At 63.4% G+C, this 52,629-nt stretch carries 42 protein-coding genes and 1 pseudogene; 19 read left to right on the forward strand and 24 right to left on the reverse strand.

Going from position 1 to position 52,629, the window contains the following annotated elements; genetic code table 11:
• Positions 1-76 precede the first annotated feature (76 nt).
• From ABY454_RS05385 to ABY454_RS05415, 7 genes are all read right to left on the reverse strand, one after another.
• Positions 77-637, reverse strand: a complete 561-nt coding sequence (locus ABY454_RS05385) for a DUF447 domain-containing protein (protein WP_372929157.1) — start codon at positions 635-637, stop codon at positions 77-79.
• A gap of 25 nt (positions 638-662) precedes the next feature.
• Positions 663-2,063: a DUF6513 domain-containing protein gene (locus ABY454_RS05390; RefSeq protein WP_372929158.1), complete on the reverse strand. Its 1,401-nt coding sequence runs from the start codon at positions 2,061-2,063 to the stop codon at positions 663-665.
• A gap of 8 nt (positions 2,064-2,071) precedes the next feature.
• Complete coding sequence (locus ABY454_RS05395; RefSeq protein WP_372929159.1) at positions 2,072-2,746, reverse strand: hypothetical protein; 675 nt, start codon at positions 2,744-2,746, stop codon at positions 2,072-2,074.
• A 1-nt stretch (position 2,747) separates the two neighbouring features.
• On the reverse strand, positions 2,748-3,152 hold the full coding sequence (locus tag ABY454_RS05400) for a dihydroneopterin aldolase (RefSeq protein ID WP_372929160.1): 405 nt from the start codon (positions 3,150-3,152) through the stop codon (positions 2,748-2,750).
• A gap of 37 nt (positions 3,153-3,189) precedes the next feature.
• Positions 3,190-3,918 carry a (5-formylfuran-3-yl)methyl phosphate synthase gene (locus tag ABY454_RS05405; protein ID WP_372929161.1) on the reverse strand — a complete coding sequence of 243 codons (729 nt, stop codon included), beginning with the start codon at positions 3,916-3,918 and terminating at the stop codon, positions 3,190-3,192.
• Between the two features lie 28 nt (positions 3,919-3,946).
• Positions 3,947-5,638 carry a tetratricopeptide repeat protein gene (locus ABY454_RS05410; protein WP_372929162.1) on the reverse strand — a complete coding sequence of 564 codons (1,692 nt, stop codon included), beginning with the start codon at positions 5,636-5,638 and terminating at the stop codon, positions 3,947-3,949.
• 119 nt (positions 5,639-5,757) lie between these two features.
• Positions 5,758-7,245 carry an NAD(P)H-hydrate dehydratase gene (locus ABY454_RS05415; protein WP_372929163.1) on the reverse strand — a complete coding sequence of 496 codons (1,488 nt, stop codon included), beginning with the start codon at positions 7,243-7,245 and terminating at the stop codon, positions 5,758-5,760.
• Positions 7,246-7,544: 299 nt separating this feature from the next.
• Here ABY454_RS05415 and ABY454_RS05420 point away from each other — a divergent pair, with 299 nt between their 5' ends.
• Positions 7,545-7,883, forward strand: coding sequence for a P-II family nitrogen regulator (locus ABY454_RS05420; RefSeq protein ID WP_372929164.1), 339 nt, complete (start codon positions 7,545-7,547; stop codon positions 7,881-7,883).
• A gap of 89 nt (positions 7,884-7,972) precedes the next feature.
• Positions 7,973-9,382, forward strand: coding sequence for a type I glutamate--ammonia ligase (gene glnA, locus ABY454_RS05425; protein ID WP_372929165.1), 1,410 nt, complete (start codon positions 7,973-7,975; stop codon positions 9,380-9,382).
• Between the two features lie 192 nt (positions 9,383-9,574).
• Here the strand turns inward: glnA and ABY454_RS05430 are convergent, their stop codons facing one another.
• Positions 9,575-9,871, reverse strand: a complete 297-nt coding sequence (locus tag ABY454_RS05430) for a hypothetical protein (protein ID WP_372929166.1) — start codon at positions 9,869-9,871, stop codon at positions 9,575-9,577.
• Between the two features lie 254 nt (positions 9,872-10,125).
• Here ABY454_RS05430 and phnD point away from each other — a divergent pair, with 254 nt between their 5' ends.
• From phnD to ABY454_RS05460, 6 genes are all read left to right on the forward strand, one after another.
• Complete coding sequence (gene phnD / locus ABY454_RS05435; RefSeq protein ID WP_372929167.1) at positions 10,126-11,073, forward strand: phosphate/phosphite/phosphonate ABC transporter substrate-binding protein; 948 nt, start codon at positions 10,126-10,128, stop codon at positions 11,071-11,073.
• Between the two features lie 81 nt (positions 11,074-11,154).
• Positions 11,155-11,991, forward strand: coding sequence for a phosphonate ABC transporter ATP-binding protein (gene phnC / locus ABY454_RS05440; protein WP_372929168.1), 837 nt, complete (start codon positions 11,155-11,157; stop codon positions 11,989-11,991).
• Positions 11,988-12,788, forward strand: a complete 801-nt coding sequence (phnE, locus tag ABY454_RS05445) for a phosphonate ABC transporter, permease protein PhnE (protein ID WP_372929169.1) — start codon at positions 11,988-11,990, stop codon at positions 12,786-12,788. Before phnC ends, phnE (ABY454_RS05445) begins: the two co-directional genes overlap by 4 nt.
• A complete protein-coding gene (phnE, locus tag ABY454_RS05450; protein WP_372929170.1) occupies positions 12,776-13,603 on the forward strand; it encodes a phosphonate ABC transporter, permease protein PhnE in 828 nt (275 codons plus the stop codon). The genes phnE (ABY454_RS05445) and phnE (ABY454_RS05450) overlap by 13 nt, the downstream gene beginning before the upstream one ends.
• A 127-nt stretch (positions 13,604-13,730) precedes the next feature.
• The gene (gene parE / locus ABY454_RS05455) at positions 13,731-15,794 is read left to right on the forward strand and encodes a DNA topoisomerase IV subunit B (protein WP_372929196.1); all 2,064 of its coding nucleotides are present in this window, start codon (positions 13,731-13,733) and stop codon (positions 15,792-15,794) included.
• A 341-nt stretch (positions 15,795-16,135) separates the two neighbouring features.
• Positions 16,136-17,656: a DEAD/DEAH box helicase gene (locus ABY454_RS05460; RefSeq protein ID WP_372929171.1), complete on the forward strand. Its 1,521-nt coding sequence runs from the start codon at positions 16,136-16,138 to the stop codon at positions 17,654-17,656.
• A gap of 13 nt (positions 17,657-17,669) precedes the next feature.
• Here ABY454_RS05460 and ABY454_RS05465 read toward each other — a convergent pair whose 3' ends face one another.
• From ABY454_RS05465 to ABY454_RS05495, 7 genes are all read right to left on the reverse strand, one after another.
• On the reverse strand, positions 17,670-18,062 hold the full coding sequence (locus tag ABY454_RS05465; protein WP_372929172.1) for a HesB/IscA family protein: 393 nt from the start codon (positions 18,060-18,062) through the stop codon (positions 17,670-17,672).
• Positions 18,063-18,115: 53 nt separating this feature from the next.
• Positions 18,116-18,535: an SUF system Fe-S cluster assembly protein gene (locus tag ABY454_RS05470; RefSeq protein WP_372929197.1), complete on the reverse strand. Its 420-nt coding sequence runs from the start codon at positions 18,533-18,535 to the stop codon at positions 18,116-18,118.
• A gap of 86 nt (positions 18,536-18,621) precedes the next feature.
• Positions 18,622-19,884 carry a cysteine desulfurase gene (locus ABY454_RS05475; RefSeq protein WP_372929173.1) on the reverse strand — a complete coding sequence of 421 codons (1,263 nt, stop codon included), beginning with the start codon at positions 19,882-19,884 and terminating at the stop codon, positions 18,622-18,624.
• Positions 19,885-19,896: 12 nt separating this feature from the next.
• A complete protein-coding gene (gene sufD / locus ABY454_RS05480; RefSeq protein ID WP_372929174.1) occupies positions 19,897-21,249 on the reverse strand; it encodes a Fe-S cluster assembly protein SufD in 1,353 nt (450 codons plus the stop codon).
• A 9-nt stretch (positions 21,250-21,258) separates the two neighbouring features.
• The gene (gene sufC, locus ABY454_RS05485; protein ID WP_372929175.1) at positions 21,259-22,014 is read right to left on the reverse strand and encodes a Fe-S cluster assembly ATPase SufC; all 756 of its coding nucleotides are present in this window, start codon (positions 22,012-22,014) and stop codon (positions 21,259-21,261) included.
• Positions 22,015-22,056: 42 nt separating this feature from the next.
• Positions 22,057-23,529 (reverse strand): Fe-S cluster assembly protein SufB, encoded by a 1,473-nt coding sequence (gene sufB, locus ABY454_RS05490; RefSeq protein WP_372929176.1) that lies wholly within the window; start codon positions 23,527-23,529, stop codon positions 22,057-22,059.
• 30 nt (positions 23,530-23,559) lie between these two features.
• The gene (locus ABY454_RS05495) at positions 23,560-24,711 is read right to left on the reverse strand and encodes a cysteine desulfurase family protein (RefSeq protein WP_372929177.1); all 1,152 of its coding nucleotides are present in this window, start codon (positions 24,709-24,711) and stop codon (positions 23,560-23,562) included.
• 277 nt (positions 24,712-24,988) lie between these two features.
• Between ABY454_RS05495 and ABY454_RS05500 the strand changes: the two genes are divergently transcribed.
• Together ABY454_RS05500 and tyrS are read left to right on the forward strand one after the other, a co-directional pair.
• Entirely contained in the window at positions 24,989-25,660 is a 672-nt protein-coding gene (locus ABY454_RS05500) for an alpha/beta hydrolase (protein WP_372929178.1), read from the forward strand.
• 102 nt (positions 25,661-25,762) lie between these two features.
• Positions 25,763-27,016, forward strand: a complete 1,254-nt coding sequence (tyrS, locus tag ABY454_RS05505) for a tyrosine--tRNA ligase (protein ID WP_372929179.1) — start codon at positions 25,763-25,765, stop codon at positions 27,014-27,016.
• Positions 27,017-27,028: 12 nt separating this feature from the next.
• Here tyrS and ABY454_RS05510 read toward each other — a convergent pair whose 3' ends face one another.
• A complete protein-coding gene (locus ABY454_RS05510; protein ID WP_372929180.1) occupies positions 27,029-30,679 on the reverse strand; it encodes an AsmA-like C-terminal domain-containing protein in 3,651 nt (1,216 codons plus the stop codon).
• A 456-nt stretch (positions 30,680-31,135) separates the two neighbouring features.
• Here ABY454_RS05510 and ABY454_RS05515 point away from each other — a divergent pair, with 456 nt between their 5' ends.
• Positions 31,136-31,693: a polymer-forming cytoskeletal protein gene (locus ABY454_RS05515; RefSeq protein ID WP_372929181.1), complete on the forward strand. Its 558-nt coding sequence runs from the start codon at positions 31,136-31,138 to the stop codon at positions 31,691-31,693.
• A gap of 71 nt (positions 31,694-31,764) precedes the next feature.
• Here ABY454_RS05515 and prfB read toward each other — a convergent pair.
• The 3 genes from prfB to ABY454_RS05530 all read right to left on the reverse strand — a co-directional run bounded on the left by prfB (position 31,765) and on the right by ABY454_RS05530 (position 37,022).
• Positions 31,765-32,893 (reverse strand): peptide chain release factor 2 gene (gene prfB / locus ABY454_RS05520; protein WP_372929182.1). Its coding sequence is split into 2 segments (ribosomal slippage): positions 31,765-32,823 and positions 32,825-32,893, totalling 1,128 coding nucleotides; the frame shifts between segments, so codons are not numbered across the junction.
• An 85-nt stretch (positions 32,894-32,978) separates the two neighbouring features.
• Entirely contained in the window at positions 32,979-35,648 is a 2,670-nt protein-coding gene (locus tag ABY454_RS05525) for a penicillin-binding protein 1A (RefSeq protein ID WP_372929183.1), read from the reverse strand.
• 147 nt (positions 35,649-35,795) lie between these two features.
• Positions 35,796-37,022 (reverse strand): N-acetylmuramoyl-L-alanine amidase, encoded by a 1,227-nt coding sequence (locus tag ABY454_RS05530; RefSeq protein WP_372929184.1) that lies wholly within the window; start codon positions 37,020-37,022, stop codon positions 35,796-35,798.
• 624 nt (positions 37,023-37,646) lie between these two features.
• On the opposite strand from ABY454_RS05530, the gene ABY454_RS05535 reads away from it, so the two are divergent.
• On the forward strand, positions 37,647-40,424 hold the full coding sequence (locus ABY454_RS05535) for an Rne/Rng family ribonuclease (protein ID WP_372929185.1): 2,778 nt from the start codon (positions 37,647-37,649) through the stop codon (positions 40,422-40,424).
• A gap of 68 nt (positions 40,425-40,492) precedes the next feature.
• Here the strand turns inward: ABY454_RS05535 and ABY454_RS05540 are convergent, their stop codons facing one another.
• The gene (locus ABY454_RS05540) at positions 40,493-41,659 is read right to left on the reverse strand and encodes a pyridoxal phosphate-dependent aminotransferase (protein ID WP_372929198.1); all 1,167 of its coding nucleotides are present in this window, start codon (positions 41,657-41,659) and stop codon (positions 40,493-40,495) included.
• A 266-nt stretch (positions 41,660-41,925) separates the two neighbouring features.
• On the opposite strand from ABY454_RS05540, the gene ABY454_RS05545 reads away from it, so the two are divergent.
• The 6 genes and pseudogenes from ABY454_RS05545 to aat form a co-directional block, all read left to right on the forward strand.
• The gene (locus tag ABY454_RS05545; RefSeq protein WP_372929186.1) at positions 41,926-43,287 is read left to right on the forward strand and encodes a M48 family metalloprotease; all 1,362 of its coding nucleotides are present in this window, start codon (positions 41,926-41,928) and stop codon (positions 43,285-43,287) included.
• Positions 43,288-43,314: 27 nt separating this feature from the next.
• The gene (locus ABY454_RS05550; protein WP_372929187.1) at positions 43,315-44,118 is read left to right on the forward strand and encodes a DsbA family protein; all 804 of its coding nucleotides are present in this window, start codon (positions 43,315-43,317) and stop codon (positions 44,116-44,118) included.
• 147 nt (positions 44,119-44,265) lie between these two features.
• On the forward strand, positions 44,266-44,718 hold the full coding sequence (gene aroQ, locus ABY454_RS05555) for a type II 3-dehydroquinate dehydratase (protein ID WP_372929188.1): 453 nt from the start codon (positions 44,266-44,268) through the stop codon (positions 44,716-44,718).
• A 19-nt stretch (positions 44,719-44,737) separates the two neighbouring features.
• A complete protein-coding gene (accB, locus tag ABY454_RS05560) occupies positions 44,738-45,217 on the forward strand; it encodes an acetyl-CoA carboxylase biotin carboxyl carrier protein (RefSeq protein WP_372929189.1) in 480 nt (159 codons plus the stop codon).
• Positions 45,218-45,226: 9 nt separating this feature from the next.
• Positions 45,227-46,582 carry an acetyl-CoA carboxylase biotin carboxylase subunit gene (accC, locus tag ABY454_RS05565; protein WP_372929190.1) on the forward strand — a complete coding sequence of 452 codons (1,356 nt, stop codon included), beginning with the start codon at positions 45,227-45,229 and terminating at the stop codon, positions 46,580-46,582.
• Positions 46,583-46,588: 6 nt separating this feature from the next.
• Positions 46,589-47,257, forward strand: a pseudogene (aat, locus tag ABY454_RS05570) (leucyl/phenylalanyl-tRNA--protein transferase); the annotation flags it as partial.
• On the opposite strand, the gene ABY454_RS05575 reads toward aat, so the two are convergent.
• The 4 genes from ABY454_RS05575 to ABY454_RS05590 form a co-directional block, all read right to left on the reverse strand.
• Positions 47,155-47,913, reverse strand: coding sequence for a DUF2155 domain-containing protein (locus ABY454_RS05575; protein ID WP_372929191.1), 759 nt, complete (start codon positions 47,911-47,913; stop codon positions 47,155-47,157). The pseudogene aat and the gene ABY454_RS05575 sit on opposite strands and share 103 nt — an antisense overlap.
• Entirely contained in the window at positions 47,910-48,677 is a 768-nt protein-coding gene (locus tag ABY454_RS05580) for a class I SAM-dependent methyltransferase (protein WP_372929192.1), read from the reverse strand. The genes ABY454_RS05575 and ABY454_RS05580 overlap by 4 nt, the downstream gene beginning before the upstream one ends.
• An 11-nt stretch (positions 48,678-48,688) precedes the next feature.
• Entirely contained in the window at positions 48,689-49,066 is a 378-nt protein-coding gene (locus ABY454_RS05585; RefSeq protein WP_372929193.1) for an NADH:ubiquinone oxidoreductase subunit NDUFA12, read from the reverse strand.
• 81 nt (positions 49,067-49,147) lie between these two features.
• The gene (locus tag ABY454_RS05590) at positions 49,148-49,729 is read right to left on the reverse strand and encodes a PleD family two-component system response regulator (protein ID WP_372929194.1); all 582 of its coding nucleotides are present in this window, start codon (positions 49,727-49,729) and stop codon (positions 49,148-49,150) included.
• Positions 49,730-50,114: 385 nt separating this feature from the next.
• On the opposite strand from ABY454_RS05590, the gene ABY454_RS05595 reads away from it, so the two are divergent.
• The coding region (locus ABY454_RS05595) for an adenosylcobalamin-dependent ribonucleoside-diphosphate reductase (RefSeq protein ID WP_372929195.1) at positions 50,115-52,629 on the forward strand (2,515 nt) is incomplete at its 3' end.

Below are 52,629 nucleotides of genomic sequence, written 5' to 3' on the forward strand. Positions count from 1 at the left end.
CCGGCCTGACACCGGGTCAGTATCGCAAGATGTTTCGCCCATTGATGGGCGCGAACGATGCTCCCAAACCGCGCGCCTAGTCCGCGTGCTTGTAGAAGTCCTCGATCTTCTCCACGAGGATGCGCCACGCCTCGCGCTCGCCCGGGCCGGCGGTCTTCTCCACGGCGATCTGGTGATAGGCCAGCTCCTGCTCGATCTTCTCGCGCGGCAGCATTTTGAGGCGGCTGGCCAGGATCGCCGTTTCGATCACCGCCGCTTGCGCCCGGTTGAAACCCTTGAACGGCGCGTGGGTCTCCTCGTGCACGATGTGGCAGTGAAAGCGCGGTCGCAGCTCGTCCTCCTCGACGCGCTCGACCGCAAGCTCCAAATGCGCCAGCGATCCATCGAGGACCGCGCCGGGCACTTTTGCGGCGCCCCGTGTCGGCCAATCCTTATTGCCGGTGAGGCAGCCGGCGAAGACCATCACATCATCGGTGAAATTGGCGACGGCAAAGGGCGTGGTCCGCAAATTGTCGAGCGTGGTGGAGGGCCGGAACGGGCCAATGACCCAGCCGTCGCCGTCTTCGATCAGACCAAGCGGGGCGATGTGCACCCTGCCTTCATCGCCCATGGTGGTGACGATGCATTCGCGGATCATCGGCATGGCGGCCTCGCAATCACTTTCATTTCTCCTCGCGCGTCTTCTTCATGGCCAGCGTGTGGCCGGCCTCTTTAAGTTTCGACATGTCTTCGGCGGGCTTGTCCGCCGCGACGCCCCAATCGAGCCGTTCGTCTTGCGCATAGCGCTTGCCTAAGCGCCACGCCGTCTCGGCGCGCGCCAGCTCGGCGGCAAGATAGAAGGCGTGGGCGCTGTCGTCGCCCAGATCGAGCTTGGGATAAAGCTCGAAAATGTCCTGCGCCACATGATGGCCGTCGCGGTTGTAGATGTGCACGCCGTCCTCGGCGACCTCAATGCGGAAGTTCTTATCGCGCACCGCGTCCGCGTTCTCGGCGATCTCCTCCGGCGTCGAGGGATAAGGCCGCTTGTCATGCAGGCAAAGCAGCGCGTCCGTATAGCCCTTGGGCAGCTCACCGTCTGCGTGCGAGGCATACATGAGGCGCCGCGCGGCGTCGTGTTCCTCGTAGGTGCGGCGCGTATGCGGGCTTACCTGCACGACCAACACGTGTCTAATGTTCAACTCCGAGGCAATGCCGATCAACATCGCCGTGGTGCCCGTGGTGTCGGCGTCGGTCAGTTCGGTGAGATTGCCGGTGCCAAGCAAAATTTCGACATCGGGACGCCTGCGGCGCAGGTCCGCGTAGCGCTCCAACGAAGTCATGAAACCGAAATTGATGGGATCGAGCACGGGATCGGCGAGATATGGCAGCCCCTTCCCGTCGAGCACATCCATGGCGCGGTAAAGGGAGTCCATATCGCCGTGGTCCTTGGGGATCAGCACCGGGACCGAGGCCACCTCGTCGGCGATCTGCAGCCGCGACTCATCGAGACTGAGCAAATAGTCGGCGCCTGCTTTGCCGCCGCGCAGAAGCTCGTCCGGGTCGGCGGAATCGATGCTGACCTTGTAGCCGTATGTCTTGAGGGCCCGTACCGTGTCTTCGAGATGCGGAAACGGCGTATCCGGCAGGCAACCCAGGTCGATGACGTCGGCGCCCTTGTGGGAGTAGTCCTCGGCGGTTTCGAGAATCTCCTCAATCGACATCGTCGTGGCGTCGATGATCTCGGCGAAGATCTGGATGTCGTATTTCGACATGTCGGAGGCTTTGCGCGCGCGCCCGAAGAACACGGGGATGTCCTTGACCTCATCGGGCCCGCGTACGACCGGAACGCCGTAATGCGCACTGAGCCGGTCGAGATCCGCACGGCAGCGGCCGGGCAGCATGATCTTGTCCGCGGCGCCCGCCTCGGGGAGCCGACGCAAAACGATCTCCTCGGTCATCAGCGCGGCGACCTTGACGCCGATGTCGAGCACAGACCATTTGAAGTCGGCCTCCATGCTTGACAGCACGGCCTTGAGCCGCGGCTCGGCCAAATGTCCGGTGATGAACAGGATGTTCTCGCTCATAGCGCGGTCTACTCGATCGCGCGCCCGGCGCGAGCCGTACTGTCGGCCAACATCTCGGCCAATGCGTCCTGATCGCCTTGGCCGAACATCACCGCTGGTATGCCGGTCTCGGCGAGCATGGCGGGAAACGCTTCATCGACGACGCCGTCGCGCGACAGCGCCGCCGCGCTTGCCGCGCCGCGTTTGCTCGCGACCGATTTGACGATGTAACAGGCGCGCGCGCCAAGTTGGCCCGAGAGCCACAGCGCCAAGCTATCGGACGTCAGCCGCCAATTGGCCTCAAGGTCGGTGCGCCCGGAGATCGCGGCATGCGGCGCCCAAACCGCGACGTGGCCGCGCGCAAGAATGTCGCGCAACGCCGCCTCGGTCTCACCCACCTCAAAGCCGGGGCGGAGGCCCGCAACGGCCCAGGCGAGCTGGTCCATGGCGAGCAACGCCATGCGATGCGCGGGCGCATCGCCAAATCCGAGATCGCGCTGACAAGTCCGCACCTCGTCGGCCAAGGCCCCGCCCCCGGGGACCACGACGATGGGCGCAGCTGCACCCGCGATCACATCCAGCCAATTTTCAAGCGTTTTTGCGCGAACAATGCTGCCGCCGAGCTTCACCACGGCGATCGAAGCCTCATACGCGTCCTTTGCGCGTGGCTTCAGCGCGCCTTGCGGCAACGCGGGCGCATCCATGTCAGGCCTCACGTTTACTGCGCATGACCTCGACACCGACGGCGCCGGGATCCTTGTCGAGCTTCTCAATGCCGACGGTGACGCGCGCCGCGCGCGGATGGGCAAGACAGTGCTGCGCCACGTCCTCCGCCAGGGTCTCCACCAGATTGATGTGGCCGCGCGCGATAATCGCCTTAATGCCGTTGATGACATAGTCGTAGTCGAGCGTGTGCACAATATCGTCTTCGAGTTCCTGCCGGCTCGGCGTCAGGTCGATGTCGACGGAGAAACGCACCCGCTGGGTCACGCCCTTTTCGTTGTGGTGGACGCCGATCTCCACTTCGAGCACGTAGTCGTGCACGAAGATGCGGTCGAGCGGCTCGCCGGTCTCTCGCGTGGTGGACACACGTCCCAATCGCTGTTCCATGGCCCATTCCTGTGGCGCTTGGTTGAAAGCGGAAGCTCTAGCACAGAGCGGCGGCCGGGGCCTCCCGGAAACGGCCATCATCGCGTTCGCTGGAGCCAGGGATCAGAGCCCGGATCCGTCCGCAGGCGGCAGGGTCGAGCCCCTGGTTCCGCACGCCATCGCGGCACAGGCCCCCGCGAAAGCCTAAGACGTCGGGCCGGAGCGCGAGAAGATCGGCCAAGTGCTTGGCGCGCAAAGCCCCGGCGAGACCCACCATCAGTCCGGCAGCCCGGCCGGCCTCCACAAAATGGGCGATCGCCTCGATGGACATATAATCGGGAAGCGCGCCGTCGCCCTTGCCGGCGGTATCGAGCATCAGCCCCCGCGCGCCCGCCGCGCGCGCGGCCTGAGGCGGATCGACATCCGCCATGGCGTCGGCAAAGAACACCAGGATCAGGCCGGCAGGCAGATCGAGCCGGCGCAAGGCTGCAAAGCAGCTTCCCGCATCGCCGCCTTGCGGCACGCCGAGCTTGACGTCGTCGGCACCGCTGGCGGCCGTGGCTGCGACCGCGCGCGCGATCACGCCGGGCTCCATGGGAAGATCGCCCACAGTCGCACTGACCGGCGCACGGCCGGCAATGCGTGTCAGGCAGGCCTTCATGGTCGGAGGCGCAACGGCGCCAAGCGCGCCATTGTCCGGATCCTTCAGGTCGATGATGTCGGCGCCAGCCGCAAGCGCGAGCGCGGCCTCGCCTTCATCCCGCACACTGGCGAGAAAGCGGGTCACGGACATGCCGGGTGCCCCCAAGTCGGCATTAGCGGAACAGCCAATCGAAGCCGCCGCCGCCACCACCGCGACGACGATTGCCGCGGGCCCGGCGGCGCGTCTTCTTCCGCTGCGACTGATTGAATCCCCAAAAGCCGTCGCCGCCACGCCGGCGCGCGACCGGGGCCGCCCGCTGCCGCGCCTTGCGCAAGGCGACTTCGTTGGTATGACCGTCGGGATCGGTGATCGACACAGAGACGGCTTGCCACGTCCACGTGGCGGGCTTGTCTCCCCACCGCTCAGGCTCGATGGACACAACCTTGTTGGCGCGCGTATCGACAATAGCGACGTATTCGAGATCGCCGTCCTCGCCGATCGTGCCGGCGTGATAGGTCAACAGGCCGATGCCACGCAGCGCGTTGCCCAGCAGCTTCCATCCCCGGATCGCCGGCTGGCCGGAACCGAACATTTCAAGCTCGACCCGAAGCGTGCGGTAATCGGGATTGGTGGCGATGTAGCGCCCCGGCGAAGGCTGCGTCACCACCCATCCGTCAACAGGCTCGCCCAGCGGCTGGCCCACCGCGACCGGCAGTTCTTGTCCAAGACGAATGAGCGCCTCGCGGCTCTCCTGCTGGAACGGATCCTTCGTCAGCGCCTTTTGGTAATCGTAGATCGCGTCATCCACGCGCTCCTGCGCTTCGTAGATATTGCCGCGAATGCGCAACGCCAGCGGATCGCCGAGACTGCGCGCCAGCGCTGCATTCACATCGTACAACGCAATGTCGGGCTCTCCCTTTTTGAGCCTCGCCTCGCCCCGCATGGCGTGGGCCTTCCCATTCTTGGGATCGATTTGAATGGCGCGGGTGTAGTCGCCAATGGCGTCGTCGTGGCGGCGATTGTTGGCGAACAAGATGCCGCGCTCCACATAGGCCTCGACCAGATCCGGATTGAGCTCGAGCACTTTGTTGAAATCAGCCAGCGCCCCTTTGAAGTTGTTCAGCCGCGCATAGGCCTCGGCGCGCAGCAGGATGAGCTTGGGGAGCGGCGGCTCCGGCTCCAGGGTCATGGCTTGCGTGGCGTCGGCGGCGGCGTCCCGGTAATTACCGATGGCGAAGTTGGCCTCGGCGCGGTTGCGGTAGGCCTCGGCATATCTCGGGTTGAGGCTGATGGCGCGGGTCAGGTCGCGTACGGCGGCGTGGTAGCGCGTAAGTTCGGTTTGCGAGCGGCCGCGCCCGTTAAACGGGATCGCACTTTGCGGCATGAACTGCGCGGCCTTGCGGAACGACTGGAACGCCGCACCATATTTATGGAGTGCCGCATAGGCGTTGCCGCGATTGTTGTAAGCCGCGCCGTAGGTCGAACGCAGGGCGATCGCCCGGTCGAAGTCCTTGAGCGCTTCCTCAGGATGGCCGAGATCCATCAGAGCGTTGCCGCGATTGTTGTAGACCGTGGCGTTCTCGGGCGAGAGCTCGATGGCCTGGTTGAAATCGGCGATCGCAGCCTTGGTCTTCTGCATGCGCCATTTGGCGATGCCCCGATCGCTGTAAATGCCGGCCTGGACGAACTTGGAGACGTCGGGCGTCGCCAAGGCTTCGTCGTAGAGGGCCACGGCCTTGTCGAATTGCCCCCGGATCATCGCCGCGGCGCCTTCGCGGGCGCGCAACAAGACCTGATCCTCCGCGTGCGCCGGCGCCACCGCCACGACGGCGAGAACCACGGCCAAGATTGCCGCGAAGCTCAAGCAGATTTTCGTGCGAATAAGGGCCATGCCGCCGTCAAAAAGGCCTTTCGTCAGACACTTCGTCCCTTCATGTCTCCCATAAGCTTGGAGTGTGTCAATAAAGGGTCCCCGGGGCCGGGTCAGGCTTCAGCGCGAAGGGCTTCCAGCTTCTGCAAGACCTGAGGCACCATCTCCGGCAGATCCTCGGCGATCAAGCCTGGACCAAAGACCTTGGCCGCCTCCCCGTGTAGCCACACCCCGGCGCATCCTCCTAAGAATCCGGTCATTCCCTGGGCCAGCATGCCCAAGATCATCCCGCCCAGTACATCGCCGGATCCGGCGGTCGCGAGCCATGGCGTGCCGGCGGAATCGATGGCTGCCTCCCCGCTTGGCGCGGCGATCACCGTATCGGCACCCTTGAGCACGACCGTGGCGCCTGACCGGGCGGCGGCGGTTCGCGTCCGGTCGACCTTCGATGCGCCCGGCACGTCGCCGAACAGCCGTACGAACTCGCCTTCGTGGGGCGTCAGAACCACCGGCGCGGCGCGCGCCTTGATGGCGGTGAAGAGCGTCTTGGCGTCATCGGCAAACGAGGTCAGCGCATCGGCATCCAGCACCACGCGGGGGCTGGCCTTCAGTGCCGCCAGCACCATCGCCCGGGTTTCTTCGCCGACGCCGTGACCGGGCCCGATCAGAAATGCGTTCTTGCGTTCGTCGGCCAGGAGTTGCGAAAGCCCGCGCGCATCGTTCACCTCGCGCACCATGACGGCGGTGAGCTGGGAGGCATTGACCTCCAATGCATCACGAGGCGAGGCGACGGTGACAAGGCCGGCGCCTGACCGGAGCGCACCACGCGCCGCAAGCCGCGCGGCACCCGTTGCGTCCTTGGGGCCCGAGGCGACCAGGGCGTGGCCGCGCAGATATTTGTGCCCTTCCACCGTGGGCCAAGGATATTCGGCGAGCCACAAATCGGGCTGATTGGCAAAGGTCTTCGGCTCGATCTCCGCGAGCACGGATTGTGGGATGCCGATATCGACGACGCGCGTGGGTCCGCAGTGAAGCCGGCCCGGCTGGAGCAGGTGCCCCGGTTTCAGCCGGAAGAAGGTCACCGTGGCCAGCGCGCGTATGGCATGCCCGCGGATCTCGCCGGTGGTGCCGTCGATCCCACTCGGCACGTCGATCGCCACAATGGGAAGGCCGCTGGCATTGGCCGCGTCGATGAGATCGCCGAGCTTGCCGTCGATGGGCCGGGCGAGCCCGGCACCGAACAGACCGTCGACGATGACGTCGGCGTGGGTGAAGAGCCTCTCGCCGAGAGGCTCGATAGGCGCATTGAAGCGTGCGGCCATGGAAGCGGCGTCGGCCGGGAGCTTTGCCGGATCGCCGTCGAAGCCAAGACGGACGCGATAGCCGCGCTCCATCAGGTACCGCGCGGCCACGAAGCCATCGCCCCCGTTATTGCCGGGCCCGCACAGGACCGCGACCGTCTCCGCATCGGGGAAGCGCGCGGAAACCTCGTCGGCGACGCCGCGGCTCGCCGTCTCCATGAGCACCGCGCCGGGTGTACCGCCCTCGATGGTCAGGCGGTCGGCACGCCCCATTTCCTCCGCCGTCAAAAGTTCAAGCATGTCTTCCAGCCGTTATATGCGCCAGGTGATGTAGACCAGGGCCGTGATGCGATAGCAATTTGCGGCTCGACATTTCATTGCCCTTTCTCTAGGCAGAGTGCCTAATCTATATGCACGTCTATTGACCTATTCGCGTGCGCTTTCGCGGAACTTTCACTAGCGTGCTGGAATTCAAGCCAAATTTTTCGCCCAAGAGATTGGCACAGGGCGTGCTTTGGCTGCCGTACAGAAGGTTTTCAGTGGCGGCACGATAGCGCGGCGATAGGTCGGTTTGTGCTGCCCGGGAGGTGCAACGAAGAATGAAAAAGATTGAAGCCATCATCAAGCCCTTCAAGCTGGACGAAGTGAAGGAAGCCCTGCAAGAAATAGGGCTGCAAGGTATCACTGTGACGGAGGCCAAGGGCTTCGGACGTCAGAAGGGACATACTGAGCTCTATCGCGGAGCCGAGTACGTCGTCGATTTCCTGCCGAAGGTGAAACTCGAATTGGTGCTGAACGACAACATGGTCGAGAAAGCCGTCGAGGCCGTCATCGCTTCAGCCAAGACGGGGCGCATCGGCGACGGAAAGATTTTCGTGTCGAACGTGGAAGAAGCCGTGCGCATCCGCACCGGCGAGACGGGGAACGATGCCATCTGACTATCGGTCGCCAAGCATTATTGGGAATGGAGAGCCTCAAAGCCGCCCCACTGGATGGGCGGCTCAATATCGCATGACAGGGGAGTAAAATGGCAGACGCAAAAAGTATCGCTAAGAAGATCAAGGACGAGGAGATCAGGTTCGTCGATCTGCGCTTCACTGATCCGCGCGGAAAGATGCAGCACGTCACCATGGACGCCAACCTCATGGATGACGAAGCGTTCGCTGAAGGCGTGATGTTTGACGGCTCGTCGATTGCCGGCTGGAAGGTGATCAACGAGTCCGACATGAAGCTGATGCCGGACTGCGACTCCGCAGTGATCGACCCGTTCTTCGCACAGAGCACGTTGGCCGTGTTCTGCGACGTTCTCGAGCCGCTGACCAACGAGCCTTATGAGCGCGACCCGCGTGGCATTGCAAGCAAGGCCCAGGCCTATATGCAGCAGACCGGTGTCGGCGACGTGGCCGTGTTCGGTCCCGAAGCCGAGTTCTTCGTCTTTGACGATGTGCGGTTCTCAGCCGAGCCCTACAATTGCGGGTTCCGGATCGACTCCACGGAGCTGCCGTCCAATACCGGCACGGAATACGAGATGGGTAATCTCGGTCACCGTCCGCGCACCAAAGGCGGCTACTTCCCGGTACCGCCGATCGACTCCGCCCAGGATCTTCGCTCGGAGATGCTGTCGGTGATGGCCGACATGGGTGTCACCACCGAAAAGCATCACCACGAGGTGGGCGCAGCGCAGCATGAACTCGGCATCAAGTTCGGGCCGATCACCCAGACGGGCGATGCGCTGCAAATCTACAAATACGTGATCCACAACGTGGCGCATGTTTACGGCAAGTCGGCGACCTTCATGCCGAAGCCGGTGTTCGGCGACAACGGCTCTGGCATGCACGTGCATCAGTCGATCTGGAAAGCCGGCGGACCGACCTTCGGCGGCGACAAATACGCCGACCTGTCGGATACCGCGCTGCACTACATCGCGGGCATACTGAAGCACGCCAAGGCGCTGAACGCCTTCACCAACCCCAGCACCAACTCCTACAAGCGTCTGGTGCCGGGTTACGAGGCGCCGGTGCTGCTGGCCTACTCCTCGCGGAACCGTTCGGCGTCGTGCCGCATTCCGCTCGGCTCGGGCCCGAAGTCCAAGCGCGTCGAGGTGCGTTTCCCGGATCCGACCGCGAACCCGTATCTCGCCTTCGCCGCCATGCTCATGGCCGGCCTCGACGGCATCGAGAACAAGCTCGATCCGGGCGATCCGATCGACAAGAATTTGTACGATCTGCCGCCGGAGGAGCTTGAGAAGGTGCCGACGGTGTGCGGTTCGCTGCGCGAGGCTTGCGAGGCGCTGGACGCCGACCGTGACTTCCTCAAGAAGGGCAACGTCTTCACCGATGACGCCATCGACGCTTATCTGGAGCTGAAGATGGAAGAGGTCGAAGCCTTTGAGATGATGCCTCACCCGGTGGAGTTCGACCTCTACTACAGCGTCTAAGCTGGCATTGTCTTGGTCGCTGTTTGCGACCGAGGCGCATGAGAAAAAACGGGGCGGCTGCTCTTAACGAGCAACCGCCCCACTTTCGCCCGGCCTGTAGAACTCTCAGCCTTTATTGTTCCCGCGTTCCCCCGTCGGACACGGGACGCCTTGAGTTCTCGCCAGGCTCCCCCAAACTTTTTCAGCCTTCGCTCACATCAGATACAGGAGCGCATAGATCAGGCTCCCGCCACCGCCAACGAACAGCCATGACTTGTTGCCGCGGACCCAGTTGTCCATCGTCGACGGCAAGCCGAAGACGACCACACGGGCGAGAGACAAAACCATCAGCCCTGCGATCATCCCCAAAATCCAGAAGGACAGGTTTCCATTCGGAATGCCCTGCCCCGCGTCGACCAGGATCATGTTGGAGTCGCGCGCGCCGAGATTGACCGCAGCCCAAACGGCGGCGGCGGCCACTCCCACCATCATGGCGTAACGCAACAACATGCCGCTCAAATCCCCTCGAATTTGAGCGAAATTTTAGAGAGCGGTCGTAAAGAAACGGGAAAGCCGTAGACTTAAACGGGGGTTAACAGTGCCCCAAAACGCGCACGGGGCCCGGCCGCCAATATCACTGCAGCCCCACACGTGCGACCGCGCTTTCTCAAATCTGTCACTGGGGACCACTAGCCTCAGGGGCCGCTGTGCCCTAAGCGTCTACATGACGTGGGCTGGGACCAAACGAGGGATAAAACCTACGAATGAGGCGCGTTTTTCTCACACTCGCAATGACCGCGGTCTTGAGTATTCCGGCAGCGGCCGATTTTCAGCTCGACAGCCGCTACCAGGACAATGACGGCGACATGATCGCCGACATCCCGGCCGATCCGGCCAAACAGGTCGATCCGTCGACGCTGATCTTCGCCTATACGCCCGTGGAGGACCCGGCGGTCTATGCCGAGGTCTGGAAGGGGTTCCTCGACCACATGACTGAGGTGACGGGGAAGCCCGTGCTGTTCTTCCCCGTGCAGTCCAACGCCGCGCAGATCGAGGCGATGCGCGCCGGGCGCCTGCACGTGGCGGGCTTCAACACGGGTTCCAATCCACTTGCCGTGGCCTGCGCCGGGTTTCGCCCCTTCACCATGATGGCGAGCGACGACGGCTCTTACGGCTATGAGATGGAGATCATCACCTATCCGGGCTCGGGCATCGAGAAGCCAGAGGACCTCAAGGGCCGCGCCCTCGCCTTCACCGCGGAGACCTCGAACTCCGGGTACAAGGCGCCCTCGGCGCTGCTGGAGTCCGAGTTTGGCCTCACACGCGACAACGACTTCACGGCGCGCTTTTCCGGCGGGCACGACAACTCAATCCTTGGCGTCGCCAATAGGGACTATGACGCAGCCGCAATTGCCAACTCGGTGAAGGCGCGCATGCTCGACCGCGGCGTGATCAAGGAAGACCAGGTGAAGACGATCTACACGTCGCAGACCTTCCCCACGACCGGGTTTGGCGTCGCGCACAATCTCATGCCCGAGTTGCAAGACAAGATCCGCGAAGCCTTCTTCACCTTCGATTGGGAAGGCAGCAAGCTGCTCGAAGAGTTCTCCAAGTCCGACGACACCAGTTTCATCCCCATCACCTTCAAGGACGACTGGGCGGTGATCCGCAAGATCGACGCGGCCAACGGCGTCGTCTATTCCTGCAACTAAGGCAGGCTCCTGGGCCGGGCCCGGCTTGCGCCGTGGCGCCGTTCTCCTACCATGCGGCCTTCATTCGAGCCTGGGTGGACCATGCTGCGCGTTTCTGATCTCAGCAAACACTACAAGACCGGCGATGAGGCGCTGCGCGGCGTCTCGTTCGAGGTGCCGGCCGGTCAGGTCGTGGCGCTGATCGGTCCGTCAGGTTCCGGCAAATCCACGCTGATCCGCTGCATCAATAGATTGGTGAAGCCGACGAGCGGGCGCGTCGAACTGAACGGCACGGACATCACGCGACTCGGCCGCGGGGGGTTGCGCCGCGCGCGCCGGCATATGGGCATGATCTTCCAGGAATATGCGCTGGTCGAGCGGCTGACGGTGATGGAGAACGTGCTGTCCGGGCGGCTCGGCTATGTCTCGTTCTGGCGCTCGTTCTTCCGGCGCTTCCCGAGACGCGACGTGGACAAGGCCTTTGCGCTTTTGGAGCGCGTCGGGCTTTCCGATCAAGTCGACAAGCGGGCAAGCGCGCTGTCGGGCGGCCAGCGGCAGCGCGTCGGCATCGCCCGCGCGCTCGAGCAAGACCCGGAGCTGCTGCTGGTGGACGAGCCGACCGCTTCGCTCGACCCGAAGACGGCGCGGCAGATCATGCGGCTCATAACCGAAGTGTGCCGCGAGCGCGACCTGCCGGCGATCATAAGCCTGCACGACGTGCCGCTGGCCAAGATGTTCGCCGACCGCATCATTGGCCTCCGCGCCGGGGAAATCGTGTTTGACGGCGCACCCAAGGCGCTGACTGACGCCAAGCTCACCGATATCTACGGCGAAGAAGACTGGACGCAGATCCACGACGGCGAGGACGCCGAACAGGCAGGCGCGCACGGCCTGTCGGAGGCGCACGCGAAAGAAGAGCGCATGGCGGGGCTTAAATGACGACCGCTGCCGCAACGCGCTGGAAACGTCCCCCGCTCATCCGCAATCCGTGGCTGCGCTGGGGACTCTATCTCGGCGGCATTGTCTATTTGATCGCCGCACTGTCCACGCTCGACGTGAATTGGCAGCGCGTCCTCGCGGGGCTGTCCCAGGGCTGGCGCTTCGTCGAGGGGTTTCTTTCGCCCGACTTTGTGACGCGCTCCGCCGACATCTGGAAGGGCATGGAGGAGAGCCTCACCATGACGCTGACCTCCACCATTGTCGGCTGCCTGATCTCCATACCGATCGGGTTGGGGGCTGCGCGCAATATCGCGCCCCTCCCCGTCTACGCGTTGTGCCGCGCCATCATTGCCGTCAGCCGGGCCTTTCAGGAAATCATCGTCGCCATTCTGTTTGTCGCGATGTTCGGCTTCGGACCGTTTGCCGGATTCCTCACCCTGTCCTTCGCCACGATCGGCTTCATGGCCAAGCTGCTCGCAGAAGACATCGAGGACATCGACGAAGCGCAAGCCGAAGCGATCCGCGCCACGGGCGCCAATTGGTGGCAGGTCATCAATTTCGGCATTCAACCGCAAGTGATGCCCCGGCTGATCGGCCTGTCGCTCTACCGCCTCGACATCAATTTCCGTGAGAGCGCGGTGATCGGCATTGTCGGCGCGGGCGGCATTGGCGCCACGCTGAATACGGCGATGTCGCGCTACGAGTACGAAACGGCGGGCGCGATCCTCATTATGATTATCGTCATCGTGTTGATCGCCGAATACGTCTCCAGTCACTTACGCAAATGGGTGCAGTGATGCCGGTGCTCGCACTCAACGATCAACTTGTCTGGCAGCGCCGCACACCGGCCGCCCAATGGGCCATTTGGGCCGGATGGTTCGCGCTCGCCGTACTGTTCGTCCTGTGCTGGCAGGTGATGAACAAGAACACGATCTGGATGTTCGTGGAGGACGCCCCGCGCCAGGCTGCCGACCTTTTGTCGCGCGCCTGGCCGCCGCGCTGGTCCTATCTCGATCAACTCTGGGGCCCGCTCTGGGACACGATCAACATCGCCACGATAGGTACGGCTCTCGGCATTATGCTGGCAACGCCCGTGGGGTTCCTTGCCGCGCGCAACACGACGCCGAGCGCAACCCTGCTGCGCCCGCTGGCGCTGCTCATCATCGTCGCATCGCGCTCGATCAACTCGCTGATCTGGGCGCTGCTGCTCGTCGCCGTGATCGGACCTGGCCTGCTGGCCGGCATCGTCGCCATCGCGCTCCGCTCCATCGGCTTTATCGGTAAGCTGCTCTACGAGGCCATCGAGGAGATCGACGAGGGCCAAGTCGAGGCGGTGCGCGCCACGGGCGGCTCAAGCTGGCAGGTGATGGACTATGCGGTGTGGCCGCAGATTGCCCCCGCTTTCGCCGGCATCTCGGTGTTCCGCTGGGACATCAATATCCGCGAATCCACCATTCTGGGCCTGGTGGGCGCAGGCGGGATCGGGTTGCAGCTTCAGTCGTCCTTGAGCCGGCTGGCCTGGGCCGAGGTCACCGTCATCTTCATTGTGATCTTGGCCACAGTGGCCGTCTCCGAATGGGTGTCGGCCCGGGTCCGCGCGGCGATTATCTAGCCACGCGGCGGCGCCCTGCCTCTTGAAAATGCCGTAGGCCCGTGCGAGCTAAGCTTGAGTTCCAAACGTCCTTGATTCTTCGCCATTCGCGCGGGCCGCGACCGGCCCCGGCACAAGGAGTGCGTCCATCGCCACCAAGCGTAAATCCACACGTAAGTCTGCCGCTTCGCGCGATCTATTCGACGCCGCGCCGAAACGGCCTGCCAAAAGTCCTGCGAAAAGGGGCGCCAAAGGCAAACGCGGGACGGTGACCGGCGAGGCCTATACCGCGGCCGATATCGAGGTGCTGGAGGGGCTGGAGCCGGTCCGCCGGCGCCCGGGCATGTATATCGGCGGCACCGACGAGAAGGCGATGCATCATCTCTTCGCCGAGGTGCTGGACAACTCCATGGACGAGGCGGTGGCGGGGCACGCGAGCCGCATCGACGTGGAACTGGGCAAAGACGGTTATCTCACCGTGACCGACAACGGCCGCGGCATTCCCGTCGACCCGCATCCGAAGTTTAAGAAGAAGTCGGCGCTCGAGGTCATCATGACCACGCTGCACGCGGGCGGAAAATTCGACTCCAAGGTCTACGCCACAAGCGGCGGCCTACATGGTGTCGGCGTGTCCGTGGCGAACGCGCTGTCGGAACATCTCGAAGTCGAGGTGGCGCGCAGCCAGAAACTCTACCGGCAGCGCTACACGCAAGGAAAACCCGACGGGCCTCTCAAGAACTTGGGTCCCATCAAGAACCGACGCGGCACCAAAGTGCGCTTCCGGCCAGATCCCAAAATCTTCGGCAAGGGTGCCGCCTTCAAGCCGGCGCGCCTGTTCCGCATGGCGCGCTCCAAGGCGTATCTGTTCCGTGGCGTCACCATCCGCTGGTCCTGCGCCAAAACCTTGATCACCGACAAAGAGACGCCAGAGAAGGCCGAGCTTCATTTCCCCGGCGGCTTGAAGGACTTTCTCGCTGAGCGCATCGAAGGCCAGACCACGGTCACCAACGACATCTTCGCCGGGCGCATCGAAAGATCCAACGGCCATGGCTCGGTGGAGTGGGCTGTCGCGTGGGTGGCAAGCGCCGACGGCTTTGTGAATTCGTACTGCAACACGGTGCCGACGCCCGACGGCGGCACGCACGAGGCGGGCTTGCGCGCGGCGTTGACCAAGGGCTTGCGCGCCTATGGCGAGCTTGCGGGCGTCAAGCGCGTCAGCCAGATCACCGCCGATGACGTGGTCGGCACGGCGGGCGCCATGCTGTCGGTGTTCATCCGCGAGCCGGAGTTCCAGGGCCAGACCAAGGACCGGCTTGCGACGCAAGAGGCATCACGCGTGGTGGAAACCGCCGTGCGCGATGCCTTTGACCATTGGCTGACGGGGCACCCGAACCAAGCGGGGCGGCTGCTGGACTGGGTGGTGGACCGGTCCGAGGAGCGCTTGCGCCGCCGCAAAGAAAAGGAGATTGGCCGGCAGACGGCGACACGCCGCTTGCGTCTGCCCGGTAAGCTGGCCGACTGCTCGGCCGGCGGTGCGCAAGGCACTGAGATCTTCATCGTCGAGGGCGACTCCGCCGGCGGCTCCGCCAAGCAGGCACGCGACCGCGCTAGCCAAGCAGTGCTCCCTTTACGCGGCAAGATCCTCAACGTGGCCTCCGCCAGCTCATCGAAGCTCGCCGACAACCAGCTCTTGAGCGATCTGATCCAGGCGCTGGGCTGCGGCACGGGCTCGCGCTATCGCGAGGAAGATTTGCGCTACGACAAGGTGGTGATCATGACCGACGCCGACGTGGACGGCGCGCATATCGCCTCGCTGCTGATCACTTTCTTCTATCGCGAGATGAAAGGGCTCATCGACGGCGGACATCTTTATCTTGCCGTGCCGCCGCTCTATCGCATCAGCCAGGGCGCCAAGACCCTCTACGCCCGCGACGATGCGCATAAGGACGCGCTGATGAAGGCCGAGTTCAACGGACGGGGCAAGATCGACGTGAGTCGTTTCAAGGGCTTGGGTGAAATGCTTCCCAGGCAACTGAAAGAGACGACCATGGCCCCGGCGACGCGCACGCTGCTGCGTGTCGAGATCGACGACGACGACCGCACCGGCACGACCAAGGCTGTCGATCGGCTCATGGGCAACAAGCCCGAGGCGCGCTTCAAGTTCATCCAGGAGCACGCGGCCTTCGCCGAGCCGGACGCCTTGGATATCTGAGCCGGGGACATCTAACCGGACCTGCCGGCGCCAGCGCGGCTCGGAACAGGATCGGCGGTTTGCTTGCCCCTTGGGGTTTTTTGCCGGTGCCCGGCACGGCCTTCGACCCCGCCGGAGCCCCCGAACACATGGTTTCCCGGGGGTTTACCCTGCTTATGCGAACTTTTGCCCCTTGCGCGCTCCGCCCATGCCGCCTATGTGAGAGGTCATTGGATACGGTCATAAGGCCGTAATGCTGCGGTGGTGTCTTGCGCAGAGCCCACGAATCGTAGCAGCAATCCTTTGCGCACATAGAAAGAAGATACGCGCGGCGAGAGTTAGCGCGGTATTTTTGCTAACGCATGAGCTTTTCGAATCTTGGCCTAAGCCCTAACGTTGTCTCTGCCGTCGAAGCGGCAGGGTTCGAGACCCCCACCCCAATTCAAGCGAACGCCATCCCGATCGCGGTCACCGGCCGCGACGTGCTCGGCATCGCCCAGACCGGAACCGGCAAGACAGCCTCCTTCGTGCTGCCGATGCTGACGCGGCTGGAGCGTGGACGCGCCCGGGCGCGGATGCCGCGCACGCTGATCCTGGAGCCGACACGCGAGCTTGCCGCCCAGGTCGCCGAAGCCTTCGAGCTTCTCGGCAAGAACCACAAACTGACGGTGGCGCTGCTCATCGGCGGCGTGTCCTACGACGAACAAGACAAGAAGCTGGACCGCGGCGCCGATGTGGTGATTGCCACGCCGGGCCGCCTTCTCGATCACCGCGAGCGCGGCAAGCTGCTGCTCAACGGCATCGAGATCCTGGTGGTCGATGAAGCCGACCGAATGCTCGACATGGGATTCATTCCCGATATCGAGCGCGTCTGCAAAATGCTTCCCTTCACGCGGCAAACCCTCTTCTTCTCGGCGACCATGCCGCCAGAAATTCAACGCCTCGCCGACAATTTCCTTCACACTCCCGAACGCATCGAAGTTTCCCCGCCGGCAACCGCCGCGTCGACCATCGTGCAGCGCCTGAAGAAGACATCGGACGCACCGGCGGCGAAGCGGCAGGCCTTGCGCGAACTGATGCAGGAGGTCGACGTCAAGAACGCCATCATCTTCTGCAACCGCAAGAAAGATGTCGGCGTCGTCTACCGGTCGCTCCACCGGCACAAGTTCAATGTCGGTGCACTGCATGGCGATATGGACCAGCGCCAGCGCATGGCCACGCTCGAGGCATTCCGCAACGGCGAGATCGCCTTTCTTGTCGCCAGTGACGTGGCGGCGCGCGGCCTGGACATCCCCAACGTGAGCCACATCTTCAATTACGACGTGCCGGTACACCCGGAAGACTACGTCCATCGCATCGGACGTACCGGGCGGGCGGGCCGCGAAGGCTATGCCGCCATGCTGGTGACGCCGAAGGACTACAAGGCGCTGAAGGCCATCGAGGCCATGTTGAAAGAAGAGATTACCTGGCTCGACGGCGCCATCGCGCCCGAAGAGGTCGCCGAGGCGGAAGCTGCCGATCGCGGCAACGGACGCGGACGGTCGCGGCGCGGTGGACGGCGGGGCGGACAAAGGACTGGACGTTCTCGGAGCGAGGCCAAAGAGGCCCCGGCGAGCACATCAGAGCCCCAAAATGCGGCCGAGGGCGAAACCGCAGAGCCCAAGCGCGCCGACGACCGGCGCAATGACGGGCGTCGCGGCAAGAGGGGTCAGGGCAAACGCGCTGAAGGCCAACAATCCGCCGCCCAAGATCGCGGAAAGTGCAACGACGCCCCGCGCGGCAAGACGCAAGGCGGCAAGTCTCAGGGCAAGACCCAAGGCAGAACCCAAGGCATGGGCGATCACGTTCCGGCCTTCATGATGCGGCCGGTTCGCGTCCCGTAAAACTTCTGAAGACCTAGTCGACGGTTTCGGGCGCCGCCTCGCCAGCGGGGCGCAGCATCACCGATTCACCGCAGCCGCAAGCGCTCGTCTGGTTCGGGTTGTTGAACACGAATCCCGAACGCATCTGATCCACCTGATAATCCATCTCGGTGCCGAGCAGGAACATCACCGCGCTCGGATCGATCAGAAGCTTGACGCCCTTGTCTTCCACCACCTCGTCATGTGGCCCGCGCGTTTCCGCGTATTCCAACGTGTATTCCATCCCCGCGCAGCCGCCATTCTTCACGCCAATGCGCACGCCTTCGATCTCCTTGCCGGTGTCGGCAGCGAGTTGGCGGATGCGGTCGGCGGCGGCCTCGGTCAGGCGCATCACTTGGGGACTGGAAACTTGGGAACGGTCGGTCATAGTAGAAACCTGGGATGATTTGCCTGTGCGTTCAAGTCCTTGAAAGCACAGCGTTAGAACATGTTCAGGGCAAGCCGCGCCTCGTCGGACATGCGCGCCATGTCCCAGGGCGGATCGAAGGTCAGATTGACCTTCACCTGCCCGACACCCGGGACGGATGAAACCGCATTCTCCACCCAGACCGGCATCTCGCCGGCCACAGGGCAGCCCGGCGCCGTGAGCGTCATCTCGACCTCGACATTGCGGTCGTCGTCTATCTCGACCTTATAGATCAGACCCAGTTCGTAGATGTCGACGGGGATCTCCGGATCGAACACGGTCTTGAGCGCGGCAACCAGGTCGCCATGGAGCCGCTCGAGCTCGTCGGGAGGAATGGACGACGACGACGCGTCCACGATCGCGGCAGGCTCGGGCTCGGCGCCCGGCTGGCCTTGCGCGGGAGCCTCGGCCGGCGTCTGAACGTGTCCCGGCACGGACTGCGGCGTGCCTGGCGATGTCTCGTCAGGCGTTTCGGCAGGATCGTTTCGTTGAGTCTTTTCAATCATCTTCGCGGTCACTCTTAAGCGAACATCTCACGGGTCTTGTGGAGCGCCTCCACCAGCCGGTCGATCTCTTGAGGCGTATTATACATGGCCATCGAGGCCCGGCACGTGGAGCTTACGCCGAAGCGCGCCAGGAGCGGCTCGCAGCAATGGGTTCCGGCCCGCACGGCCACGCCATGGTGGTCGAGGATCGTGCTCACATCGTGGGCATGGGCGCCCTCAACGTCGAAGGAAATGATGCTGCCCTTGCCCTCCGCGCGGCCATAAATCTTGAGCCAGTCGAGCGAGCCAAGCCGTTCCATGGCGTAGTCCAGGAGCCGGCCTTCGTAGTCCTTGATGTGCTCGCGTCCGATGGACTCCACATAGTCGATCGCCGCCCCCAGACCGATGGCCTGGACAATGGCTGGGGTGCCCGCCTCAAAACGGTGCGGCGGCTTGCCGTAAGTCACCTCGTCGGTGGTGACGTAGCCGATCATCTCACCGCCGCCTTGGTAAGGCGGCATCGCCTCCAGCAGCTCTTTCTTGCCGTAGAGCACGCCAATGCCCGTCGGCCCGTACAGCTTGTGTCCGGTGAAGGTGTAGAAGTCGCAATCGAGGTCCTGCACGTCCACAGGCAGATGCACCGCCCCTTGCGCGCCATCGACCAAGACCGGAATGCCACGCTCGTGCGCGATCCGCACCACCTCCTTCACCGGCACGATGGTGCCGAGCACGTTGGACATGTGCGTCACGGTGATCATCTTGGTGCGCGGTGTGATGAGCTTCTCGAACTCGTCCAGCAGGAATTCGCCGTCGTCGGATACCGGCGCCCATTTCAGCACCGCGCCTTGGCGCTCGCGAATGAAGTGCCAAGGGACGATGTTGGAGTGGTGCTCCATGATGGTGAGCAGGATCTCGTCGCCTTCACCGATGCGCGGACGCCCGAACGAAGACGCCACCAGGTTGATCGCCTCGGTGGCGTTGCGGGTGAAGATGATCTCCTCGTCCGAGGCCGCGTTGAGGAACGCTCGCACCGTCTCGCGCGCCTTCTCGAAATTCGCGGTGGCGACATTCGACAGGTGATGCAGCCCGCGATGCACGTTGGCGTATTCGTGGGTGTACGCGTTGGAGACGGCCTCGATGACCTGACGGGGCTTCTGGGCCGAGGCGCCGTTGTCCAAATATGTCAGCGGCTTGCCGTGGACCTTTTCAGTCAGGATGGGAAAGTCGGCGCGGATGGCGTCGATATCGAAGCCGTCCGTTGCGCAAACCGCTTTGGCCGACGGGGTGATGACGGTCATTGGCCCTCCACCCTACTCCGCCGGTGCGCCGAGCCAGTCGGCCGCCGTGGCGGCGAAGGCATCGCGCAAGGTTTCGTCGTCCAGGACCTCGAAGGCCTCGCCGACAAAGGCCTGAATCAGCAGCGCGCGGGCTTGTTCCTCGGGTAAGCCGCGAGACTCCAGATAGAACAGCAAGTCCTCGTCGATCTGGCCGGACGTGGCGCCGTGGCCGCAAACCACGTCGTCGGCAAAGATCTCCAGCTCCGGCTTGGAGTCGAACTCGGCCGTCTCCGACAGCAGCAGCGCTTGCGCCATCTGCTTGCCGTCTGTCTTCTGCGCGTCCGGCAAGACGATGACCTTGCCTTGGAAGATGCCGCGGGCGTCGTCGTCCAGCACCAGCTTGTAGAGCTCGCGGCTTTCGCATCGAGGCACGCGATGCTCGACAATGAGCGTCGTGTCGCAATGCTGCTTGCCGCGCGCGAGCGTGGCACCGGAGACATCCGTCGCCGAGCCTTCGCCGTCAAAGCCCACATAGAGCTGATTGCGCGCGAGTTCCGCGCCAACGGAGAGCTGGAAGGCGTTGTAGCGCGCGTCCGTGGCGATGTTCGCCAGCCAAGTATTCAGGTGAATCGTTTCAAGGGCTTCACGCTGAAGCTTCACGTGCTGAATCGCCGATTTGTCGCCGAGCTTGACCTCGGTCACGGCGTTGCGCAGCAGCCCCTTCAGCCCCAGCGAGCCAAAACTTTCCAGCACGGTGGCCGAGGCGCCCGTCTCCGCCACGATCACGTTGCGGGTGAAAGCCGAGGCCGCCGCGCCCGTCCCGTCGAGATGGACGATATGGATGGGTTTATCGAGCGTCACGCCTTCGGCGAGACGTAAGGCCACGCCGCCGGTCATGAGAGCCGTGTTGAGCGCGAGCACCGCATCGTCCTCACGCGGATTGACCTGGCCAAGCGTCTCCTTCAGCCATGCGGGCGGCATTTCGAGCATATGCGCCAGAGCGCCGACCTCGACGCCGGCGGCGCGCAAGTCCGACATGTCCGACAGCTCCACGCGCAATGCGCCTTCCACCAGGACAAGGCGATAAGCGGGGAGATGCGCGAGACCCTCGCCGAACGCCGCTTCCAGCTCCGCCTCGCCGGCGCGCGCGCCGCCTGATCCGATTAGCGGGCCGATATCGCCAATGCGCTCGCGCAGATCCGTATATTTCCAGGCCTCGACGCGGCGATGGGGCAGCCCGAGGCTGCCATAGGTCTTGATCGCCTGCTCGCGCAGGCCCGAAACGAACGGGTTGGCCGCGCCCGGCAGCGCTGCGGCCGACTGGGCAAACAGGTCGAACAGCTGCTGCTCGGCCTTGCTGCGGAACTGGTGGACGGACAATTCCATGCTGACCCCTTACGCCGCCGTGGCCTTGCCGCCGAACTCGGCGTAGCCCGACTTTTCGAGCTCGAGCGCCAGCTCAGGCCCGCCGGAGCGCGCGATCCGCCCATCGGCCATGACATGTACCTTGTCGGGCACGATATAGTTGAGCAGCCGCTGATAGTGGGTGATGACGAGCATGGAGCGCTTCTTGGTGCGCAAGGCATTCACGCCGTCGGCGACGATGCGCAGCGCGTCAATATCGAGGCCGGAATCGGTCTCGTCCAGGACGCAGATTTCCGGCTCCAACAGCGTCATCTGCAAGATCTCGTTGCGCTTCTTCTCACCGCCCGAGAAGCCGACATTGAGCGGCCGGCGCAGCATCTCGATGTCGATCTTGAGGCCCTTGGCCTTCTGCTTCACCAAGCGCAAGAAGTCCGGCGTGGAGAGCTCCTCCTCCCCGCGCGCTTTCCGCAACGCGTTCACGGCGCTGCGCAGGAAAGTCATGGTGGCAACGCCGGGAATTTCCATCGGGTACTGGAAGGCGAGAAACACGCCTGCGACGGCGCGCTCGGTCGGGTCCATCTCCGTGAGGTCCTTGCCGTCCCAGGCAATGGAGCCTTCGGTGACCTCGTAGTCCTCGTTGCCGGCGAGCACATAAGCGAGCGTGGATTTGCCGGAACCGTTCGGGCCCATGATGGCGTGCACCTCGCCCGTGGGCAAAGTGAGGTCGAGGCCCTTCAGGATCTCGCGGCCGTCGACATTGGCGTGGAGGTTTTTGATCTCAAGCATGAATGCGTCTTTCCAAGTCCTTGGTATGAGATTCGATTTGGCCTAGCCCACCGAGCCTTCGAGGCTGATGCCGATGAGCTTCTGGGTCTCGGCCATGAACTCCATGGGCAGGTGCTGGAGCACGTCGCGCACGAAGCCGTTGACGATGAGCGCCACCGCCTCCTCTTCGGAGAGACCGCGGCTGAGGCAATAGAACAACTGATCGTCGGAAATCTTCGAGGTCGTGGCCTCGTGCTCGAAGGTCGCGCTCGCGTTCTTAGCCTCGATATACGGCACGGTATGCGCACCGCATTTGTCGCCGATGAGGAGCGAGTCGCAGCAGGTGAAGTTCCGCGCGTTGGTCGCCCTGCGGTGCGCCGAGACGAGCCCGCGATAGGTGTTGTTGGAGAAACCGGCGGCGATGCCCTTGGAGATGATGCGGCTCGACGTGTCCTTGCCGAGATGGATCATCTTGGTGCCGCTGTCGATCTGCTGATAGCCGTTGGAGATGGCGATCGAGTAGAACTCGCCACGTGAGCCATTCCCACGCAGGATGCAGGACGGGTACTTCCAGGTGATGGCCGAGCCGGTCTCGACTTGCGTCCAGGAGATCTTGGAGCGGTCGCCACGGCAGTCGCCACGCTTGGTGACGAAGTTGTAGACGCCGCCCTTCCCCTCGGCATTACCGGGATACCAGTTCTGCACCGTTGAGTATTTGATCTCGGCGTCCTCGAGCGCGACGAGTTCGACCACGGCGGCATGCAACTGGTTCTCATCGCGCATGGGCGCGGTGCAGCCTTCGAGATAGCTCACGTAAGAGCCCTTGTCGGCGATGATGAGCGTGCGCTCGAATTGGCCGGTATTCTCGGCATTGATGCGGAAATAGGTGGACAGCTCCATCGGGCAGCGGACGCCCTCCGGCACGTAGACGAACGAGCCGTCGGAGAACACGGCGGAGTTCAGCGTGGCGTAGAAATTGTCGGTCGCCGGCACCACGGAGCCCAGATATTTCTTCACCAGTTCGGGGTGATCGCGCACCGCCTCGGAGATCGAGCAGAAGATCACGCCCGCCTTGGCCAGCTCCTCCTTGAAGGTGGTGACCACGGAGACGCTGTCGAACACGGCATCGACCGCAACCTTCGGCGCCCCTTCCACGCCCGCCAGCACTTCTTGCTCTTTCAGCGGGATGCCGAGCTTCTCATAGGTCTTCAGCAGCTCCGGATCGACCTCGTCGAGGCTCTTGGGCCCCTCCGTGCTCTTCGGCGCGGCGTAGTAGTACAGGTCCTGAAAGTCGATCCTGGGGTACTGCACATTGGCCCAGGTGGGCTCCTGCATGGTGCGCCAACGGCGATAGGCCTCCAGCCGCCATTCCAGCAGCCAGTCGGGCTCGCGCTTCTTGGCCGAGATGAAGCGGATCGTGTCTTCGTTCAGGCCCTTGGGCGCCCGGGACTCTTCGATCTCGGTAGAGAAGCCGTATTTGTATTTGTCGACGTCGATCTCTTTGACGCGTTCGACGGTTTCTTCAACTGCAGGCACTGTCCCAAATTCTCCTGTTAGCGGAACCTGTTAGGCCGCTTCTTTTGCGTTTCGCTTAAGTCGCTTGATCAGCTCGCCAAAGGCGCTCACATACCTCTTGATATCGTCATTCTTGGTGCCAAAACCAAGGCTTACGCGAACCGCGCCGCCCGCGATTTCCGGCGAAAGCCCCATGGCTTCGAGCACGTGAGACGTCTCGACCTTGCCTGAGGAACAGGCGCTCCCAGCACTCACCGCGATACCGGCGAGATCGAGCCCGATGACCAGGGTCTCGGCTTTGACGCCGGGCACGGCGATGCATGAGGTGTTAGGAAGCCGGGGCGCGGACGCGGAGACGATCACCGCATCGGCGGCAACGGCGCGCACGCCCTCCTCGAGCTGATCGCGCAAGGCCGCGAGCGCCGCGACATCGCCAAGCTCCTTGGCGGCAAGCTCTGCCGCGACGCCAAATCCGACAATGCCAGGGACGTTCTCGGTACCGGCGCGGCGGCGGCCTTCCTGGCCACCGCCCTTAATCAAAGGCTCCACGCGCACGCCCTCTTTCAGGACGAGTGCGCCGACACCTTTCGGTCCGCCGATCTTATGGGCCGATAGGGTCAGCATGTCGGTGCCGAGGCTTGTCATATCGAGGGGAATGCGGCCTGCCGCCTGCACCGCATCGCTGTGCAGAAGACCGCCGGCCTCATGCACGATGTCAGCTGCCTCGCGCACGGGCTGAATCGCACCCGTCTCGTTATTGGCGGCCATGAGCGACACCAGCGGCCGCCAGCCGCCCGGCTTGTGCTTCTCCAGCGTCATGGCGAGCGCGGCAAGATCGGCAACGCCGTCTGCGGTCACAGGGATCATGGTCGTGGTCTCTGGGTGGAAGCGTCCGCCCGACAACACCGACGGATGCTCGATGGCCGAGAGGTAGAGCTGCCAAGACTCATCGGCCGCCGGCTCGGCAAGGACGGTTACGTTGGCCTCGGTGCCGCCGCTGGTGAAGATCACGTCCTCAGGGCGAGCGCCGGCAAGGCTCGCGACCCGTCCCCTTGCCTCTTCGATGGCCGCACGAGCGGCCCGTCCCTCGGCGTGTACGGAGGACGGATTGCCGGCGTGCCCAAGCGCATCGGCCACGGCCTCGCGTACTTCGGGACGAAGCGGCGCAGTGGCGTTGTAATCAAGATAAGAGCGCTGGTTCATGTTCCGCCGGTGCTCGCGGCTGTATGCCGCCGGTTAATGCTTGCGCGTGCCCCCGTCGCACGTGCTATGAAGCGCGGCCTGCAATGGACCACTCCAAGCGCCCAGCTGATTTGGAACGGTCTTGTTTGGAAGAATTCTAATCTTCTTGAATTTGTATAGGTTTCCGGGGCCGCGAAGTCAAGGATTGGCGGCTTGTTTGGTACGTCCGCTGCAACGCCCCATATAGAAATCTTGCGACACATCGTCGGCGAAACAACGCCTGTGAGGCCCGGAGTTTATGCCTGAAGTCAATATCAGCGGCCCGAGCGGTCGGATCGAAGCCCGCTACCACCATCAGCCGTCTACGAGCGCGCCGGTCGCGCTGATTCTGCACCCGCACCCGCAGTTCGGCGGGACGATGAACAATCAGGTTGTCTACCACCTGTACTACGCCTTCCAGAAGCGCGGCTTCTCCGTGCTGCGGTTCAATTTTCGCGGCGTGGGGCGTAGCGAGGGCTTGTTCGACAACGGACCCGGCGAACTCGCCGACGCCGCCACGGCCCTGGACTGGCTCCAGGGCTACAACCCCGATGCCCCGGCTTGCTGGATCTGTGGCGTGTCGTTCGGCGCCTGGATCGCCATGCAGCTTCTGATGCGCCGACCGGAGATCGAGGGCTTCATCTCCGTGGCCCCGCCCGCCAACCTCTACGACTTTACGTTCTTAGCGCCCTGCCCGTCCTCCGGGCTGATGGTCAACGGCGCCAAGGACCGCGTCGTGCCGACCGAATCGGTGCGCGGGCTCGTGGACCGGTTGAAGACGCAGAAGGGTATCGTCATCGACCATTCGACCGTGCCCGACGCCAACCACTTCTTCGAGGAGCGGATGGACGGCCTGATGGACGTGGTGCAGGGCTATCTCGACAAGCGCCTCGGCAAGCCGAACAAGAAGAAGAAAGAGTCGGCGGCGTAAGGCGGCGTTCTCCCCAGTTCGCCACGGCTCCGGATTTGGTAATCCGGCGGCAAACCTGATAGAGGCTCTGGCGAACACTATGAGACGCCCAGCGGCCTGCCCATGAGCACTGTCAAATCGGACTTTCTGCATGAGCTCCAAACTCGGGGCTACATTCACCAGTGCACGGACGAGGCCGCGCTCGACAATCTCGCGCGGTCGGAGGTCATCACCGGCTATATCGGCTTCGACTGCACGGCGCCGAGCCTGCATGTGGGCAACCTGGTCAGCATCATGCTGCTACGGAAGCTGCAGCAGACGGGACACAAGCCGATCGTCTTGATCGGTGGCGCCACCACCAAGGTGGGCGACCCTTCCGGTAAAGACGAAACGCGCAAGCTCCTCACCGAAGAGCAGATCGACGCCAATATCGGCGGGATCGAAAGCGTGTTCTCCAAGTTCCTCGCCTTTGGCGACGGCGAAACGGACGCGAGGCTGGTCAACAACACCGATTGGCTCGAAGCGCTCAACTACGTCGACTTCTTGCGGGACTACGGACGCCATTTCAGCGTCAACCGCATGTTGAGCCAGGATTCGGTGAAGCTGCGCCTCGAACGCGAGCAGAACTTAAGCTTCATCGAGTTCAACTACATGGTGCTGCAAGCCTACGACTTCGTGGAGCTCTACCGCCGCGAAGGCTGCCGGCTGCAGATGGGCGGCTCCGATCAATGGGGCAACATCGTCACCGGCATCGAGCTTGGACGGCGCACCGAAAGCGCCGAGTTGTTCGGGCTCACGACGCCGCTACTCACGACCGCCTCGGGCGCCAAGATGGGCAAGACGGCGGCGGGGGCAATTTGGCTCAACCCGGACATGCTCTCCCCTTACGACTATTGGCAGTATTGGCGGAACGCCGAGGACGCCGACGTACCGCGCTTCCTCAAACTGTTCACCGAATTGCCGCTCCCGGAGCTCGACAAGCTGGCGGCGCTTGAAGGCGCGGAGATGAACGAGGCCAAGAAGATCCTGGCCACCGAAGCGACGGCCCTCGTGCACGGACGCGACGCCGCCGACCGCGCGGCGGAAACGGCGCGCACCACCTTCGAGCAAGGGCAGATCGCCGAGAGCCTGCCGAGCATCGACGTGCCGCGCGGGGAGCTCGAAGCGGGCGTAGGCGTGTTGAACGCCAGCATGCTCGCCGGCTTCGTGACGTCGACGGGCGAGGCCAGGCGCCACATCAAGGGCGGCGGGATCAAGGTCAACGATACGCCGGTGACAGATGCCCGCCGGGTGCTCACACTGTCGGACCTGACGGACGACGGCGTGATTAAGCTCTCGCTCGGCAAGAAGCGCCACGCCCTGATCCGGCCCGTCTAGGCGGATCGTCCGCTAATACTGGGGATTCTGGAACGTTCTGGTCGGTTCCGGCTTCGTCTTTGCGGCCGCCCGTCCCGCCGGCACACCGCCACCGTGGAAATCAAAAATTTGCCGGAAGATTCCCGGTGCCATGACCGACATCGGATTGACCAGCACGGTGGGATCATCGAGCTTACCCTTGATGGCGAAGGTAATGCCCACCACGCCTTCGCCCTGGCGCCCGACAAACACGCGGCCAAGAATTGGAATGGCACCGAGCGCGGAGTTGAGACCGTAGAGCGGCACATAGGTGCCACCAAGGGCGACGGTCTGCGATTTAAAGTCCACCGTGCCGCGCATGGTGGCGCCGAGCTGCGGTCCGTTGATGTAGGCATCGCGTAAGCGGAACTTGCCGCCGCCGACGACGAACGGCGCGCGCAGCCGTTTGAACTTAATCTTTGATCTGGCGATGTGCTTCTTGTTTTCCTGACCGAGCACGGCGACGGAGCTCGGATCGGTGAGCACGTCGGCGACCACGCGATCGCCAACGACATTGAAGTTGGTCGCCCATAGGGTTCCAGACTTCGTGCCGCGCCCGCCAGCGTCCATATTGACCTGAAGCGAGGCCTGACCGCCCTCGATGCTGCGATAGAATCCAATCAATCGGAACACCGAACCGGCATCAAGCGACTCGGCCTTGAGAATCCGCGCGCCGTTCTTCATCGTCAGCTGCGCACTGGCCGCCGACTTGCCGTTCAGCTTGCCCTTACCGCGCAGCGCCGTCAGCCGGCCGCTGCGCTTCTTGAGCATGACGTCCATGTCCGTGGCGTATGTGTCGTCGAAGCCGATCACGCGCCCGATCTTCGCCGTAAAATCGATGCCGAAAGGATCGTCGGGCTCCGCCGAGCCGTCTTCAGCCAGTTGGCCCGCAGAGAACAGCGAGCGGAAGAATTGCCTGCCGTCATAGCTCGGGCCTTCGGCGTGAATAACGAGAACCTGGTCCTCGCGAACCTTCGCGGTGATCTCCATGTGGGTCAGCTCGTTCACCGAAAAGTCGGAGAAATAGAAGCTCTTCAGCTGCTGCTCTGGCCCGAGCGCGATCTTGCCGTGAACGGCGATGTCGTCGCCAATGATCTTAAAATTGTCGAGGCCGGTTGAGCCGTCGTCTTGTTGGTCCACGTCGAAGCTGACCTTCGCCGCCTTGCCGGCCGGTTTGGTCCAACCCATGCTGCCGAACAAGAGCTCCGCATTGCCCAGGTCCGCCTCCATGCTCAATTGCTGAGTCCCCTGCCCCAGCCCCTTGACGAACAGGGTCAGCGGAACCGTCCCCTTCACGAGGTGATTGACCTTGATACCAAGTTGCTTGCGCAAATTTTCGTCGAGGTTCGCGCTGACTTGAATCGGCGGCTGCTCCTCGTCTGCTGCGTAGAACACGCGTTGCCAGAAAATTTCGGCGGGCACGCCCTTGATCTTGATGTCCCCGCGCGCCGTGACGCCTTCCTCGGACAGGCCCACGTTCAGCGCACCGCCCTCGATGCCCATGTCGCCAACAATGTTCGAGGCAATGGCATCGTTGAGTTGCGCCTGGCCGCTCATCTTGATCTCTTTGAAATCAAGATCGTGCTTCAACGGCATGGCCAGGGTGAATGCCCCCTCGGCGCTGCCCCCAAGAAAATCGGGCTTCATGCCCACTTCCTGGAGGTAGCCCAGGGGTTCATGGTCGAGAAGCTTCATGACCGTGGGCGTCGGGGCACCGGCGTGAAACGAAACGACGCCCTGCTGCGGATCCTCGCGCAGATCGGGAATGTAGAAGCGCCCTTCGCCAAGTTGGATCTCTTGCCCTTCAGCCACGACAATCTTGGCGCGGGGGATATCGACCGTGAATTCCGTTCCGGTGATCGTGAGTCTTCCCTGACCCGTGACCACGGGCGGCAACTCCGAAATATAGGCGATGCCCGTGTCCTTGAAGTTGAGCTCGACATTGACGGCGCCTTCGGGCGTATCGCCACCTTGCTCAAGGACCGCGAGCGCGCCGGCCGGAAGCGCCACCTTGAAATGCCCGCCAAGGAGCTGGCCGCCGGTCACCCGCTCCAGAACCCATTCCCGCGCCTTGCCCGCCACAAATTTGGGCCATAGCAGTTTGAGCGTGTCGATGGGCATGGGCGAGACTTCGCCGGCGAGGCTGATCGCCGGGGAATCGGGTGCGTCGACCACGTTGCCCGACGCCGTGATCTGGGCATCTCCCGAACGGATGACAAAACGCGACAGCGTTAAGTGACCGTCCTTCGGCGCGAGACTTCCCACGGCGGTCCACTCGTCAATCGTGATGGGCTCCAGTCCGTGCTCCTCGACGCCGAACACGGCGTCGTCGCCCTTTATCGAAAAGTTCCAGGTGACGACCTTCTTTTGGGCATCACGGACGGGGCGGAACTCGCCGCTGAACGTTGCTTTGCTCTTGCCCCAGCGCAGCGTCGAAGGCGCGATCTCCACCACGTCCGTCTCGGGCATGTAACGCACGGTGAAATCGCCATGATCGATGCGCACAGGCGTGTCACGATCCCAGGGCGGGGTGATCTGTCCCGGTGCCAGTTTGAGCTTCGCTTCGCCGGACAAGAAGTCGCCGGACTTCGAAAGCTCCGCGTCGGCCTTGCCGTCCACGGCCATGTCGAGCGCCTTGAGGATGCCGATGGACGGGAAGTTACCGGCAATCCCGGAAGGCACCAGATTCTCGATCAGCGCGGTAATGCCGAGGCTGTTCGTCCTCGTACGCTGCTCGGTGCGCACTTCGAGTTGCCAATCCCCCCGGCTCGACGCGACGTTCGCTTGCCCCACCAGAATGCTGCGCTTGTCCAGGTGCTCCAGATCGATGGCAAAGTCGGGAACCTGCCAGAGCGTCTGCGCGCCATCGTTGTTGAGAACAACGATCGCGTCCTTGAAACCGAAACGGGTGAGATAGGACGTGTCCCCAGCCCTCGTGCGGTCGAACACATCCTCCACGGTTTTGGTCAGATCGAACTGACGAGGGCTGCTGGCCGGCGGCGCTTGAGAGGGCGCGGCCGGCGGCACCAACGCATCAGACGGCGGTTTACCTGCGGGAAGTGCGCCGCGGATCAACTGATCGCTTTGCGCGTCGTTCTTGGAGAAGGCCAAGGAGAGGCCTTTGTCGTCCGTATAGGACATCAGAAGCCGCGGGCCGATGAAGTCGACGCTTCCGGGGGCGACTCGTCCCGAAAGGAGCGCACTGCCACTCATGCCGATAGCGGCGAGCGGGGCTTGCGCGACGACCTCGCCGTCCTTGTCGATGAGGCGAATATCGCGAAGGCGGAACAACACGCCGGGCCCATCGTCACTGCGCTGGAGCACCGCGTCGTCGATCTTGACGTGCAGATCCGTCAACTGATCGTTGATCGCCGTCTCGATGGGCTCAACGAAGTTCGGAAGCGAAACCGGCCCCTTGGCTAAGCGGCCATAGCCAAAAACAATGGCAATCAAGCCGACGACCAAGATGCCGGCGAAAATCTCACGGAAGAGATGGGCACTGCGGGTCGACAGCTTGGCAAGCTGGATCTGAACAGGCGGAGGGACGCGCTTCACCAGCTCCCGGCCCTGGCCGGGCAGAGCGCGAAGGGCTTTACCGCTGCCGGCGGTCAGCTTAGCCAGAGCCCCTGCGATCGGTTCGCCCATTCAGTCACAGGCCCCATAAATCTGGCCAAGCCCGCTTGGCTGCGCGGCCGCGGATAACACGCAGCCATGCGCAACAACCGACCTCGCTACTGGTTTTACACCAGCGAGCCCTGGTCTGCTCATGGCAACTTGACCGGCACCCCCAAGGCGCACCTTTAATCCCGCCTTCTGCCTCTGTACCCCAAGAGGCCAAGGACTCAAGGCATAAGAGGGACGAAAATCGGCCAAACCAAGGCGATTCAAGCCCAATACCGGGCCTGGCCGGGTCTCGGCAAGGGCCCTTTCTGGGACAGAGAATCCCATGACAAGGATAGGTCGAGGGGATATTGTCACGGTCAGGAGTTTGAACACTGGGTCCACACCATTTCAGCAGTTTAGCTGTCACCTGTCGCGGGATCTGGTATTCGTTTGCGTCTTGCGCTGCGTCACTCGTATTGAATGGGGAGGTACCCACGTATGTTCACGAAGAAGCCTGAGTCTGCCGAGGCTGTCACCAAGCTTGGTGAGCGACCGAGCAGCTCGGAGAAATCATCGCCGTTCACCGAACGGCCCGCGACCTACTCAAAGAACCCAAGCCCAAGTCCGAGCGCTGGAGCCAATTCCGGCGCGAGCAAGATGGTCCCCTCGATCATCGGCGAGGACCTGACGGTGATCGGTAACGTCGCGTCGAAGGGCGAGATCCAGGTCGATGGCGAGATTCAAGGCGATATCGACTGTGGCTCCCTGCTGCTTGGCGACAAGGCCCAAATCAATGGATCCGTCCGGGCCGAAGACGTCGTGGTGCGCGGCAAGGTGACGGGATCGGTCCGTGGCCTTCGGGTGACGCTCCAATCGCAGTCCCATGTCGAAGGCGACATCCACCATCAGAGCCTTGCTATCGAGCAAGGGGCCTACTTCGAAGGGAAGTCACGCCGGTCCGACGATCCGATGGCCGACGGAAAGAAACCGTCAGCGCGTTCGGCAAAGTCAGCCGACTCGGAAGAAAATCCGTTCTCGGGCCGCGCCGCGGAGTAGCGGACTATCAGATTGCGCGATGAGCGGGGTGCCGGTTGCGGCCCTCCGCTCATTGCTTTTTAGGCTGGTTTTTAGGCCGGCTTATTTTCCGGCTTCTGGTCGGCGTGAATGCGCTCCGCGAGCGCCGCCTCGATAAAGGCGTCGATATCGCCGTCGAGCACAGCCGTCGGATTCGTACTCTCCACGCCCGTGCGCAGATCCTTCACCAGCTGATAGGGCTGGAGCACGTAGGACCGGATTTGGTGGCCCCATCCGATCTCTGACTTCGACGCGGCGGCGGCCAGCGCCTCCTCCTCCCGCCGCTTGAGCTCGGCTTCATACAGCCGCGCGCGCAACATGGCCCATGCCGTAGCGCGGTTCTTGTGCTGCGACCGCTGGTTTTGACACTGCACGACAATGCCGGTCGGCTCATGGGTGATGCGCACGGCGCTGTCAGTTGTGTTGACGTGCTGACCTCCGGCGCCCGACGCCCGATAGGTGTCGATGCGGACATCCTTCTCATCAATCTCGATGTCGATGTTCTCGTCGATGACAGGGTAGATCCACACCGAAGCAAAGCTCGTGTGCCGGCGCGCATTGGAGTCGAACGGCGAAATCCGGACCAGCCGGTGCACGCCTGACTCGGTCTTCAGCCAACCATAGGCGTTCAAGCCCTTGACCAGGATCGTGGCTGACTTGATGCCGGCTTCATCGCCGTAATGCTCGCCGATCAGCTCGGTCTTGTAGCCCCGCGCTTCCGACCAGCGCAGATACATGCGCTCAAGCATTTGCGCCCAGTCTTGGCTTTCGGTGCCACCGGCGCCGGCGTGAATCTCGATAAAGGCGTCGTTGGCGTCCGCCTCCCCCGACAGCAGCGCCTCCACCTCGCGGGTGTGGGCTTCGGCCCGCAGCTTTTGCAACGCGGCCTCCGCTTCGGCGACGATGCTTTCGTCCCCCTCCTCCTCGCCCATGGAGACGAGCGTGAGATTGTCGTCGAGTTCGTTTGCGAGGCGATCGAAGGCGTTGAGGGAGGTCTCGATCTGCTGGCGTTCGCGCATCAGAGTTTGCGCGCGGCCTGCATCGTTCCAGAAGTCGGGCGCTTCGGCCTCGGCGTCGAGCGCGCTCAGTCTCGCCTTTGCTTGATCGGGGTCAAAGATGCCTCCGCAGCAAAGACAAGGATTCTTTGATGTCGTTGACGACCGCCTCGGTTTCGGCGCGCATGCGTAGTCCTCAAAGTTTGATGTCGAAATTCAATAGAACGGAGCCGGGCGGAAGGCGCGCCCGGTCCTAGCCCCTGAACGAAGCTCTAAAAGAAACCGCGGAACAATCCGCGCTCGCGCCGCGGTGCGCGGCGTTGGCGCGGTGGCGGCGCGGAGGCCTGAGGCGGCGGCTGAGGCGCGGCCTGCGGCGCTGCGGCCTGGGCACCAGCCGGTTGCCCTGGCGCACCCGCCTGAGCTTCAGCTGGATACTGGGGGAACCCGTCCGGCTGCGCACCTTCCTCGGCCGCTTGGCCCTGGGGCTTGCCATCTCGACCCAGCGGAATCGCACCGGGGGGAACCTCGTTCGGCTTGAAAGCCTCGACGATCGTGCCGCCTCCACCACCACGGGCCGGAAGACCCGTCTTGGAGTTGACGCGGACCAAGACGGCCCCTTCAGGCGGCCGGAATTCGGCCGGCGGAACGTCCTTGAGAGCCTCGGCGAGGAAGTCCTTGACGATGGGCGCGGCCAGACCGCCGCCGGTGGCGCTGCGGCCCATGGGCTTCGGCTGGTCGTAGCCGACATAGACGCCCACGGCCATGTCGGGCGTATAGCCGACGAACCAGGCGTCCTTGTAATCGTTGGTCGTGCCGGTCTTGCCGGCCAGCGGCCGCTTCAACGCTCTAAGCCTCGTTGCCGTTCCGCGCTGAACGACACCTTCCATGATGCCAACCATTTGATAGGCGGAAACCGGGTCGACGACCTGATCGCGGACATCGATAAGCTCGGGCTCGCCCTGTCCGGTCCACTCGCGCGCGCTGCACAAACTGCAGTCCCGCTTGTCGTGACGCCAGACGGTGCGGCCATAGCGATCCTGGACGCGGTCGATGAAGGTCGCTTCGACCTTCTTGCCGCCATTGGCGATCATCGAGTAGGCGTTAACCATGCGCAGCAGCGTGGTCTCACCCGACCCGAGCGACATAGCGAGCGCCGGTACCAGATTGTCGTAAACCCCGAAGCGGTTCGCATACTCGGCAATGACGGGCATGCCGATATCCCGCGACAAACGCACCGTCATCAGGTTGCGCGACTTCTCGATGCCGCGGCGCAAGGTCGAGGGGCCTGCGCCTCCACCCGAGTAGTTCTTGGGGCACCAGGGCGGCATGCCGCGGCCTTGGCTCACACAAATGCGTCCGTCGACGATGATGCTCGACGGCGTATAGCCGTTGTCGATGGCCGTGAGATAGATGAGCGGCTTGAACGAGGAGCCGGGCTGACGCAGCGCTTGGGTGGCGCGGTCGAACTGGCTCTGATGGAAGCTGAAGCCGCCTACGATGGCGAGCACGCGACCCGTGTGCGGGTCTATAGCCGTAATGGCGCCGCTGACCTTGGGAGGCTGCTGGAGCGACCACTTGCCCGCAACCGTCTCCGCCGGCGCAACCTCGCCATCCTTGTTCTTCTTGGGCTCGAGCGGCGCGACGTAGATCACATCGCCCGGCTTCAGCGCGGACTTGATGGACTTACGCGTCCACTTGACTTGCGACGCCGGGATCACGCCGGTCTCCCGCTCTTCGACCAAGCGGCCTTCCTTGTCGCGCCCGGGCCGGATGCCGATCGTTGCCTGATCGCCCGACACTTCGAGAACGACCGCCCGTTTCCAGGGCGCGATATCCTTCCACACCGGAATTTCGGCAAGCGCCTTGCCCCAATCGCCGGAGATTTCGATGGTCTTGTCGACGCCGCGCCAGCCTGCATGGGCGCGGTCGTACTTGGTCAGCCCCTTGACCAGCGCCTTGTGGGCGATCGCTTGGAGCCGCGGGTCGAGTGTGGTGCGGACCGACAGGCCGCCACCGTAAAGCTTGTCCTCGCCGAACTTGTCGAGGATCTCGCGGCGCACTTCCTCTGCGAAATACTCCGAGGCGTGAATCTGCGGACCGTACTTCTTCGCCAGCACGCCGAGCGGCGTGGCCTTGGCCTGCTCGCCTTCCTCAGGCGTCGCAAAGCCGTTCCCGACGATCCGGTCGATCACCCAGTTGCGCCGCGTCAGCGCGCGTTCGGCGTGCTTCCAGGGGTCATACCGGCTTGGCGCCTTCGGCAGGAGTGCGAGATAGGCCGCTTCCGCCCAAGACAGCTCGTTCAGCGCTTTGCCCCAATATCTCTGCGCAGCTGCCGCCACGCCGTAAGCACCGCCGCCGAGATAGATCTCGTTTAGGTAAAGCTCGAGAATCTGATCCTTAGTGAAGGCGCGCTCGATGCGGATGGCGAGAATCGCCTCCTTGAGCTTGCGCTCGATGTTCTGCTCACTCGACAGAAGGAAGTTCTTCGCCACCTGCTGGGTGATGGTCGAAGCGCCGACCATATGGCCGCCGCCGGCTTGCATCGCGCTCATGTTGGTGACGATGGCGCGGATGATGCCCTGAATGTCGAGGCCGCCATGCTGATAGAAATTCTTGTCCTCGGCGGAGAGGAACGCCTCGATCACGCGCTTTGGAACTGCGGTAATCGGCACGTAGATACGTCGCTGGCGTGCAAACTCGGAAATGAGCCGGCCGTCATTGGCGTGGATGCGCGTCATAACAGGCGGCTCGTATTTGGCGAGCACCTCGTAGTCCGGCAGGTCTTGCGATGCCTTCCACAACACGAACGCAACCGCGCCCGCCACGCCAATGGCCAGGATCATGCCCGCTGCGAACATGAAGCCGAGAAAGCGCAGGAAGAAGCCGCGACGTTTCTTTTTTCGCCCTCGCTTGGGCGGCGTGACTGGTGTCGTGATGTCCATAATTTCCTACCGTCCCGACCCCGCGTTCCGCCTGGCGGGGCACCCAAACCAACCTAGCCAAGAATATGGCAATAAAACGCAAGAGTCGTCCGAAATCATGGAATTTCCCGACCTTGCGGGAGCAGCCTTAGGGCCAGACCTTCCCGCTCAGAACGGGCTGCGGGCGATGCGCTTGTTGAAATAGCCGTCGATCGCCGCCGTCACCGATGTGGCCATCCGGTCGCGCCAAGCCTCGGAGGTGAGTTGCTTCTCGTCGTCGGCATTGCTCAGGAAGCCCAGCTCCAGCAGCACGGACGGCACGTCAGGCGCCTTGAGCACCCGGAAGCCCGCAGACCGCAAGCGCTTGTCGTGGAGCGTGCCCTTGGCGGCGAGTTCGCCGACGATCGACCGGGCAAAGACCACAGACCGATTCTTGGTCTCCCGCTGGGCGAGATCGATGAGAATGTTGGCAACCACCTCATCGGACTCCTCCGGCAACTCCACGCCGGCGATGGCATCGGAGAAGTTCTCCTTGGCAGCGAGCGCTCGGGCTTCGGCATCGGAGGCTTGCTCGGACAAGGTGTAGACGGTGGCGCCGCGCGCATCGTCGATCTCGGCCGGGAAGTAGTCGGCATGGATGGATAAGAACAACCCGGCCCCCTTCTTCTGAGCTATGGCCACGCGCTCCTTCAGGGGCAGGAAGGTGTCGTCCTCGCGCGTCATGTAGACCTCGTACCGTCCCGTCGCGAGAAGCTTCTCCTTGAGGCGCTTTCCGAACTTGAGCACGACCCCCTTCTCGGCCACGCCATTGGCACTACTGGCGCCCGGGTCGACGCCCCCGTGACCGGGATCGAGCACGACGATGGGCTTTGCATTGGCTGGGCGTTTGGGCGCCTGAGGCAGCGGCACGGCGGACGCTTTTGTGCGCGCCTCCTTCGCCTTGCCGAGCTTGTCGGCGAAGGTTTTCTCGTCTGTTGGAACGAGATCGACGACAAGACGCGCCGGCTGATCGTCCCGCGGCTCCAGGACGAAATACTTGTCGATGAGAAACGGCCCGCGGACGTCCAGGACAATGCGCGATTTGCCCGGGGCGAACAGGCCGTAGCGGAAGGCGGTGACGAGGCCACGCTGCTTCTTGCCAATGCCGCGTGGCATCTGAAAATGGACATCGGCGGCGTCGACGATCACCCGGTAGGGATTGCCGAGGGCGTAGACATGCACATCCACCTTCTTCGACAGGTCGGCGATGAAGCGGGTGCGCTCGCGGTCGCCGGCGAGCCGCGCGTCGTTGGCGACGACACCTTGCGGCGCTGCGAGCGCGGGCGCGCCCGGGAGCCCCGCCGGCGCGATCACCCCGGCCGCGAGTACCGCGGCAGCACCGAAAACACGCAGCACGCCTATAGCTTCCACTCGCCCTTACCCTTTTCCGGCAGTCTTCAGCTCTAAACGGCCCGAGACCCGTGGCCGTTCCCTGGCGGCGCTGCTCCAAATCAGGATCGAAATCACGGCAATTGTTAACCACGCCTGGTTAAGCGACCGTTGTGCCGACTTGGTGGCCTCGCTTCGGCACTTGCCAAATCTCCGGGCAACCCCCTAATAAGGACATAGACTCAAACCATTGAGTCCGAGCCCCCTGGACGCCATATGGCGGTATGGGTGGAATTTATTTTGGCGCGTCAGGCCTTTGGAATCGGCCGGGACGCAGGAAGGCGGCCTCTCATTGTGATGGCCGCCTAAAATCGAACTGCTCGCCGCGTTTGAACGCGGCAGGTGAGGATTTGGCGATGCACGCTCAGGGTTGTCAGCTAAGTCTCCGGGATTCCCGGGCTTTTTTGATGCCACTGACCGCTTGGCGGCCACGGATGGCCGAACCCATGAGGCCGGATACCCGGCTCAACATGGGTCGTCGCTTCGAATCATGGTCTATTGGTCATTGGCGCGCGCGGGCTTCCGGTACACGCCCGGCGAGGCGGTTGTTTAAGCCGCTCTTCTCGGCCCGCGCGGCGGAGAACACACAACATGGCAAGCAAAATGCTTATCGATGCGGCGCATCCGGAGGAGACCCGGGTCGTCGTAGTAAAAGGCAATCGTGTCGAGGAATTTGACTACGAATCGGCGAATAAGAAGCAGCTCAGAGGTAATATTTATCTCGCGAAGGTGACCCGGGTCGAGCCGTCCTTGCAGGCGGCATTTGTCGATTACGGTGGCAACCGTCACGGCTTCTTGGCCTTTACTGAAATTCATCCTGACTATTATCAGATCCCGGTTGCGGACCGGCAAGCCTTGCTCGAGGAAGAGGCGGCGGAACACAGCCGCGCTTCGGCCGAGGAAGCCGCCGAGGACGACGAGGCGGCGAACGGCCGTGGCCGACGGCGCCGGGGCCGGCGTGCACGCACACGTGGCGAGCCGCGAAAAAGCACGAGGCCGCGGAAGACGGCGAGGTCCAAAGACGCTGAGTCCCAAGAGGCTGAGCCCCAAGAGGCTGGGCCCCAAGAGGCTGAGCCCCAAGAGGCTGAGTCCCGAGGCGTCGCGAGCGCACCACCGATCGCAAAGTTCGAACTCGACGAAGTCGACGAGATCGACACGACACCCCGCGAGGACGGCGAGGTCGACAAGAAGGCCGGCGACGATGACGACGGCTCGCCCGACATCGCACTTGAAGCAAGCAATCTCGTTCATGAGGTCTCCGAGGCTGCCGAACCCGGCGGCGAAGAGACAGAGTCCGAGGATGCCGACGCGACCGCTGAAGCGTCCGCCGAAGAGAGTGACGATGCCACGGACGATGCGGCCGAAGCCGGCGCGAAGTCCACGGACGATGGCGACGACGACGAGCATGACGATGACGACGGCGAGCAAGCCGCCGCGAAGGATGGCAACGGCGACGCCGTCGAGTCCGTCGGCTCCGAGGACGCTATGGAAGAAGTGCCGGAGCGTGCGCGCCGGCGCCGCGGCAGGCCTTATAAGATCCAAGAGGTGATCCGGCGGCGCCAGATCATTCTCGTGCAGGTCGTCAAGGAAGAGCGCGGCAACAAGGGCGCAGCGCTGACCACCTATTTGTCGCTCGCCGGCCGCTACACGGTGCTGATGCCGAACACCGCGCGCGGCGGCGGCATCAGCCGCAAGATCACGCAGCCGACTGACCGAAAGCGCTTGCGGGAAATCGCCGGTGAACTCGAAGTGCCGGAAGGCATGGGGCTGATCATCCGCACCGCGGGCGCACAGCGCACCAAGACCGAGATCAAGCGCGACTACGACTATCTGCTCAGGCTGTGGGAGACCGTGCGCGATCGCACGCTGGAATCGACGGCCCCTGCCCTCGTTTACGAGGAAGGCAGCCTGATCAAGCGTTCGATCCGTGATCTTTACAACAAGGATATCGACGAGGTTCTGGTGGCCGGCGACGAAGCCTATCGCGAGGCCAAGGACTTCATGCGCATGCTCATGCCGAGCCATGCGAAGAACGTGAAGCCCTACAAAGAGCCGGAGCCGATCTTCATCCGCTACCAGGTCGAACGCCAACTCGGGGCGATGTTCTCGCCACAGGTTACGCTCAGATCCGGCGGTTACATCGTCATCAATCAGACCGAGGCGTTGGTCTCCGTCGATGTGAACTCGGGCAAGGCGACGCGCGAACACAATATCGAGGACACGGCGCTCAAGACGAACCTCGAAGCGGCCGAGGAGGTCGCGCGGCAATTGCGCTTGCGCGATCTTGCAGGCCTGATCGTCATCGACTTCATCGACATGGACGAACGCCGCAACAATCGGCATGTCGAAAAACGCTTGAAGGACTCACTGCGCAACGACCGCGCGCGCATCCAGGTGGGCCGCATTAGCCATTTCGGCCTCTTGGAGATGTCGCGGCAGCGCCTGCGCACGGGCATGCTGGAAGGCTCCACCGATGCCTGCATTATGTGTCAAGGCACGGGCATCGTGCGTTCTGTGGAATCGGTGGCGCTGGATATCCTGCGCTCGGTCGAAGACCGGCTCATCACCGACGGCGTGGTGCCGCTGGTGGCGACCACCGCCGTAGATGTCGCGCTTTACATTCTCAACCAGAAGCGCGCGCACGTGAAAGACATCGAGGCGCGCTACCAGGTGCCGATCACCATCACGGCGGATAAGGAGCTGCACATCTCGCAGTTCGTGATCGAGCGGGGCGCAGAAGGCGCACTCATCGATGGCGAGAGCACCGTCGTGCAGATGGATTGGGCGCATCACGGCGCGGATGCCTCAGGCGAGGCCGAAGGCGATACGGGCAAGCGGCGGCCGAGACGGCGCCGGCGCTCAAGGCGTCAAGGTGACGGCGACGAAGCGCCCGCAAGCGCCAAGGGCGCCGACTCAGAAGCGACAGACGCCGACGCGGTCCAGACCGCGGGAGATGAAAGCGCGGACACGGAAGGCGAGCCTGCCCGCAAACCTCGCCGCAGAGGCCGCCGCGGTGGCCGGCGCAGCCGCGGTCAACGTGCACAAGCAGCGGCGAGCGAGGAGAACACCCAAAGCGAGGGCGGCGCGGAGGCAAACCCTGCCGATGCTCCAGCGGCAGACGCAGCACAGCCCGCCGAAGAGGTCGCTTCGCCCGAGGACCAAACAAACGGCAAGGATCACGACGCCAAGCCGGCGGCCGATGTCGAACTAGTCGGCGAAGGCGCCGTGCCGGAGTCCCACGAGCCGGAGCCGGCCTTTAGCGTTCCGCCGGTTCGCGAGGAACCGGTGGCACCGTCGGAGATTCACGTCGAAAACGAAGACGATGACGACGACGCACCGCGCCGCCGAGGCTGGTGGTCGCGCGGCTAAGACGCCCAAGATGCTGTAGGACAGTTTGCATGAGAGGCGCGCTCCGGCGCGCCTCTTTTTCTTTTGCGCTACTTTGCTTTGAGCCAAGCGCCGATACGGCGTGTGGCCTCGCGCATCTCGTCTTCCGACCCGGAATAGCTGAAGCGCAGATACGAGCCGCCACGGTCGGGATCGAAGTCAATGCCGGGCGTCGCGGCCACGCCGATCTCGCGCAGCATGTCACGCGCGAAGGCGGCGCTGTCGCCGGTGTAGCGGCTGATATCCGCATAGAGATAGAACGCGCCGTCGGCAGGGAGGATGGTGTCGAGGCCGGTGCGCGGCAACTCCTCTAAGAGCATGGCGCGGTTGCGTGCGTAGCGGGCCTTGATCTCCTCAAGTTCGTCGATGCCATCGAAGGCGCCCAGTGCCGCAATCTGGGATATGGCCGGCGGCGAGATGTAAAGGTTCTGCGCCAACCGTTCGATCGTACGGGTGAGTGCGTCGGGCACCACAAGCCAGCCAACGCGCCAGCCCGTCATGCTGAAATATTTGGAGAAGCTGTTGACGACGATGGCGGTGTCGCTGTGCGCCAGCGCCGTCTCAGCCGGCGCGCCGTATTCGAGCCCGTGATAGATCTCGTCGGAAATCAGCCACAGCCGAGCGCGGCGGCACGCATCGGCGATCTCCGCCAAGCGCGCACCCATCGCCATAGTGCCGGTCGGGTTGTTTGGGCTCGCCAGTAGGAGCCCGGACGCGCCGTCCGTGCCAAGCCGGTCCACATCGGCCGCGGTCGGCATCCAACGCCCCTGCCCGGACGTTTCGATCAGATGCGGACGCATGCCGAGCGCCTTCAGGATCTGCCGGTAGCACGGGTAACCGGGCGACGGCAGGCCAAGCCCGGCACCGTGATCGAGGATGGCGAGAAAGGCCAGCACGAAGCCCGCGGACGATCCCGACGTGACCACGATGCGCTCCGGCCCGACGCGAACGCCGTAGCGCTCCTTCACATGCGCCGCGATGCGCTCCCGCAATGCGGGCAGCCCCAAAGCCTCGGTATAGCCCAACCGGTCGTCGCGAAGCGCGGCCGCGGCCCGTTCGCGTGCGGCACGCGGCGCGGCCGTGGCGGGCTGGCCCACCTCCATATGGATGATGTCCTCGCCGGCCACTTCGCGCGCGTTGGCATCGCGCATCACGTCCATGACGATGAAAGGATCGATGGCCCGCGCCGCAGCCAATGGCCTGGGCAGCCCTTCCATTTCGACGTCATCGTTCACGGAGCGAACCTCGCGCTTAAGTGATCGCAACCGTTTCGGGCCCGTCACGTTGTCGCCTCATTCAAAAGTCAAGCAAATCAAAGCTTGGCAACGGCGGGGGCCGGAAGCGGCGTGCCAACCTAACGCCCTAAGAAGGCAAAACAAAATAGGCGTCTTTGCCGCTGCCCACTAAGCGAATACGATCACGTCCGACCATGCCTTGTCTGGCTCATTCCCGCTCTCGTCGAACGCCGTCGCGCCTGCGCACGGTGCTTGTCGCTGCGCTCATCGGTAGCGTGATCTGCTCAACGGCGCAGGCTCGCGGCATTATTCGCGATGCCGAGACTGAGGCGCTGATCCGCGACTATGCCAAGCCGATCTTCCGCGCCGCGGGCGTCGGGTCGCAGAACATTCGCATCCACATCGTCAACGACCGTAACTTCAATGCCTTCGTGGTGGATGGGCACAACATGTTCATGCATGCCGGCGCGTTGATGATCGCCGAAACGCCGAACCAGGTGATCGGTGTCATCGCGCACGAAACCGGGCACATCACCGGCGGCCATCTCGCGCGGTTGCGCTCGCAGATGGCCAGGGCGAAGTCGGCCTCGCTCATGTTGCAACTTCTCGGCCTCGCGGCCGTGGCGGGCGGCGCGATCGCCGGCATCCCGAACGCGGGTCAGCTCGGCATGGGGGCGGCCATGGGCGGCCAGCAAGCCGCCTTGCGCAGTCTGCTCGCTTACCGGCAGACCGAGGAATCGTCCGCCGACCAGGCGGCCATGAGCTTCCTCAATGCCACCAAGCAATCGGGGCGCGGCATGATCGAGACCTTCGACGTCTTGGCCGAGAAGCTCCGCGGCGTTCAAGGCATCAACCCGTACCTGATGTCTCACCCCTTACCCCAAACGCGTATCGCACAGCTGCGGCAACTCGTGGAGCAGAGCCCCTACTACGACAAAAAGGACTCGCCCGAGCTTCAGTTCCGCCACGACCTGATCCGGGCGAAGTTGTCGGGCTTTTTGGATAAGCCGGAGATCGCGTTCAACCGCTATCCGTCGAGCGACACGACGCTTCCGTCTATTTATGCGCGCGCAATCGCGACCTACCGGCAGTCCGGCGTGGACGCCGCCATGCCGCTGCTCAACAAGCTGATCGCCGAACAACCCAACTGGCCCTATTTCTATGAGACCAAAGGGCAGTTCCTGTTCGAGAGTGGCCGGGGGGCGGAGGCGATTGCTCCCCTCAAGAAAGCCATTGAGCTTGCACCGCACGAAGCGATCGTTCAGATCATGTACGCGCAAGCCTTGATCGGGACCGAAGACAACCGCTATCTCGACGAAGCCATTCGCAATCTGCGCCAAGCGCTGGTCCGCGAAACCTCATCCGCGAGAGGCTACCGGCAGCTTGCGACGGCCTATGCGCGCAAGGCCCATCTGGCCAAGGCGAGCGGGGCAAAGCGCAATTTCATGGCGCGCGCATCACTTGCGTCGGCGGAAGCCTATTTCTATGAAGGTCGTTTAGACAGGGCGAAACAACAGGCCAAGCGGGCCAAGGCCGGACTTCCTGAGGGCTCGCCGAACTGGATCAGAGCCGACGACATTCTTTCCTTTCAATTGCCGAAGAAGAAATAACTCGAACCAAACCCTGGAGAGCTAAGCATGACCTCTAAGACAGGACTCGCTACCGCGCTGGTGGCCGCCGTCGTAGCCGCCATCGTGAGCGCTGCGACGCTCCTCATTGTCGGGCGCACGGCGCCAGGGGTCGCCACCGCCCCCACAGGCGGACTGGATGAGAAGCAGGTCATCGAGGTGGTGCGTAACTACCTCACCGAGAACCCCGAGATTCTCGTCGAGATGACAACGAAACTCGACAAAATTCAGCAGGAGAAGCAAGCCGCCGACCAGGTGTCGGCTATTAGCGAGAATTCCGACGCGCTGTTCCGGTCCACCAAAGCCTTCGGCGCCGGCAATCCGGACGGCGACGTCACCGTGGTCGAGTTCTTCGATTACAATTGCGGTTTCTGCCGCCGCGCCATGCCCGAGGTCGTCAAGCTCGTCGACAACGACGACAAGGTGAAGGTGGTCTTCATGGAGTTGCCGATCTTTGGCGATGAGTCCGAAGACGCCGCCAAAGGCGCTCTCGCCGCGGGCAAGCAGGACAAATACATGGAGATGCACCAGAAGCTGTTCACGGCGCCCGGCAAGGCCAACAAGGAAAAGGTGCTGCGCATCGCCAACGAGATCGGGCTCGACGTTCCGCAGCTGGAGAAAGACATGGAGGGCGACGAGGTCCAAGCCGCTCTCGACGAGGCCCGGGGCCTCGCCCAAGCACTCGGCCTGCAGGGGACGCCGCTCTACCTGGTCGGCGACCGGATCATCCCCGGCGCGCCTGACGACCTCTACGACCAGCTGGTCGAAAAGGTAACCGAGGTGCGCGAAAAGGGCTGCACAGCCACCTGCTAGGGGCTAACCCTAGGTGGCAAGGGGCCGGGTTTGCCGCCCGGCGCTTTTGCCGAACGGCAGAAAAGCTGATAAATGGGCGCGTTTCCCGATGCTGAAACGTGGCCGTTCCGGCCGATTTATCCTTGAAAACAGGCAACCGCTCCGGTCATGGCCCAGACGATCCAAATCCTCAACGGCCCTAATCTCAACCTGCTTGGCACGCGGGAGCCCGAGATTTATGGCAGCGAGACGTTGGACGATTTGCACGCGCGCTGCGAGCGCAAGGCGAAGGCCCTTGGCTATGAGGTCGTGTTCCGGCAAAGCAACCACGAGGGCGAGCTGGTCTCGTGGGTCCAGGAGGCGCGCGAGCGTGCCGCAGGGCTGATTGTCAACGCCGGCGCCTTCACCCATACCTCGGTCGCCCTGCTCGATGCCTTACTGTCCTGCTCGGTACCGATTGTCGAAGTTCATTTATCCAATATCTTCCGCCGCGAGCCATTCCGTCACCGGTCCTATGTATCAAAGGCCGCCAAGGGCGTGATCTGCGGATTCGGAGGCTTGGGCTACGAGCTTGCCATCGAGGCGCTCGCCACCTCGCTCGCGGAAGCCAAGGCCGGTTGATGGCCAAGAAAGGACGCCGATGAATAAAGACGGGGGTAACCTCGATAAAGACCTCATCCGAGAGCTGGCGGAGCTCCTTGAGGAGACCGGTCTGACCGAGATCGAGATCGAGCTCAAGAGCGGCCGCTTCAGGGTGGCCCGGGGTGTCAATCTCACCACGACGCTGATGACGACCGGCAACGGCGCACCACCACCTGCGCCGCCGCAAGAGCATCGCGAGCCGAAGCGCGCCTCCGAGACCGAAGACGTCGCCGTGCATCCGGGCTCTGTGACCTCGCCCATGGTCGGCACCGCCTACCGGTCGGCCGAACCCGGCGCGCCACCCTTCGTCGAGGTCGGCAGCCGCGTGTCTGCGGGTCAAACACTGCTCATCATCGAAGCCATGAAGACGATGAACCACATTCCCTCGCCCAAGGCTGGCACGGTCCTCGCCATCCTTGTCGAGGACGGTCAGCCGGTGGAATACGGCGAGCCGCTCGTGGTGATTGAGCAGGGTTAGCCACGCTCTATGTTCGACAAGATCCTGATCGCAAACCGGGGAGAGATCGCACTTCGCATCGAACGTGCTTGCAAGGAGCTGGGCATCTCCACGGTGGCGGTTCACTCCACGGCGGATGCACACGCCATGCATGTCCGCCTCGCAGACGAGAGCGTGTGCATCGGCGCACCGCCCGCCAAGGACAGCTATCTCAACATTCCGGCCATCGTCGCCGCCTGCGAGATCACCGGCGCCGATGCCGTGCATCCGGGCTACGGCTTCTTGGCCGAGAATGCCCGCTTCGCCGAGATCCTCGACGAACACAACATCGCGTTCATCGGGCCCACGGCCGAGCATGTCCGGCTCATGGGCGACAAGATCAAAGCCAAGGAAACGGCGAAGTCCCTCGGCATTCCCGTCGTGCCAGGTTCGGACGGGCCGGTCACGAACTACGACGAGGCGAAAAAGATCGCGGCCGAGATCGGCTTTCCAGTTCTGGTCAAGGCGTCCGCGGGCGGCGGCGGGCGCGGCATGAAGCTCGCGCATTTCGAGAACGAGCTTGAGCCTGCATTGGCGACGGCGCGCAACGAAGCGCGCGCGGCCTTCGGCGACGATACGGTCTATCTGGAGAAGTATCTCGGCCAGCCACGGCATATCGAGGTGCAGGTCTTAGGCGATGGCGAAGGCAACGCCATTCATCTCGGCGAACGCGATTGTTCGCTGCAACGGCGCAATCAGAAGCTTTGGGAGGAGGCACCCTCGCCTGCTCTGAACGACAACGAACGCCTACGCATCGGCGAGATCGTGGCGGATGCGATGCGCAAACTCAAATATCGCGGCGTGGGCACCGTGGAGTTCCTCTACGAAAACGGCGAGTTCTACTTCATCGAGATGAACACGCGGCTCCAGGTGGAGCATACCGTGACCGAGATGGTCACCGGGCTCGACCTGGTGATCGAGCAGATCAGAATCGCGGCCGGTGCGCCGCTCACGCTGGCCCAAGAAGACGTGTCGTTCATCGGCCACGCCATCGAATGCCGCGTCAATGCGGAGAACGCGCTCACCTTCCGGCCCTCGCCGGGGACGATCACGCATTTCCACCCGCCAGGCGGACTTGGCGTCCGGGTCGATTCCGGCGCTTACGCGGGCTACACCATTCCCCCGTATTATGACAGTCTGATTGGGAAGCTCATCGTGCACGCCCGCACGCGCAACGAATGCTTGATGCGGTTGAAGCGGGCGCTCGGAGAATTCGTCGTCGATGGCATCGAGACCACCATTCCGCTGTTCTCATCGCTCATCTCAGAGCCCGACATTGTCGACGGGAGCTACGACATTCATTGGCTCGAGGACCATCTGGCGCCGAATACCGAACGCCCGGGGTAGCGCGTCATGACCACCATCGACGACGTGATGATCGAGATCACGCCGCAGGTGCTGCTCAAGGCGTATGCGTGCGGCATCTTTCCGATGGCAGAGAGCGCGGATGACAACGCGCTGTATTGGATCGAGCCGGAGCGTCGGGGCATCCTCCCCTTAGACGACGTACACATCCCTAAGAGTCTGGCGCGCACCATTCGCCGGGGCGGGTTCGAGGTTAAAGTCGACCACGACTTCGAGGGCGTCATCGACGGCTGTGCGGCGCCCCGCGCGGGCCGGCGCAGCACGTGGATCAACGGCCGCATCCGCAGTCTCTACCGCGAACTGTTTAAGCTCGGCCATTGCCATACCGTGGAAGTCTGGCAGGACGGGAAGATGATCGGCGGTCTTTACGGCGTCCACTTAGGCCGCGCGTTCTTCGGCGAGAGCATGTTCTCCACGGCGCGCGACGCGAGCAAAATCGCGCTGGTCTATCTCGTCGCCAGGCTAAAGTACGGAGGCTTTACCCTGCTCGACACGCAGTTCGTCACCGGACACCTCGCCCGCTTCGGCGCGATCGAGGTGAGCCGTCAGGAGTTTCAGGGGCTCCTGGAAGGCGCGTTGGGGAGCCAGGGTAGACCGCCCGGACCGGGCGGTGGCGCGGGCCGCGGCCGCGGTGCCGCAGCGGCAGGAGGCGGTGCAGGCGCGGCAGCAGGAGGCGGTGCTGGCGCGGCGGGCGCAGGCGCAGGTTCAGCCATGGCCTCACCTTCTGCGCCAGGTTCCGAAGGCGCGTTCTCCGCGCTCTCCGAAGGCGCCCCGCCAATCGGCATCTTGCAGCTGGTGAGCCAAACATCGAAGACCGGATGCTCCACGGCGTGAAGTCCGGGGCTCTCGGCGAACATCCACCCGGTAAAGATGCGATGCTGCTCGCCCGCGAGCGTGACCTCATCGACTTCGACGAATGTGGCGGTGTGCGGCGCCTCGGTGGGCGGGCGCGTGTCGCAAGCACGCGGCGTGACTTTGAGCGCGCCAAACTCGACCGTCTGATCCATCGGAATCTCTAGATGCGAGATGCGGCCGGTGACCTTGTCGAGCGCGGCGAACACGGCGATGGAGTTCTTGACCATCTCGGCTTGAGCGGGGAGAGACAACGGCACGATCACGGCCGCCGCCGCAAACGCGCCTGCCAAGACGCGCGCGCCTCGAATCCAAATCTTCATGCTCTGCGTCATGCCGCGTATCCTACCGCCGCGTCCGGGATGCATCACCGGACCGGCCTTCCCTCTTTCAATGGCCTCGTCGAATATTGGGGCAACGGTGTGGCACCGCCGCTCCCCTTGCGAGAATGATGTCCTCATGCATTGCGCTCGGCGCTAAATCTGAGCCGCACATGGTCCGCGGTCCAGCGGCCTTGGCTATCACACAAAGACGGGCGCAAAAGATCGAGCGCCTCATTGAGCGCCGCGGTTCGGTCAGGCTCCGGAAACTGGTCGAAGAAGGATTGCCCAAACGTCATCAGCCAGCCGTCCATGCCGGTCTTCAAAGGCGTCGGGCGCGGCACCAAGGCAACCTCCCGGACCGTGAAGCCGTGCGCTTCGAGGAGTCCGCCATATTCCTCGACCGTCGGAAAGAACCAGGGCGCGACCTTGGCGGGATCGCCGCCGCGCTTGGCGCCGACCGCCCGCATGGCGCTGGCGATTGCGGCGACGTTGCCGTGACCGCCGAACTCGCCGACAAAGCGGCCCTTGGGCTTCAGCGCGCGGGCAACGCCTGCAATGACGAGATCGGGCGCGCGCATCCAATGCAGCGCCGCGTTGGAAAACACCGCGTCAAACTCCTGAACGAAATCGAGCGCGTGCCCGTCGGCCTTTTGTACCGCGAGCCCTTTCATGCGCGCCACGGCAAGCAGTTCATCGCTCAGGTCCACGCCGAGCACGTCGGCGCCTGCCGCCCTGATCTCCGCAGTGAGTGTGCCGTCGCCACAGCCGAGATCGAGAATGCACTCGCCGGGCTTGGGCGCCAGCATGGCAAAAACCGCGCCGGCCAGTTCAGGCACGAACCGGCCGTTCTTCGCGTAGTCGGAGGCCGACCAGCGCTGAACCGCCTCGGGCGGCCGCGTCACTCGCTCCTGCATCACTTGGGTTGCCACGGCTCGTAATCCAGGGGCTGCTCGTTCACCCGCGGGCGCATGACCGAACCCACGGGGCGATAAGCTTCATACGTGCCGGTCATGTTGGGCCGATGGGCCTGCTGCCAGGGACGCGGGGCGTCATCCCCCTCTGTCGGCAGCTCGTCGGTAATAAAGTGCAGCCAGGCATGCCAGCCCGGCGGTATTTGCGACGGCTCGGACAGGGTTTCGTAGATCACCCAACGGCGCGTGCCGTCGCGCTCCCGGTAATACACATTGCCGAGGCCGTCCTCGCCCACGCGAATCCCTTTGCGCAAAGTGAAGAGGCGCGTGCCAATGGTGTTGCCCTTCCACCAGGCAAACATTTCACTGAAAAGTCCCATGGATTTTGGTCAGCTTCTTTGGCGGCGATGCGTACGGACTATGGCCTTTCGGCTAGCCCCCTGTCCAGCGGCGCAAGGGGGTTAGCCCGCCCGGCGCTTGACCGCATGGGGCGCCGCAGCCGGAACCGCGGAAGCCGCCGCCATCACGGCGCCAGGTGCGCAAGTAGGCCGCGGGGTGCTGAGGGCCAGCTGTTCTTCGAGGCCCGAAACCACATAGTGATCATCTATCAGCTCGAAGGGCCGCTCGTCGTTCATCAGCCAGTCCAGGCGCCGAAACAGTGTGCCGGCGGAGGTCGGGAGCAGAAGCACTTGGTGAGCGCCCGCCTGAAGCGCCTCGGCCACCAGGTCCGGCTTGGCGTGTGCGCTCATAATCATGGCCGGCACGAAACATAAGGGTTCGGAATCGGGCCGGTGCATGAACCTAACCAGCTCGACGCCGCCGAAGGGCTGCATGGCGCCGGCCGCGATCACGACGTCCGGCGCGGTCTGGGGCATGGCGGAGAGGGCGTTGGCTGGGCTTTCGTAGATCTCGACCCGGCCCACGCCGATGGCGGCGAGCATCGCGCGCATCATGGCGCGCATGGGCCGGCGATTGTCGACCACGGCCACGGCCAATTGCTCGATGTCGCGCCGATAAGCGCGGTGATGCAGCGTTGAAGCCAATTTAGATCCTCACGGAAGCCGTTACCGTGCCGAACCTACTGATTATCTTGTAAATTTCCCATGAACGGGGGATGCGGATCTCAGCCCCCCTCCACCCCGTCCGTCGCCTCTATCGCGGCCCTTGCGACGCGATCGGACGCGGAAAATCGCCACAGGCCTGTCGCTCACCAAAAAAATGGCCGATTTCCAAGGGTTTGGCTCGCCGCCATTGCAGGTCATCCAGCGCCTATCCACATACTATTCCTATGCTCGCCCACAGGGTTTAGTATGCAGTAAGGACTCCCTGCCATACATCTTGTTGCCGGCTCGCGAGAATCGGAGCAGTTTTTGAGGTTCGAAGAACGAACGATCTAGGGGCCGAAATTTACTAGGGGGAAGAGCTAATATGCGGATTCAAAGACGTTTTACTGAGCCAGGACAGTCGCCTTATGCCGGAATCGCGTTTCGGGAGAGCCGGAGCGAGATCAAGAATCCGGATGGCTCGGTCGTCTTTGCCTTAGAGCGCTTCTCCGTCCCCGACAAATGGAGCCAGGTGGCGGCCGACATCCTGGCCCAGAAATATTTCCGCAAAGCCGGCGTGCCGGCCAAGCTGAAGCGCGTGGAGGAGAATTCCGTCCCCTCTTGGCTGTGGCGGTCCGAACCCGACACCGAGGCGCTCCAGGCCCTACCGGAAGACGACCGCTTCGGCAGCGAGACCGACGCCCGGCAGGTCTTCGACCGGCTGGCGGGCACCTGGACCTATTGGGGCTGGAAGGCCGGCTATTTCAGCTCCGAGGACGATGCCTCCGCCTTCTATGACGAGATGCGCTTCATGCTCGCCATGCAGATGGGCGCGCCCAACAGCCCGCAATGGTTCAATACCGGTCTGCATTGGGCCTATGGCATCGATGGCCCGAGCCAGGGGCATTATTATGTGGACTTCGCCACCGGCCAGCTGACGGCCTCCGATTCCGCCTACGAGCACCCCCAGCCCCACGCCTGCTTCATCCAGTCGATCGAGGACGATCTCGTCAACGAGAACGGCATTATGGATCTATGGGTGCGCGAGGCGCGCCTCTTCAAATACGGCTCCGGTACGGGCTCCAACTTCTCCCGGCTGCGCGGCGAGATGGAGCCACTTTCGGGCGGCGGCAAGTCCTCCGGCCTGATGAGCTTCTTGCGGATCGGCGACCGGGCTGCCGGCGCCATCAAGTCGGGCGGCACCACGCGCCGCGCGGCCAAGATGGTCGTGGTGGACATCGATCATCCGGACATCGAGGACTACATCAATTGGAAGGTCGTCGAGGAGCAGAAGGTGGCCGCGCTCGTCACCGGCTCCAAGGTGCTGTCCGAGCGGCTCAACGCCATCCTGCGGGCTTGCGCCAATTGCGACGGCGACGGCGACGACTGTTTCGATCCCACGCTGAACCCGGCGCTGAAGCGCGAGGTCAAGGCGGCGCGGAAGGCCAAGGTGCCGGACAACATGGTCCGGCGCATGATCCAGTTCGCGCGCCAAGGCTACACCTCGGTCGACTTTCCGACATACGACACGGATTGGGACTCGGAAGCCTATCGGACGGTCTCGGGGCAGAATTCCAACAACTCGGTACGCGTGACGGACGAGTTTCTGAACGCGGTCGAGACGGACGGCGACTGGGATCTCATCTTCCGCAAGAACGGCCAGGTCGGCAAAAGGCTGAAGGCCCGCGAGCTGTGGGAGCAGGTCGGCTACGCCGCTTGGTCGTGCGCCGATCCGGGCATCCAATTCCACACCACGATCAACGATTGGCACACCTGCCCGGCAGCGGGCGATATCCGGGCCTCGAACCCCTGCTCGGAATACATGTTCCTGGACGATACGGCCTGCAATCTCGCCTCCCTCAATTTGATGGGGTTCCGCGCAGAGGACGGCAGCTTCGACGTCGAGGGCTATGAGCACGCCATCCGGCTCTGGACGATCGTGCTGGAGATCGCCGTGACCATGGCGCAGTTCCCCTCGCGCCAGATAGCCCAGCTCTCTTATGAATACCGCACGCTTGGGCTCGGCTACGCCAATATTGGCGGCCTGTTGATGGCCTCCGGCATTCCTTACGACTCCGACGAAGGCCGGGCGCTGGGCGGTGCGCTGACCGCGATCATGACCGGCGTCTCTTATGCCACCAGCGCGGAAATGGCCCGCGAACTCGGTCCCTTCCCCGGCTACGAAGATAACCGCGAGCAGATGCTGAAGGTCATCCGCAATCATGCGCGGGCCTCGCGCGGCGAAAGAGAAGGCTATGAAGCCCTCTCGACCCCGCCGGTGCCGCTCGACCATGCGGCCTGTCCCGACCCGCGGCTCTTGGCCCACGCCATGCGCGCCTGGGACCAGGCGCTCGAGCTCGGCCGCGACTACGGCTATCGCAACGCGCAAGCCACGGTGATCGCGCCGACCGGCACGATCGGCCTGGTGATGGATTGCGACACCACCGGCATTGAGCCCGACTTCGCCTTGGTGAAGTTCAAGAAGCTCGCCGGCGGCGGCTACTTCAAGATCATCAACCGCATGGTGCCGGAGGCCTTGAGCGGACTCGGCTACGGCGAAGATGAGATCAAGGAGATCATCGACTATGCGGTCGGGCGCGGCACGCTTGCCGGCGCGCCGGGCGTCAATCACGAGACGCTTGCCGAAAAGGGCTTCTCGCCGGAGAAGATCAAAACGATCGAAGAAACGGTCGCCTCGGCCTTCGACATCAAGTTCGTCTTCAACAAATGGACCCTTGGCGAGGCGTTCTGCACCGAGGACCTCGGCCTCGCCGCGGACCGGCTGGACAAAGCCGATTTCGATCTTCTGGCGGAAATCGGCTTCTCGAAGGCCGATATCGATGCCGCCAACGAGTATGCCTGCGGGGCCATGACGCTCGAAGGCGCGCCGGGGCTCAACG

Origin of the sequence: Methyloceanibacter sp. (assembly GCF_041573655.1) — a bacterium.
Classification (GTDB): Bacteria; Pseudomonadota; Alphaproteobacteria; order Rhizobiales; family Methyloligellaceae; genus Methyloceanibacter.

Coding starts and splice junctions, on each gene's coding strand:
- ABY454_RS05385 (WP_372929157.1), bottom strand. CDS start 637: ATGATCCGCGAATGCATCGTCACCACCATGGGCGATGAAGGCAGGGTG.
- ABY454_RS05390 (WP_372929158.1), bottom strand. CDS start 2,063: ATGAGCGAGAACATCCTGTTCATCACCGGACATTTGGCCGAGCCGCGG.
- ABY454_RS05395 (WP_372929159.1), bottom strand. CDS start 2,746: ATGGATGCGCCCGCGTTGCCGCAAGGCGCGCTGAAGCCACGCGCAAAG.
- ABY454_RS05400 (WP_372929160.1), bottom strand. CDS start 3,152: ATGGAACAGCGATTGGGACGTGTGTCCACCACGCGAGAGACCGGCGAG.
- ABY454_RS05415 (WP_372929163.1), bottom strand. CDS start 7,245: ATGCTTGAACTTTTGACGGCGGAGGAAATGGGGCGTGCCGACCGCCTG.
- ABY454_RS05420 (WP_372929164.1), top strand. CDS start 7,545: ATGAAAAAGATTGAAGCCATCATCAAGCCCTTCAAGCTGGACGAAGTG.
- glnA (WP_372929165.1), top strand. CDS start 7,973: ATGGCAGACGCAAAAAGTATCGCTAAGAAGATCAAGGACGAGGAGATC.
- ABY454_RS05430 (WP_372929166.1), bottom strand. CDS start 9,871: ATGTTGTTGCGTTACGCCATGATGGTGGGAGTGGCCGCCGCCGCCGTT.
- phnD (WP_372929167.1), top strand. CDS start 10,126: ATGAGGCGCGTTTTTCTCACACTCGCAATGACCGCGGTCTTGAGTATT.
- phnC (WP_372929168.1), top strand. CDS start 11,155: ATGCTGCGCGTTTCTGATCTCAGCAAACACTACAAGACCGGCGATGAG.
- phnE (WP_372929169.1), top strand. CDS start 11,988: ATGACGACCGCTGCCGCAACGCGCTGGAAACGTCCCCCGCTCATCCGC.
- phnE (WP_372929170.1), top strand. CDS start 12,776: ATGGGTGCAGTGATGCCGGTGCTCGCACTCAACGATCAACTTGTCTGG.
- ABY454_RS05460 (WP_372929171.1), top strand. CDS start 16,136: ATGAGCTTTTCGAATCTTGGCCTAAGCCCTAACGTTGTCTCTGCCGTC.
- ABY454_RS05465 (WP_372929172.1), bottom strand. CDS start 18,062: ATGACCGACCGTTCCCAAGTTTCCAGTCCCCAAGTGATGCGCCTGACC.
- ABY454_RS05475 (WP_372929173.1), bottom strand. CDS start 19,884: ATGACCGTCATCACCCCGTCGGCCAAAGCGGTTTGCGCAACGGACGGC.
- sufD (WP_372929174.1), bottom strand. CDS start 21,249: ATGGAATTGTCCGTCCACCAGTTCCGCAGCAAGGCCGAGCAGCAGCTG.
- sufC (WP_372929175.1), bottom strand. CDS start 22,014: ATGCTTGAGATCAAAAACCTCCACGCCAATGTCGACGGCCGCGAGATC.
- ABY454_RS05495 (WP_372929177.1), bottom strand. CDS start 24,711: ATGAACCAGCGCTCTTATCTTGATTACAACGCCACTGCGCCGCTTCGT.
- ABY454_RS05500 (WP_372929178.1), top strand. CDS start 24,989: ATGCCTGAAGTCAATATCAGCGGCCCGAGCGGTCGGATCGAAGCCCGC.
- tyrS (WP_372929179.1), top strand. CDS start 25,763: ATGAGCACTGTCAAATCGGACTTTCTGCATGAGCTCCAAACTCGGGGC.
- ABY454_RS05510 (WP_372929180.1), bottom strand. CDS start 30,679: ATGGGCGAACCGATCGCAGGGGCTCTGGCTAAGCTGACCGCCGGCAGC.
- ABY454_RS05515 (WP_372929181.1), top strand. CDS start 31,136: ATGTTCACGAAGAAGCCTGAGTCTGCCGAGGCTGTCACCAAGCTTGGT.
- ABY454_RS05525 (WP_372929183.1), bottom strand. CDS start 35,648: ATGGACATCACGACACCAGTCACGCCGCCCAAGCGAGGGCGAAAAAAG.
- ABY454_RS05535 (WP_372929185.1), top strand. CDS start 37,647: ATGGCAAGCAAAATGCTTATCGATGCGGCGCATCCGGAGGAGACCCGG.
- ABY454_RS05540 (WP_372929198.1), bottom strand. CDS start 41,659: ATGGAAGGGCTGCCCAGGCCATTGGCTGCGGCGCGGGCCATCGATCCT.
- ABY454_RS05550 (WP_372929187.1), top strand. CDS start 43,315: ATGACCTCTAAGACAGGACTCGCTACCGCGCTGGTGGCCGCCGTCGTA.
- aroQ (WP_372929188.1), top strand. CDS start 44,266: ATGGCCCAGACGATCCAAATCCTCAACGGCCCTAATCTCAACCTGCTT.
- accB (WP_372929189.1), top strand. CDS start 44,738: ATGAATAAAGACGGGGGTAACCTCGATAAAGACCTCATCCGAGAGCTG.
- accC (WP_372929190.1), top strand. CDS start 45,227: ATGTTCGACAAGATCCTGATCGCAAACCGGGGAGAGATCGCACTTCGC.
- ABY454_RS05575 (WP_372929191.1), bottom strand. CDS start 47,913: ATGAGGACATCATTCTCGCAAGGGGAGCGGCGGTGCCACACCGTTGCC.
- ABY454_RS05585 (WP_372929193.1), bottom strand. CDS start 49,066: ATGGGACTTTTCAGTGAAATGTTTGCCTGGTGGAAGGGCAACACCATT.